Consider the following 54744-nt stretch of genomic DNA (forward strand, 5'->3'; position numbering starts at 1 on the left):
GGGGGAGGGGGACGGTGCGCGGCTGGCGCGGGTGGCGTTGATGCGGGTGGCGGATGCGGGGGATGCCGTCATGGGGCGGCTGGTGGCGGGGTTCGGGGCGGAGGGGGCGCTCGATCAGGTGCGCCGAGGGAAGCTGGATGCGGACTTCGTCGCGGAGCTGGCGGCCATGCGCGGGAAACCGGTCGACCCCGGTCGCCGGCTCACGGCCTGGCGAGGGCGGCTCCCCTTCACCGATCCGGTGGCGGACCTGGCCCGGGGGCGGAAGCTGGGTGCTCGTCTGATCGTGCCGGGGGACGTCGAGTGGCCGACACAGCTCGATGATCTCGGGTACGAACGGCCGCTCGGGCTATGGCTGCACGGGAGCGCGGATCTACGGTTCGCCTGCCTGCGATCCGTGGCCATCGTGGGCTCCCGGGCCGCCACGCCGTACGGCATGCACGTGGCGGCCGAGTTGGCGGCGGCGCTCAGCGAAGCAGGCTGGACGATCGTCTCCGGCGGTGCGCACGGGATCGACGCGGCGGCACACCGTGGTGCGCTGGCCGGGGTCGCGGAGACCGTCGGGGTGCTGGCATGCGGGACCGATGTCGCGTACCCCGCGGGCAATCACGGCCTGTTCGAGGCGATGCGGGCACGAGGGCTGATCGTCAGCGAATGCCCGCCGGGTGTACGCCCGACCCGGCTCAGGTTCCTCGTCCGCAACCGCCTGATCGCCGCGCTGACCCGGGGCACCGTGGTGGTGGAGGCGGCCATCCGCAGCGGGGCACTGAACACCGCCTGCCACGCCATCACCCTCAGGCGCCACCTCGCCGCCGTCCCCGGGCCGATCACCTCGGGGAACTCGATTGGCTGCCACCGGCTTATCCGCCGCGCGGAGGCCGTCTGCGTCACCACCGCCCGCGAGGTGATCGAGCTGATGGCCGCCATCGGCGACGACCTCTCACCCGAGCCCCGCGCACCGGTACTCCCGCGAGATCGTCTGGACGCCGAGTCCCGCAGCGTCCTGGAAGCCGTCCCAGCCCGCTCAGGCGCCGGCCCCGCCACCATTGCGGTCTCCGCCGGCGTCGACCTCATGACCGCGTTAAGCCACCTCGGCGCCCTGTCCGCCGCAGGCTACGTCGAACGCACCGACCTCGGCTGGCGTCTCCGCCGCAGCACCTGACCAGCGGACGCAGCCGGGAGAGGCGCGCCTGCTCCGTGGCCGGCGAGCGAGGCCGAGAGGGGCGTCCTGCTCTGGAGCCCGTGAGCGGGGTCGACGGAGACGTCCTGCTCTGGAGCCGGTGAGCGAGGCCGAGAGGGACGTCCTGCTCTGGAGCCGGTGAGCGGGGTCGACGGAGACGTCCTGCTCTGGAACCGGTGAGCGGGGTCGACGGAGACGGCCTGCTCTGGAGCCCGTGAGCGGGGTCGACGGAGACGTCTCCTGCTCTGGAACCGGTGAGCGGGGTCGACGGAGACGTCCTGCTCTGGAACCGGTGAGCGGGGTCGACGGAGACGTCCTGCTCTGGAACCGGTGAGCGGGGTCGACGGAGACGTCCTGCTCTGGAACCGGTGAGCGAGGCCGACAGAGACGCCCTGCACTGGAACCGGTGAGCGGGGTCGACGGAGTCGCCCTGCTTTGAAGCCGGTGAGTGAGGTCGATAGGGACGCTCTGGTCTGGAGCTGGCGGGCGAGGCGGCAGAGTCGCCCTGCTCGGGGGGCGGTGGGGCAGGGGGTGGTCAGCGTTCGCAGACGATGCCGTCGCCGTCGCGGTCCTGGTACCAGTGGTATTCGGGGTCGAGGTCGCGGCGGTAGGGGCCGTAGCCGTTGCGGTTGGCTTCCGCGCAGGTGTCGAAGCGGGGGTCGTTTCCCGAAGGGGGTGGAGTGGGCTTGGGGGACGACTTCGGCTTGGGCTTCGGTTTCGGCTTGGGGGTGGGGGTCGGGGCCGGGGAATTGGTCGGGGAGTCGCAGTGGGTGGACCAGATGCGCAGGTGGGCCTGCTGGGCCTTGGTCTGTTCGGCGCGGAGGAGATCTATGTAGCGGGTGTTGGGGGAGTGGAGGACGGCTCGGGCGTAGCCGTAGCGGACGAGGTTGCGGTTGACGAAGGTTCCTGTCGGGGTCCAGGCGTAGAGGAGGTATCGGCCGCCGGTGTCCTTGAGTTTCTTGTCGCGGAGGAAGTAGGCGTTCGTATCGGCGGGGAGGAGGGTCGCGGTACGGGTGGTGGCCGGTCGGTACCAGCACTGGCCCTTGTCCGGGGCGTTGATGTTCAGGAGGCGGACCCGCAGGGTCCGGCGCTTGTAAAGGATCTCCAGGGTGTCGCCGGACAGGACCTTCTTGATCTTCGCGGTGAGGACTCCCTTCGGGACGCCGAGAGGAAGGGTTCGGGCCGGGGTGGCCTGCGCCACCGTGGGGGCTAAGAGAGCGCCTGCTATCAGGGCGGCGGTGGTGAGTAGGGATCGGGCGCGCAACGGGTGCTCCTCTTGCGATGAATGAGACGGAAGAGGAGACGGGGGGATCGGCTGGGACGTTGACTCTGTGTCCTTATCCGGACACGGAAGCGGGAGGGCTGCCTGAATCACAATCCTGGCGCGCGACAAGGGAATGGGGGATTTCGAATTGCTGTGCCGATTGATAAAGGAGGTCGCGTTTCTGACGGCCGGACAATGGGGCTTATGTCAGATGGTCGCGGTTCGAGCCGGCGGGGAAGAGGGATGAACCTGGCGACGTCTGCTCAGGTCATCGACTGGAGAGGCTCTCCGGCCGGTTGTTCCTGTTGTGCTTGGTGCGGTGTATCGGGTTCCGGGGCGCTTCGGGCCCTGGCGGTCTCGTCGATGCGGAGGAGTGTTTTCCGTGGGCTGCCGTGGGATCAGTCCCAGGTGGTGCCGTTCGTGGAGGCGGGGACACCGGCGGCGAGGACGGAGGCGGAGTCCCAGGTCGTGCCGTCGGTGCCGGCCGGCGGGGCGTCCCACGTGGTGCCGTTGTCGCCCGCGGGCGGGGTGTCCCAGGTGGTGCCGTCGTCGTCGGCGGCGAGGATCTGCGTGGTGGACGGGGTGTCCCAGGTGGTGCCGGCGAAGTAAGAGGGGGCGTCCCAGGTGGTGCCGCTGCCGGCCGCGATGCCGACGGCGAAGGCGAAGGAAATGGCGCCGGTGACGAGGGCGGTCGAAAGCTTGGTGGCAATATTGCGCTTGGCCGTGGTGTTGGCGAGAGAAGTCATTTTCGGTTCGCTTTCTCGGGTGTGCTTTGCTCTTGCACAACCAACTCTGCGGTTTCTGCCACCCACGAACCAGACGAAACCAAGTCAGCAAGTTGCACGGCCCTGACCGCTTCCTGCCAGGCCTGTCCGGCCTACTGTCTAATCGCCATATATCCGCAGCTGAGAGGCCTGATCGCGAGGGTTGTCCGCAACGTGTCAAGGCCCTTCGGAGCCCCGTCCGAGGGGGTCGGTCACGAGGTTCCAATGAGGAAGCAGGCGCACTCGGCCCTGGCCGATGAGCAGGAGGGGATCCAGGTAACGTTCCGGAGAGATCAGCCCCCAGTGAAGGCAGGTCGCCCGGCAGTGCGCCGGGTGGGATTCCACCACTCCGATCACGGTTGCCGTGCTCACCGCCTGACCGAGCCGCACCATCGGCCGGACCGGAAGGTACGTGGTGCGCAGGCCGTCCAGGTGGACGATCGACACCACCCAACGCCCGGCGAGCCGGTCGGCGTACCGGACCACTCCCGCCCCTGCGGCATGGACACGCTGACCGGGCCGGGCGGCGAGATCCGTCCCACGATGCCCGGGCAACCAGGGCAGTGACGGCGGAGCGAAGGCACGGGTGACGTTCAGCGCCCCTCCCAGCGGTGATCGCCACCGGGAGCTTCGCGGTGGCGGATCGTCCGTTCCCATGGGATCGCCCGACGCGTGAGGTCGGCTCACCGAGCCCGGGTGGGCGGTGAGCCGTGAGCCCGCAGAGCTGGGGGTCATGGTGAGGGAGGCTGGTGCGACGAGCACGCACAGCGCCACGAGCAGGGCCGAGAGCATCGGTGGACGCAGGGCCGGGCGTGGGTGCTGGGAGTCAGCGTGGTGGACGGTCGCGGGTTGGGTGGACTTCGGGCGCATGGGAGCAGGTTGGCGTACGGAGGGCGGGGACGGATGACCGAAATTGGTTCTGTGGATAAGTGTCTTGAGGGCTGGAGGTGTGTGGACGGTGGGTGAGGTCCGGCGGATTCGGGAGGTCGTCGAGGGGCTTGGTGACGAGGCCGGGGTCGTGCTTCCGGAGGTGGAGATCGTTGGCGAGGGGATGGCTTCTCCTGCCTCGATGTTTCCGGTCGCCACGGCTGCCGCGGCCGTCGTGGGGGCCGCGACGGGGGCGATCGGGCTTTTTCTGCAGGCGAGGGCCGGGGGAGATCTTCGGGTCGCGGTCGATGTGCGGGAGGCGTGGGGGGCGTTTCTGGATGAACGGTGCTTTCGGGTGGACGGGGAGAGGGTGGTGTCGTGGGCACCGCTGTCGGGGGACTATCGGGCGGCGGACGGGTGGGTGCGGCTGCACTGCAACTTCGATCACCATCGGGACGCCGCGCTGCGGGCCCTCGGTCTCTCCTCTGGGGCTGGACGGGAGGAGGTCGTCGAGGCATGTGGGCGCCGTGCCGCACTGGAGATCGAGGAGGCGGTCACGGAGGCGGCCGGGTGTGCGGCGGCGATGCGGAGCCGTACGGAATGGGCCGAGCATCCGCACGGGCGGGCGGTGGCGTTGGAGCCGCTGATCCGGCTCCGCCGTCTGGCTGACGGACGTGGTGCCGTTGCGGGCGGCCAGGGTGACGGGGCGGCCGGCGGTCACGTGGGGGGACCTGGTGGGGAGGCGCGGGGGACACCGGGGAGGGCGTTGGCGGGGGTGCGGGTGGTGGATCTCACGCGGGTCATCGCCGGGCCGGTGGCGGGGCGGGTGCTGGCGGGGTTCGGGGCCGAGGTCGTCCGGGTGGGGGCGGAGCACCTGCCGGAGGTGCCGGGGTTGGTGATCTGCACGGCGTTCGGGAAGCGGTCGTGTGAAGTGGATCTGCGGACGAAGGAAGGGGCGGAGGCGCTCAGGGGGTTGGTGGCCGGGGCGGACGTCGTGGTGCAGGGCTACCGGCCCGGGGCGCTGGCGGGCCTGGGGTTCGGGGCTGAGGAACTGGCGGCGATTCGGCCGGGGGTCGTCTGTGTGGATGTGTCGGCGTACAGGGCACGGGGGCCGTGGGGCGGGCGGCGAGGGTTCGACAGCCTGGTGCAGATGGCGTCGGGTATCGCGCACGAGGGCGGGGACGGCGGGGCGCCGGTGCCGTTGCCCGCGCAGGTGCTCGACCACGCCACCGGGTGGCTGGCGGCGTTCGCGGCGGTCGCCGCCCTGCTGCGGCGGAGGACCGAAGGAGGTTCCTGGCATGCCGAACTATCCCTGGCCAGGACCGCCAAATGGCTGGACGGCCTCGGCAGAGTCGCGGGCCCTACCCCGCAGACGGTGGGTGAGGTCGTGGACATGAGCCGGCTGATGGGGGAGATGGAGAGTTCTTTCGGGAGGCTGTCGTACGTGCGGCAGCCCGGTGCGATCAACGGGGTTCGGCCGCGTTGGACGACCCCACCGCCCCGAAGGGGAGAACATCCGCCTCGGTGGCCGACCGAGAGGGGCGGCGGGTCATGAGTGTCCTCCGGGCTGTGAGTTCCCGCGCCGTTTCGGGGTGGAGCCACCGGACGTCGGGCCGCTCCCCGCTCACGGGCCGACCGTCCGGGCCGGGTGGCGGAGCGGGGAGAGCCAGGTGAAGAGGGGGGAGAGGCAGATGAGGGCCGCGCAGATCCAGAGGGCGGGGCGGAGACCCACCAGGTCGCCGAGCACGCCGCCGACCAGGCCTCCCAGGGTCATGACGCCCAGGGTGGAGACGCTCATCACGGAGTTGACGCGGCCGACCGCGTCGCGGGGGGCCTCGCGCAGCTGGATGCTGCCGTAGCAGACGGAGAAGATGACGGCGGACACGCCGCTGAGCAGGTAGCCGGTCATCACGATGGGGACCACCACGGCGGGGGAGCCGTGGGCGGCGGCGAGGATCACCATCTCGGCGGGGAGGACGGTGCCCGCGATCAGGAGCATCCGGTTCTCCGAGAAGCGGGACGTGAGCCGGGGGGTGAGGGCCGCCCCGAGGATGCCGCCCACGCCGAAGGACGCGGTCAGCAGGCCGATGATCCCGGCCGGGAGGCCGAGGGTCCGCACGGCGAACAGGACGTACAGGGCAAGCTGCGCGGCCGACGCGAAGTTGATCAGGACACCGGCCGTGATCAGGGTGCGCAGGATCGGGTGGGTGAGCACGATGCGCAGCCCGTCACGGATCTCGGACAGAAGCCCGCCCCTGGGCGGCACCGTGCCGTCGGTCCCGGTCTGGTTCCCGTCGCTGTTACCGGCACCACCCTCGGCCTCGGCCTCGGTCCCTGTGTCGGTCCCGTCGCCGGTCGCCGAGGCAGAGCCGGGGACACGGGCAGGGCCGGTGGGCTTTTCGGGGGAGCGGATGGAGCGGAGGCACAGGGCCGAGAGGAGGAAGGACGCGGCGTCGGCCAGGAGCGCGACAGGGGCGGTGAGGGTCTGGACCAGGACGCCGGCCAGGCCGGGGCCGAAGACGCTGGCGGTGGAGTACACGGTCTGGAAGCCGGCGATGGCGGCGGTGCGCTGGTGGTCGGCGACGACGCTCGGCAGGTGCGGGAACCAGGCGGCGCGGAACACCACCGTGCAGGTGCCGACCACGAAGGCGACCGTGATCAGCCAGGCGATGCTGAGCACCTCGCCCATCCAGGCGAGCGGCACGGTCAGCATGGCGAGAGCGGCGACGATCTCGCACCCCACCAGCAGGGGCCGTCGCCGGGGAAGCCGGTCGGCCCACGCGCCGGCGGGCAGCCCGATGAGCAGGTACGGCAGGGTGGCGACCGCCGCGAGCAGTCCCATCTGGAAGGGCCCGGCGCCGAGCAGGACGGCGGCGGTCAGCGGCACGGCGAGGCGGGAGACCTCGGTGCCGGTCTCGGATACGGCGCGGGCGGTCCACAGCAGCCGGTAGTCGCGCTGCCGCCGCAGGGGGATGATGTCGATCACGGGTATGAAGATAACCCTTCACAACTCTGAAAGCTATCCTTTATTTATGAGCGCCAGGAGTTCCTCCACACCGCGAGGCAGTACGGTTCGTCCTATGAGTGGGGTGAGCAAGCGGGTCGGCGACCCGCGTGCCATGAGGGCACTGGCGCATCCGGCCAGGCTCGCCATACTCAAGCGATTGCAGCTGGAAGGCCCGGCCACCGCCACCGAATGCGCCGTCGTCGCCGGCATCTCCCCGAGCGCGGGCAGCTACCACCTGCGCATGCTCGCCAAGTACGGCTTCGTGGAGGACGCCCCCCCGCGCGGCGACGGCCGGGAACGCGTCTGGCGATCACCGCACCGCGGCTTCACTCTCGAGGAGCCGGACGAGCAGACCCCCGAGCTGGCCGAGGCCAAGAACATGCTGTCCAGGGTCGTGATGGACAGCATGGCCGAGGACGTCCGCCGCTACCTCGACTCGAGCGTCCGCGAGTCCAGGGAGTGGCGGCAGGCCGCGACGCTCAACCAGATGACCCTGCGGGCCAACGCCGAGGAGCTGGCCGACCTCGGCCGCCGCGTCACCGAGATCCTCGAGCCGTACCTCGCCCGCACCCGCACGCCGGAGCAGGCCCCGCCGGACGCGAGGGTCATCCAGAGCGTCGTCTACCTCTACCCCCGCCCGCCCGGCAACGCCTAGCGGCGACCGGGGTGGGCCTCGGGCGGCCGCGTTACGGGTACACTTTCAGGTGGCTCGTTTGAACGGGCCGACTTCGCACGCCCACAGGCGGGCCGTTCCCTCGGTCCGGGTCGCTGACCTGGATGGGACGGCCCAGGGCGTCAGGGCGAGGGCCACAGGCTCTCGCGCACAACCGAGACACGCGCCTTCGCCGGCGCTCTACCCTGGAGGACCATACTCATGGCCCCCGTCGTCACCATGCGACAGATGCTGGAAAGCGGTGTGCACTTCGGGCACCAGACCCGTCGCTGGAACCCGAAGATGAAGCGCTTCATTCTCACCGAGCGCAACGGCATCTACATCATCGACCTGCAGAAGTCGCTGTCCTTCATCGACCGCGCCTACGACTTCGTCAAGGAGACGGTCGCCCACGGCGGCACGATCCTGTTCATCGGCACCAAGAAGCAGGCCCAGGAGGCCATCGCCGAGCAGGCAGCGCGGGTCGGCATGCCCTACGTCAACCAGCGCTGGCTGGGCGGCATGCTCACCAACTTCTCCACCGTGCACAAGCGGCTTCAGCGCCTGAAGGAGCTCGAGGAGCTCGACTTCGACAACGTGGCAGGCTCCGGGCTCACCAAGAAAGAGCTCCTGATGCGCCGCCGCGAGAAGGACAAGCTCGAGCGCACCCTCGGCGGCATCCGCGACATGGCCCGGGTGCCGAGCGCGGTGTGGGTCGTCGACACCAAGAAGGAGCACATCGGGATCAGTGAGGCGCGCAAGCTGAACATCCCGGTCGTCGCCATCCTGGACACCAACTGCGACCCCGACGAGGTCGACTACCCCATCCCGGGCAACGACGACGCCATCCGCGCCGTCAGCCTCCTCACCCGGGTGATCGCGGACGCGGTGGCAGACGGCCTGATGGCCCGCGCCGGCGCGAGCCGCGGCGGGGACGACAAGCCGTCCGGTGCCGTGGCCGAGCCGTTGGCCGAGTGGGAGCGCGAGCTGCTCTCCCGCACGGAGGAGGACACCGCCGCCGCGCCCGCCGCCGCTCCCGAGGCGGCCGCCGCCCCCGAAGCGGTCGCCGAGGCCCCGGTGGAGGCTCCCGCCGCCGAGGAGGCCCCCGAGGCCCCTGCCGCCGCTGATGAGGCTCCCGCTGCTGAGGCTGAGGCCCCCGCCGCCGCTGAGGCGCCCGAGGCTCCCGCGGCCCCCGAGGCCGAGGCCGGCGAGGACACCGCGCCGCAGAGCTGACGTTCGCACCCCGGCGGGCCGGTCACAACCGGCCCGCCGGGCTGGCTCTTCACGGGTGGGCGTGCTCGGACCGGAGCGTGCCCACCCGATCCACGACGACACTCGACGAGGAAACACAATGGCTTCCGTGAACATGGCCGACGTCAAGCGGCTTCGTGAGCTGACCGCCGCCGGCATGATGGACTGCAAGAAGGCCCTTGAGGAGTCCGGCGGCGACCTTGAGAAGGCCGTCGACATCCTGCGCGTCAAGGGCGCCAAGGACGTCGGCAAGCGCGAGGCGCGCACCGCCTCCAACGGCCTGATCGCCGTCAAGCAGGACGGCGACTCGCTGGCCGCCCTGCTCGAGCTCAACTGCGAGACCGACTTCGTGGCCAAGGGCGAGCGCTTCCAGGAGCTGGCCGCCAAGGTCGTCGCGCACATCCTCGCGACCCGGCCGTCCGACGTGCCGAGCCTGCTGGAGTCCGACCTGGACGGCAAGTCCGTCAAGGAGCACCTGGACGAGGCCAACGCCGCGCTGGGCGAGAAGATCGAGGTCCGCCGCTTCGCCGTGCTCGACGGCGGCTTCATCGTGGCGTACATGCACAAGACCGACCCGCAGCTGCCCCCGGCGGTGGGCGTGCTCGTGCAGCTGGACGGCCCGAACACAGAGGTCGCCAAGGACATCGCGCAGCACGCCGCCGCGATGGCCCCGCGCTACCTCAGCCCGAACTCCGTCCCGGCCGACGTGGTCGAGAAGGAGCGCACGGTCTTCGAGCAGATGACCCGCGAAGAGGGCAAGCCGGAGGCCGCGATCGGCAAGATCGTGGACGGCCGCATCAACGGCTGGTACAAGGACTTCACCCTCCTTGAGCAGGCGTTCGTCAAGGACAACAAGAAGACGATCGCCAAGTACGCCGCAGAGGCGGGCGTGAAGGTACTGGCCTTCGTCCGCTACAAGGTCGGTCAGGCATAGGCTTATCCCCAAGAGCGATCTGACCAGCTTCGAAACCGAGATCGAGGAGGCCGCCGCCGTGCAGGAGAACCAACCACCCGCTACGCCGGCGGCTTCGTCGTACAACTGGCGGTTGCGGTGGAAGCGCGTCATGTTGAAGCTGTCGGGTGAGGCCTTCGCCGGCGGCGAGCCCCTCGGGATCGACCCCGTGGTGGTGGCCAAGCTCGCAGACTCCATCGCCGAGGCCGTGCGCGAGCAGGTGCAGGTCGCGGTCGTGGTCGGCGGTGGCAACATGTTCCGCGGCGCCGCGCTTTCCGAGCGCGGCATGGACCGCGCCCGTGCCGACTACATGGGCATGCTCGGCACCGTCATCAACTGCCTCGCCCTTCAGGACTTCCTGGAGAAGCGGGGCGTGGAGACCCGGGTCCAGACGGCCATCACGATGCAGCAGGTCGCCGAGCCGTTCCTGCCCCGCCGCGCCATCCGCCACCTGGAGAAGGGGCGTGTGGTCATCTTCGGCGCCGGCCTCGGCTCGCCGTTCTTCTCCACCGACACCTGCGCCGCCCAGCGTGCACTGGAGATCGGTGCCGAGGCACTGCTCAAGGGCACGCAGGTCGACGGGGTCTACGATTCCGATCCGCGCAAGAACCCCGACGCCGTCCGTTTCGATCAGCTCGACTACAGCGAGGTGCTCAGGCGGGGGCTCGGGGTGATGGATTCCACGGCGATCAGCCTGTGCATGGACAACGGCCTGCCCATCGTCGTCTTCGATCTGATGGGCGAGGGCAACATCCTGCGGGCGGTCCGCGGTGAAAAGATCGGCACGCTGGTGAGTCCGGCAGGGAAATAGGGAGCCGCTGTGATCGACGAAACCCTCCTCGAAGCCGAGGAAAAAATGGACAAGGCGGTCGCGGTCGCCAAAGAGGACTTCGCGGCGATCCGCACCGGCCGGGTCGGCCCTTCGATGTTCTCCAAGATCACTGTTGACTACTATGGGTCGCCCACCCCGGTGCAGCAACTCGCGTCGTTCCACGTCCCCGAGGCGCGCATGATCGTCATCCAGCCCTACGACAAGGGGTCGATGAACGCCATCGAACGGGCGATCCGCGACAGCGACCTCGGGGTGAACCCCGGCAACGACGGCGCGGTGATCCGCGTGGTGTTCCCCGAGCTGTCCGAGGAGCGCCGCAAGGAGTACATCAAGATCGCACGGAACAAGGCCGAGAGCAGCAAGGTCTCGGTCCGCAACATCCGCCGCCACGCCAAGGAGACCTTGGACAAGATGGTCAAGGACGGCGAGGCCGGCGAGGACGAGGTGCGTCGCGCGGAGAAGGAGCTCGACGACCTCACCCAGAAGCACGTGGCCAAGATCGACGAGCTGCTGAAGCACAAGGAATCCGAGCTGCTCGAAGTCTGAGCGCGTCGTAGTCAGGTTCGGGGCGCCTCCACTTCCGGTACCGGCCGAAGCGGAGGCGCCTTCGCCACGTCCGGGTCCCCATCGTCCCCCTCGCCGGGTGGTGCGAACATGGTGGGGCCGGGCAGGTAGGAGAGTTGGGATCACAGTGGACGGTACGGCGGCGGGCGGTCCAGCGCCGATCGGCTCCGGCCCCGAGCCGGTCGACCCCGCCGGGCCGCAGAGCCGGCCCAAGGGCATCCGCACCGGGCGGAACCTCCCCGCCGCGATCGCGGTCGGCCTCGTGCTGGGTGCGCTCGTCATCGGCTCCCTCTACACCGTCAAGGTCGCGTTCCTCGCGGTGGTGCTGGCGGCGGTGGGGCTCGGCGTGGTGGAGCTCAGCCGGGCGTTCGGCGTGCGGGACATCCGTGTCCCGGTGCTGCCGGTGCTGGCCGGGCTGGTCGCCATGCAGGCCGGGGGCTACTGGGGCGGTCCGGTCTGGCTGCTCGGCGCGTTCGTGCTCACCGTGCTGGTGCTGCTGAGCTGGCGCATGTTCCAGGGGCAGGACGGCTACGTCCGCGACACCACCGCGAGCGTGCTGACGTCGGTGTATCCGGCGCTGATGGCCGGGTTCGTGCCGCTGATGCTGGCCAATCCGGACGGCGCGGACCGCGTTGTCATCTTCGTCGCGGTCACCGTGTGCAGCGACATCGGCGGCTACTTCGCGGGCATCCTGTTCGGCAGGCACCCCATGTCGGTGATCAGCCCGAAGAAGACCTGGGAGGGTTTCGCCGGGTCAGTGCTGGCGTGCGTGGTGTGCGGGGCGCTGATGGTGCGGTTCCTGCTGGACGGTCAGTACTGGCAGGGCGCGGTGGTCGGGGTCGTGGTGGCCGCGTTCGCCACTCTCGGCGACCTCATCGAGTCGGTGATCAAGCGCGATCTCGGCATCAAGGACATGGGGAGCCTGCTTCCCGGCCACGGCGGCATGATGGACCGGCTCGACTCGCTGCTCGTCACACTCTTCCCCGTCTGGCTGCTGCTGGCGGTCTTCGTCCCCGTCTGAGTCCCGTCCCGGGCCGTTCTGTCCCGCTTCGGTTCGAGCAAGGGCTCCCGCTCAGGGGATACGCCCGCCCAGGCTCAGCCTCTCGTGCCCCTGTTCGGTGGCGATCCGCATCTCGGTACCGGTGATCGGCACCGTCCACAACCAGCGCACCTCATCCCCGCCAAACGCGAACCCCGATAAGTCCGGTAATCCCGGCATCGCGTTCAGCAGCACCACCCCCTCGTAGTCCGTGCCGAGCGGGAACGACCCCGGGCCGCCGTACCACCCGGCCGTGTGCCCGTGCCCCAGCCAGGTGACCGACTGCCACGGATACCGCGCCAGCCACAGCAGCACCTGGGCCGCCTCGGTCACCTCCACCCGGGTCGCCAGAGCCAGCTCGATCCGTGCGAACGCGTCCGGCTGCTCGATGTACTGCTCCACCGTCGGCATGCGCTGGCAGCTCATCCCGATCGTGGACAGCACCGTGTACCCGTCCCTCGGCCGCTCGGTGATGCCCACCGTCGGCAGCGTGTCCCCGCCGATGTCCCAGTACCGGTCCGCCGGCCCCACCCTGGCGTCCAGATGGCTCATCGCGAACTGCTGGAACGACGGCCAGGACCCGTCCCCGGCCCGCCACTCCCAGTACGACCGCGCCTTGGCGATGCGCGGCGCCAGCCCCTCCAGCGCCTCGGTGAGCGACCACGCCAGCGGCGACTCCCCGATGGCGTCGCGCGCGTAGCCCGGCATGCCGCGCTCCAGGTCGGCCCAGCCGGGAATGACCGCCAGAAGCTCGCCGTTGCGATACAGGGCGGCGCCGTCGCCCTCCTCGAACCACAGCACGTCCAGCTCCCCGGCCGCGGGTGGCGCGCTGCCCTCGGGGACCCGGGTCGCCGAGCCGGGCATCACGGGGGATCGCCAGAGGTCGGCCGGGTCGAGATGCTCGGAGGAGGCGGGAGCGTTCCCGTGGTTGGCCAGCCAGACCGCCCCATGGACCCCGCCGCCCGCGTCGCGCAGGTAGGCTACCGACGACACCCCATCGGTCTCCACGGTCACCGCCCGGCTGCCGTACGGGCTGGTGTCGGTGAGAATGACATCGGTGGTGCCCAAGGCTTCATCCGCCCTTCCGGTGGACATTTCCCCGTTCGGCCGAGCGACGGCTGAGGATCGCAATAGATCACACGGAATGGCTGTCCAATGCAGCTTCCGGCAAACCGTTAAGAGAAGGACATGTCTGCGGAGCTCACGTTCATCGCCCCCCGGCGCGCCAAGCCGTCCCGCCATCTGGCCGACCTCACCATGGCCGAACGGCGCGCGGCCGTCGCCGAGCTGGGCGAGAAGCCGTTCCGCGCCGAGCAGCTGTCGCGGCACTACTTCGAACGGCTGACCGCCGACCCGGCCACGATGACCGACCTGCCCGCCGCGTCCCGTGAACGGCTGATCGGCGAGCTGATGCCGTCGCTGCTCACCTCGGTGCGCGAGATCACCTGTGACGACGGCACCACCCGCAAGACTTTGTGGCGGCTGTTCGACGGTGCCCTGGTCGAGTCCGTTCTGATGCGCTACCCCGACCGGGTGACCATGTGCGTGTCCTCGCAGGCCGGATGCGGCATGAACTGCCCGTTCTGCGCCACCGGCCAGGCCGGGCTGACCCGCAACATGTCCACCGCCGAGATCGTCGAGCAGGTGGTGGCCGGCGCCCGCGCCCTCGCCCGCGACGAGGTCCCCGGCGGTCCCGCCCGGGTGAGCAACATCGTCTTCATGGGCATGGGCGAGCCCCTGGCCAACTACAAGGCCGTGATCGGCGCCGTCCGCCGCATCGTCGACCCCGCCCCCGAGGGCCTCGGCATCTCCGCCCGCGGCGTCACCGTCTCCACGGTGGGCCTGGTCCCCGCCATCGAGAAGCTCTCCGACGAGGGCCTCCCCGTCACCCTCGCGGTCTCTCTGCACGCCCCCGACGACGAGCTCCGCGACACCCTCGTCCCGGTGAACACCCGCTGGAAGGTCGACGAGGTCCTGGACGCCGCCTGGTCCTACGCCGCCCGCACCAAGCGCCGCGTCTCCATCGAGTACGCCCTCATCAAGGACATCAACGACCAGTCCTGGCGCGCCGACATGCTGGGCCGCCTCCTCAAGGGCAAGCTGGCCCACGTCAACCTCATCCCCCTGAACCCCACTCCCGGCTCCAAGTGGACCGCCTCCCGCCCCGAAGACGAACGCACCTTCGTCCACCGCCTCGAATCCCACGGCATCCCCGTAACCGTCCGAGACACCCGAGGCCGAGAAATCGACGGCGCCTGCGGCCAACTAGCCGCCACCACCCCAACCCCCTAACCCACCTCAGCCACCCAGCCACTCCCGCCCGTCCGCCCCAACCGCCCCGGGGGATGCCCCGCCCAACCACTGGCCGGCCGTCTCGGCGCCGAGGCGGCGGGACGTGGTACGGCGAACCCGGCGCCGCCGTACGGCGAAAAACCCGTCGCGGGTTATCGGGATCAGAGATAGCTGACGTCAAGGGATCAAAGGTCAAAACCCTCTCCGGCTGGGGTGGATGGCCCCACCCGTTGTCGGTTCTCACCATGTCGACTATGAGCCCACCCGATTCCAGGGTTATCCATCACCGCACGTAGACCCCACCCCGCTGGCGCGATCGCCCCGCTGGCCGCAAGCACCCTCGGTGGCCGTGGCGACCCGTCTAAGGCGGATGATGTCCGTTCAGCCAGTGGTGGCTACCCCGCTGGTGCGGGTGCTCAGGCGGTTACCGCGGTTGCTCTCGGTGGTCGCGGTGATCGTCCCGGGTGGGTGATGTCACGTTCAGCCCGTGGAGGCCACCCCGCCAGTGTGGGCGCCCCCGGGCAGCCACCGCGGCTGCCCTCAGTAGTCGCGGCGACCCGTCCGGATAGGTGATGGCACGACCAACCAGCAGCCGCGGCTGTTTCGGCGCCGAGGCGGTGGGACGTGGTGCGGCGAATTCGGCGCCGTCGTGCGGTGGCTGACCGGTCTCCCCGCCGCTGACAGGCATCGTCTCCGGCCCGCCGTGCGGGGGACGGCCAAGGGTGCGTGCAGAGGTCAGGCACGGCAGAGGATCTCGCCGTGCAGGACGGCGAACCACGCGTCAGGGGACGAACCCCAGGTGCGCCAGCCGACGGCCAATCGTTCCAGGTCGGCCTGGGTGGCGAAGCCGTAGGAGATCGCCTGCTGGGCGATGGCCGAGGCGGTCACGCGGTCGGCCCAGACCTCGCTCCACCAGGCGCGGTCCTCGGGGGTGGCGAAGCACCAGGCCGAGGCTGAGCTGGTGACCTCGCTGAAGCCGGCCTCCCGAGCCCATGACAGGAGCCGTCGCCCGGCGTCCGGCTCACCGCCGTTGGCCCGCGCCAGCCGGTGGTACAGATCCGACCACTCCGTCAGCTCGGGTACCTCGGGGTAGAAGGTGAACGCGGCGTAGTCGGAGTCCCGGGCGGCCACGAGACCCCCCTCCCGGCACACCCGCCGCATCGCGGCCAGCGCCCCGACGGGATCGGCCAGATGCTGCAGAACCTGATGGGCGTGCACCACGTCGAACGACCCCTCGGGATACCCCAGCGAGTACACGTCCCCGACCTCGTATACGACGTTCCCCAGCCCCTGCGCCTCGATCAACTCCCTGGCCTGCCCCAAGACCCCCTCGGCCGCGTCCACCCCCACCACGCGCCCCGGCGCCACGATCCGCGCCAGATCCGCCGTGATCGTCCCCGGCCCGCACCCCACGTCCAGCACCGACATCCCCGACCGCAGATGGGGCAGCAGATACGCGGCCGAGTTCTCCGCCGTCCGCCACGTATGCGACCGCAGCACCGACGCGTGATGGCCGTGGGTATAGACGGCACGGGGTTCCGACATGACGGTCAACCTCCTCGAAGTGGTCGTACAGCGGCCAGCGTAGCCCTACGTCCATATATTGAGCCAATATGTATTGAATAGTGAGACAACTAAGCGAGCAACGCCCACACCAGGTGACCGGCCCCCGGATCTCCCTCACACCCGACACGCTGAGCGAGCCGGCCGATCGCGATCAACCCCCGCCCGTCCTCCCGCAGATCGTCCACGGCGGGACGCGTGGTCAGCCCACCGAGATCCGGCGGCTCACCGCCGCCCTGGTCGTGCACCCCGACGCGCACGCCATCCGGCCGCCAGGCCACTTCCACGACTAAATGCCCGCCAGGATGCCCCGACCTCGTGTGCAGCAGCGCATTGTTGATCAGCTCACCCGCCACGAACACGGCGTCGTCCACGCAGGCCACCCCGTCCAGCAGAGTCCGCACCAGGCGCCGGGCCTCGGATGCCTGGTCGGCACGTCCAGGAAAGGAGCGACGCCAGATCGTCCAGCCCGCCACCTCCTGCCGCACGGGGGAGCCGAGACCGATGCCGAGGGTGCGTTCGGGCACGGAGCCACTTCCTCACTGGTGGGTACGGGCCTCTCCCGCACGCCCAGCACTGTGCCCCCGCCCGGACGGCCACGCCGCCCCCGATACCCGACCCGAGATCACCTCACTCGCAACCCCACGACCTGCGGATACGCCACCACAACCGGTGAGAACCCCCCGGATGCCCGGCCCCAGATCATCACACCGCCCCACGGGTCACATGTACCGGATCGTGTTAGCGACCAGCGCCAGAAAGAGCAGCGTCACCACCCCCAGCACGACCATCCGCCAGAACGCACTCCACGCCGCCGCCTTGGCGCCAGGGATCTTCCCCGCCGCGTCCGCAGCGGCTTTCACCGCTTTGCCCCACCCCGCCCACGTATCCATCGTGCGCTGAAAACGGCGCCCCACAAGGAACAGGGCGGTGGCGATCAGGATGACCATTAGGACGCGGCCGTCGGCGCCTTCCATGCACCCTCCTGCATCGGGTAAGCGGGCCCAGCGGCTTCCGAATTTATTCCACCGCCCACCCGAACGCCGGACGAATGTGGCCACGAATATACCGTCGATATGCGAAATGAATACTCTATTTCCGGACATATTGATCGAGGATGCGCCCTTATTTCGCCCCAGGAGAAATCGGGTCCGCATTCGGCAAACACGCGCCTAGAATTCGTTCAAAGTTTCGATCGACCGACCGGGGGAGGCCGACGTAATGACCGGCGAGGGATACCGCGTCCTGCTCGGCGCGAGGCGACGCGGCGACATGCTGCGAGCCAAGGGCTTCACGTACGACCAGATCGCCGACGTCCTGGCCCTGGACCACGACGTGAGCCCCCTGCGCCTGTACCGCTTCGCCCACGGCCGCACGGTCTCCGACGTCGTCAACGCCTTCAACGACCTCGACCCGGCAGGCGCCGCCAGCCTGCGCGACGCCCGCCTGTACGACTACGAACTCCACCCGTCGGCAGGCCGCAAGCCCCCCGTCCGCGCCCTCACCACCCTCGCCCGCATCTACCAGACCACCGCCCGCAACCTGGTAACCGACACCGACTACGGCACGTACGCCCCACTCGACCGGCAGGCTCTCGACCAGACCGACTTCCGGCACCGCGACGTGCACCATCGCCGTCCCCCGGTGGCGGATCCCTCCTGTGTCAGCATGGAGAAGGCCGCCGTTCCATGGGCGGTCCAGACACGTGAGGCTCCGCGAGGACTACAGCCCGAGGAGTGCGCCGATCTGCTCCGGGCGCTCGGCGCGGAGGAGGCCGACGTGAAGCGCCGTGACCTGCTGGTGGAGCTCGCCCTGACCCTGGGCGGCATACCCGCGCTGGCGTTGCTGCGGCATCTGACCCCCGAGGAGGAGGCACGGCTGGTGCGGGCCGGTCGTGCGGAGGGGAGGGTGGACGCGCCGGCCGTGGCGACGATCGAAAAGCTGACCGCGCAGTGTCGCCGGATGGACGACACCATTGGACCCAAATCTGTTCTCCCCGTTGTCGAGGGGCAGCGGAATCTGGTGACGCGGCTGCTGCGGCGTGAGTCCCTCTTGCCCGCACTGCGGGACCGGCTGATCAGTGTTTATGCGGAGCTGTCGCAGCTTTCCGGATACCTCTATTACGACCTGGCGAATTACAACGCGGCGGCAGGGCGTTTCGAGGACGCGCTGAGCGCGGGGATGGAAATCGGGGACGCCACGTTACTGGCGTACGTACATCACTGGCTGAGCGACATGGCGGGCTTTCGGGGCAGGCCCACGCAGGCCCTCGATCACGCCTTCGCCGCACAAGGCTGGGCGCGCCGAAGTTCGAGTCACCTGCTCCGAGCACGAACCAACCTGGCCGAATCCTGGGCCCTGGCACTGGACCGGCGGTCAACCGCCAGCCTGCGACTGCTCGACACCGCTCGTAGCGCCGCACAGAAGCCGTCAGCGGCCGACCCGCCCTACCTCTACTGGATCACCGAAGCCAGCGCGATGGGCGGCACCATGGCCTGCTTCTGCCTCAACGCCCTACGCCTACCGGACGCCACCATCGCCACCGTCACCGCCCAACTCAACGGCTTGTCCCGTAACGCCTACAGCCGCACCCACGCGTTCGGCCTGATCCACTACGCCGACGCCCTCATCCAGAAACGCGAGATCCCCGAGGCCGCCACCAAACTGACCGAGGCCACCACCGTCATGGCCGTGCACAGTTCGGCGCGATTGGTGCACAGCCTCCGGACGGCTCGGCGGCGCCTTCAGCCATGGGCGACGTATGCGCAGGTGCGGAATCTGGATGAACGGCTGGGTTCGCTTGGGTTGGCATCCTGAGCGAGGGGCGGGGAGGGCGCGGGCGTTATGGAGAGGGTGGCCCGAGCTCCGGTAGGTGCGGTGCGGCCGCGTAGCGGATCACGGACATAGGTGATCACGGACATAGGCGATCACCGGTTTGGGGGTGGGTGCGGTGTCGCCGGGTCGGTGATCACTGGCAGGGCGTGATCACTGGCAGAGGTGATCACCGATTAGGAGTGGGGTGGTGTAGCCGAGGACCGGTGATCAGTGGTCAGGGGTGGGTGCGGCGTAGGCGGATGTAGGTGACGAGGGCTGCGGTGCACCAGGCGAGGGTGATCAGGGCCAGGGCGGGGAGGGCGGCGGTTAGGAAGGAGGGTTTTCCGGCGGCGCGGATCCAGCCGATCACGGGGACGGTTAGCCAGGTGAGGGGGGCGAGGCTGATCAGGAGGATGGTTACGTAGCCGCCTAGTAGGGCGAGGGTGGACATCGCGGGGTCGGGGAGGATGGGGCGGCTGGTCAGGGTGCCCAGGGCGGTGCCTGTCGTCAGGGAGAGCAGGTGGAGGGCTGCGCCGCCGGCCAGTACCTCTCCGCTGGGGAAGTCGGCGAAGCCGATCGCCAGTGGGACCAGCAGGGCCAGGAGGGCCAGGCCCGCGGCGACGGACGCGCCTGCCAGGAGGCCGCTTGTCACCTCGCGGCCGGGGCGGCCTGTGGCGGTTACCGAGATCAGGCGTTGCACGTCCGGCTCGGTGTCCAGCAGGCCGCGGACCGCCCAGGCGAAGACCGGGACGAGCATCGCGGCGGAGTCGGAGTAGGTGGGGAGTTCCTGGCCGGAGGGCACGCCGGTGGAGTACAGCACGATCATGATGGCCAGCAGGCCGATGAACGGCTGGATGATGCGGTGCGACCGGGCGTAGGCGGCGAGCCTGAACCTGGTGAGCGCGAGCACCGCGGCGGTCGCCGTCCTCGTCATGACGGGTCCTCTCGCAGGTCGGCCTGGTATCCCTCGGCCCGGAGTTTGCCCAGCACCGCTTCCGCCTCGCCGGGCTCCACCCGGACCTCGATGACGGCACGGGCCGGCTCGCCGTCCCCGGCCGCGAGGGTCCGCGCCGTGATGTCCTCGCCCGTGCGGGCGTCGGTACCGCGGATCTCGGCGGCGTGTAGCCCGGCCGCGCGGATCTCAGCGGCGTGCGGCCCGGCGGCGCGGATCCCTGTGGTGTGGACCCCGGTCTCCCGGGTCCCGGCGTCCCGGGTCCCGACGGCTTGGGTCTCGGTGTCCCGGGTCTCGGTGCCTCGGGCCCCGGCGGCTTGGGTCTCGGTGCTGTGGGTCTCGGTGCCGTGGGTGGCGGGGTTGTGGGTGGCGGGGGTGTGGTTCTCGGGGGTGTGGATTTCGGTGGTGTGGTTTTCGACGGTTAGGTGGAGGGTGCGGGGGAGGTCGGCTAGGCCGTTTTGGTGGTCGCTGACGATGATGATGGCGCCGGTGGCGCGGAGCTCCTCGATGGCCAGGGGGAGTTCGGCGCGGCTCTGGCGGTCCAGGCCGGAGAAGGGCTCGTCCAGGATGAGTAGGCCGGGGGAGGCGAGCAGGGCCTGGGCCAGGCCGACCTTCTGGGCGCTGCCCTTGGACAGGTCGGTCAGGGGGGTGTCCAGGAGGGGGGTCATGCCCAGGCGTTCCACCCAGGGGGTGATCGCGGTGGGCTTGGCGCCGCGGATTCCGGCGATCCACGCCAGGTAAGTGGACACCGTGAAAGGCTGGGCGGTGGGGAAGATTTCTGGGGCGTAGCCTACGACCGGTGGGCGGCCGGTGATCGAGCCGCGGGCCGGGCGGGCCACGCCTGCCATCAGGCGCAGCAGAGTGGACTTTCCCGCGCCGTTGCGGCCCGCCACCTCGGCGACCGTGCCCTCGGGCAGGTCGAGGTGGACGTCCTTCAGGACCCATGGGGCGCGGCGACCGTAGCGGAAGGAGACGTTGGCGAGCCGCATAGATCCAGAAGCTTACCGGTACTCTTGTGACCTTCTGGATTTCGTCAAGTCGTTTGCCCAGAATGGTAAAGAAGCGAAAACAGATGCGGGGGTTGTTGGCCCGGGAGGTCAAGGGGTGAACCGTTTTCCGCGCGTGCACGGGTTACGCAACGGCTATGACCCGGAGCAGGTGGACGCGCTGATCCTGCGCATCGAGGCGACCCTCGGCCGGGGAGCCCTGGAAGGTCCTCCGGTGACGGCGGACGACATCCGCATGTCCCGCTTCGACATCCGCCTCGGCGGCTACCACGAGGTGGCGGTCGACTTCGCCCTGGAGGCGTTCGTCATCGCCATCGAGACGCGGGGGGTGGAGCGGGAGGAGCCGGCGCCCGGCCCGGCCGTCAAGGTCAAGGCCGAGGACGACGACGCCCCCACCCTGCCGGGGCTGGGCGAGTCGGAGTCCGTCGCCGAGACGATGACGGCCGCCTGGCTGGAGTCCCAGGCGGCGCGGGTGGAGCGTGTCTCCTTCCGTCCTGGCCGTCTCGGGTCCGGGTACAACGAGGACGAGGTCGACGGCTTTCTCGACCGCGTGGTCGCCACGTTGCGTGGCACCACCGACCGTCCCCTGAGCGCCGACGAGATCCGAACCGCCACTTTCTCCACGGTGATGTTCAAACCCGGCTACTCGGTGTCCCAGGTCGACGCCTTCCTCACCGAAATAGCCACCGTCCTCGACGGCCGCTCCGCTCCGCACGAGTCCGAGGGCCAACGGGTCTAGCTGTGTCCACCGTCTTTGCCCGCTGTGCGGCGACGCCGTTTTCTCGGGTTTCCCGCCGTAAGGCGGCGGCGCGGGAGCCCCGTCGCCTCGTGGGTTCGTCTTACCGGCGCCGGGTCGGCGGGAGGGTGGACGGCGAACACGGCGCCGTCGTACGGCGAGGCACCGGCCCGGCGGAACGCGTCGCGGTGGAGCACCATGAGCCCGGCAGGGCCGGGGGTGCGGGGGTGTCCCCCGCATGAGCACAGCCCTTGCGCCCTTCGCGCGGAGCGCGGCCTCCGCGAGGACCATCTCATAGGCGCCGCACACACGCCGGGTTGTCCGCCGTACGGCGGCGCCGGATTCGCCGTACCGCTTCTCGCCGTCGCGGCGCCGGAGTTGATGCCATCGAGGCGAGCGCGAGGACGAGGCGGCGGTCCGGCGACGGGTCAGCGGGTGTTCCAGGAGTGCTGGGTCAGCGGATGCCTTGTAGGTGGCGGGTCAGCGAGTGTTCCAGGAGTGCCGGGTCGGCGGGTGCCATGTGGGTGGCGGGTCAGCGGGTGTTCCTGGGAGTGCTGAGTCGGCGGGTGCTCTGGGGGTGGGGGGTTAGCGGGTGCCCCAGGAATAGGTTTGTTTGCGGAGTTTTAGGTAGACGAAGGTTTCGGTGGCGCGGACGGTGGGGATGGCGCGGATTTTGCCGAGAATTTCCAGGAGGTGGTTGTCGCCTTCGCAGACGACCTCGACCATGATGTCCAGGGAGCCTGCGGTGAGGACCACGTAGTCGATCTCTTCGATGGATGACAACTTGTCGGCGACCATTTCGAGGTCGCCTTCGCACTTGATGCCGATCATCGCCTGGCGGGGGAAACCCAGGGTCAGGGGGTCGGTGACGGCGACGATCTGCATGACGCCGGTGTCGAGGAGCCGCTGGACGCGCTGGCGGACGGCGGCCTCGGAAAGGCCCACGGCCTTGCCGATGGCGGCGTAGGGTTTGCGGCCGTCGGCCTGGAGCTCCTCGATGATGCGCTTGGAGATCTCGTCCAAGACCACGGGACCGGGCTTCCCGTCGTGGTTGCTGTCCCGGCGCGCCTTCGGCGGCGTGGTCATCCCGTGCGTCCTCCTCGCGCCCCGGCAGGAGTACCGCACAGTGATTACGGGGCGGTTCCCGCCATGTTGCCGTCCTGGTGCGACATGTTGTCAGCTCCTGGGGGTCTGTCAAGCGATTTCGTAGCAATTTGATATATTCGCGACGAAATCCCTTGTCGTAGCTCCGACCCTCTGTCAGAGTCGCGACAACTCAGCCACCTCCCGAGGAGGTCAACGTTGACCACCCGTCTGCAGAACTTCATCAACGGTGAACTGGTGGACGCCAAAAGCGGCCGGTTCTCCGACGTGATCGACCCGTGTACCGGCGAGACCTACCTCCAGGCCCCTGTATCGGGCCAAGAGGACGTCGACGCAGCCTACGCCGCGGCGGCCGCCGCGTTCGAGACGTGGGGGCGGACGACGCCGGGCGAGCGGGCCGGTCACCTGTTGAAGATCGCTGACGCCATCGAGGCACGGGCCGAGGAGCTCGTGGAGGCGGAGTGCCGGAACACGGGCAAGCCCAGGGCCCGCATGGCCGAGGACGAGATCCCGCCGGCCGCCGACCATTTCCGTTTCTTCGCGGGTGCCGCCCGCACGCTTGAGGGCCCGACCTCCGGCGAGTTCCTCGCCGACCACACCTCGGTGATCCGGCACGAGCCGATCGGCGTGGTGGGCCAGGTCACCCCCTGGAACTACCCGTTGATGATGGCCATCTGGAAGATCGCCCCGGCGCTGGCCGCGGGCAACACCGTGGTGCTCAAGCCGTCGGACACGACGCCGGTCTCCACGGTGAAGCTGGCCGAGATCATCGGCACGGTGCTCCCGGCCGGCGTCTTCAACGTGGTCACCGGCGACCGTGAGACCGGCGCCACCGTGGTGGCGCACCCGTCGGCGTCGATGGTCGCGATCACCGGCTCGGTGGGCGCCGGCGTGCAGGTCGCCAAGACGGCGGCCGACGACCTCAAGCGGGTCCACCTGGAGCTCGGCGGCAAGGCCCCGGTCGTGGTGTTCGAGGACGTCAGGGACGTCGGCGCGGTGGCCGAGGCGATCGCCGGCGCCGGGCTCTACAACGCCGGCCAGGACTGCACGGCGGCCTGCCGGGTGCTGGTGCACGAGAGCATCCACGAGCCGTTCCTCGCGGCGCTGACCGAGGCCGCGTCCGCCACCAGGACCGGCGGGCTGGACGACGACGAGGCCTACTACGGCCCGCTGAACAACGCCGACCAGCTCGCCCGGGTGGAGGGTTTCCTGGAGCGTACGCCCGCCCACGCCAAGGTGGTCACCGGCGGCAGGCGGGTGGGCGACAAGGGCTTCCTGTTCGAGCCGACCATCGTGGACGGCCTCAAGCAGGACGACGAGATGATCCAGACCGAGGTGTTCGGGCCGGTCATCACGGTGCAGACCTTCAGCGACGACGCCGAGGCGCTGACGATGGCCAACGACGTGAAGTACGGCCTGTCGGCTTCGGTGTGGACCTCGGACCACGGCCGGGCGATGCGCATGTCGCAACGTCTGGACTTTGGCGTGGTCTGGGTGAACACTCACATACCGTTCGTGTCGGAAATGCCGCACGGCGGGTTCAAGCACTCCGGGTACGGCAAGGACCTCTCGGTCTTCGGCCTGCACGACTACACCCGGGTGAAGCACGTCATGCACTACATCGGCGAGTGAGTCGGGGAACGACATATACGCACTACGGCGAACGTCTGCCGACATAGAAGAGGGATAGCCTGGAATGACGGAAATCCAGGCGGGCACGGAGGCGGGCGACACGTCCGCCTCCAGCACCTCACGGGTGCCCGCCATCGAACTCGACGGGGTCGTCAAGGAATACATAGCGCACGGTGAGGTCGTCCAGGCGGTCAAGGGGGTAAGCCTGGCGATCACGGAGGGCGAGTTCTTCTCCATGCTGGGCCCCTCCGGCTGCGGCAAGACCACCACCATGCGGATGATCGCCGGGTTCGAGGACCCGTCGCGGGGCACGGTGCGGCTGCACGGGCAGGACGTGACCGACGTGCCGCCCAACAAGCGCGACGTGAACATGGTCTTCCAGTCCTACGCGCTCTTCCCGCACATGAACGTGTGGGAGAACGTCGCGTTCGGCCTGCGCCGCAAGCGCGTGTCCGACCAGGACATCAAGCGCAGGGTCGGCGAGATGCTGGAGATCGTCGACCTGACCGGCCGGGAGAAACGCCGCCCCCGTGAGATGTCCGGCGGCCAGCAGCAACGGGTCGCGCTGGCGCGGGCGCTGGTCAACCACCCGCGGGCCCTGCTGCTGGACGAGCCGCTCGGCGCGCTGGACCTCAAGCTCCGCCAGGCGATGCAGATCGAGCTCAAGCGCATCCAGCGCGAGGTCGGCATCACCTTCGTGTACGTCACGCACGACCAGAACGAGGCGCTCACCATGAGCGACCGCATCGCCGTCATGAACGACGGCCTGGTCGAGCAGCTCGCCGGGCCGCGGGAGATCTACGAGCGGCCCGCCACCAAGTTCGTCGCCGGGTTCATCGGCACCTCCAACCTCCTCAACGGCACCGTGGACCAGGTCGGCGACGGCACGGCCACCCTGCGGTTCGGCGAGGGTGGCCGGGTCCTGGTCCCTGTCAACGGGGCGAGCCCCGGCGGCGAGGTCGAGGTCACCGTACGGCCGGAGAAGATCAAGATCTCCGCCGAGGAGCCGCCCGCGGACGTCAGCGCCGTGCGCGGCACCGTGGCCGAGGTCGTGTACCTCGGCACCTACAACACCTATTCGGTGGACCTGGCCGGGGGGACCGAGTTCACGGTCTTCGAGCAGAACGCCCGGGACAGCAGCATCACGGCGGAGCGCGGTGACTCCGTGTGGCTGTGGTGGCAGCCCCAGCACTCGTACGCGATTGGAAGTTGACCCGTCTCATGACCAACCCTTCTCGTGATCTCGCGTTCCTGCGCGGCCTCACCCAGCCCCGCGGCCGGTCCGGCATGGCGGTGACCAGGCGCGACGCGCTGCGCATGGCGGGCCTGTCCGCCGCCGCCCTCGGCCTCGCCGCCTGCGGCGTCCAGGGCAAGAAGGCCGCCGCTCCGCCGCAGCAGGACGCCGTGGCCTCGTACTGGGCGGGCAAGAAGCAGAACAACGTCCTGCGCTTCGCCAACTGGCCGCTGTACATCGACAAGGACGGCAAGAACTACCCGACCCTGGAGCAGTTCACCAAGGAGACCGGCATCAAGGTCACCTACCAGGAGGCCATCCAGGACAACTCCACCTGGTTCGGGAAGATCCAGCCGCAGCTCGCCGCGAACCAGGACATCGGCTACGACCTGATGGTCATGACCAACGGCATCCAGCTCGGCCGCGCGATGGCGCTCGGCTACCTGGCCCCGCTGGACCACGCCAAGCTGCCGGACTTCGCGGCCAACGCGGGCGCCAAGTACAAGAACCCGTCCTACGACCCGGGCAACGCGTTCACGGTGCCGTGGCAGTCCGGCATCACCGGCATCGCGTACAACCCCAAGTACGTGAAGGGCGAGGTCAGCAGCATCAAGGAGCTGTGGAACCCGAACTACAAGGGCAAGGTCGGCATGCTGCTGGACAGCCAGGAGATCGCCAACTTCGGGATGTTCCTGCTCGGCATCGACCCCGACAAGTCGGTCGAGGCGGACTGGCGCAAGGCGGGGGAGAAGCTCCAGGAGCAGCGCGACCAGGGCCTGGTCCGCAAGTACTACGAGAACGACTACGTGGACGCGCTGGTCCGCGGCGACATCTGGATCACCATGGCGTGGTCCGGCGACGTGTACCAGCAGATCGCCGAGGGCCAGGACCTGAAGTTCGTCATCCCCGCGGAGGGTGGCAACATCTGGACCGACAACATGTGCATCCCGAAGACCGCGCAGAACCCGGTCGACGCGCTCGCCATGATGAACTTCGCGTACAAGCCCGAGATCGCCACCCAGCTCGCCGAGTACATCACCTACATCACCCCCGTGCCGTCCACGCAGGAGCTCGTCCGCAAGCAGGCGGGCGAGGCCACCGGCGAGGACAAGAAGGCGCTGGAGCTGATGGCGGACAGCCCGCTGATCTACCCGGCGGACGCGGACCTCGCCAAGCTGCGCTCCTACAAGACCTTGACAACCGCCGAGGAGAAGGTCTTCGAAGGCATCTTCCAGCCGATCACCCAGGGATAGCGCGATGAGACGCAGGTTCGCGCCGTATCTCCTCGTCCTGCCGGGCGGGCTGTGGCTGGTGGTCTTCCTGGTGGTCCCGCTGGTGTTCATGGCGTCGGTCTCCACGCAGGAGGGCGACGTCGTCAACGGGTTCGCGCAGACCCTCCGGTTCGCCAACTACATCGACGTGCTGGTGGAGTACAAGACGCAGTTCCTGCGCTCGGCCGGGTACGGCCTGGCGGGCACGGTCCTGGCGATCCTGCTGGCCTACCCGATGGCGTACTGGATCGCGTTCAAGGCGGGCGCCCGCAAGTCCACGTACCTTCTGCTGGTGCTGCTGCCGTTCTTCGTGTCGTTCGTGCTGCGCACCGTCTCGTGGAAGTTCCTGCTCGCCGACGACGGCATCCTGCTCCAGCCGCTGAAGGACATCGGGCTGGTGCCGACGGACTTCCACGTGCTGCAGACCACGGTGGCCGTGATCGGCGGCCTGACCTACAACTACCTGCCGTTCATGGTGCTGCCGATCTATGTGGCGCTGGAACGGGTGGATCCGCGGGTCGTCGAGGCCGCCGCCGACCTGTACGCCACCTGGCGCGCGTCGTTCTCCCGCGTCGTGCTCCCGCTGTCGCTGCCCGGGGTGTTCGCCGGCGTGCTGATGACGTTCGTCCCGATGACCGCGGACTACGTCAACGCCGCCATCCTCGGTGGCCCCGCCAACACGATGATCGGCAACATCATCCAGACGGAGTACCTCGTGAACAACGACTATCCGGCTGGCGCGGCGCTGTCGTTCACGCTGATGGCCGCCATGCTGATCGGCATCTTCGCCTACGCCAAGGCCCTCGGCACCGAGAACGTCCTAGAGGCGGCGGCGCGATGAGCGGCCCGGTGAGCCCGGCGCTGCCCGCCTCGGCCACGCCGTCGTCCGCGCCCGGCCCGGTGCGCCGCCGCCGCACACGGTGGGGCGACCGGCTGCTGTACGGCTACACGTGGCTGATCCTGCTGTGGCTGTTCGCGCCGATCGCCGTGATGATCGCGTTCGGCTTCAACGACACCAGGAGCAAGTCCAACGTCAGCTGGCAGGGCTTCACGTTCAAGTGGTGGGGCCGTCTCGGCGACTATCCCGACCTGACCACGGCCGTGGTCAACTCGATCACGATCGCGCTGCTCGCCACGGCGATCACCACTGTGCTCGGCACGCTGATGGGCATCGCGCTCGGCCGTTACCGCTTCCGCGGCCAGGCGGCCACCAACCTGGTGATGTTCGCCGCGATCTCCTCGCCGGAGCTGGTCATGGGCGCGTCGCTGCTGTCGCTGTTCATCAGCCTCGGCGTGCAGACCGGGTACACCACGATCGTGCTCGCGCACGTGCTGTTCTCGCTGTCGTTCGTGGCGGTGACCGTCCGGGCGCGGGTGGTGGGCCTGGATCCGTCGATCGAGGAGGCCGCGCGCGACCTCGGCGCCTCCACGTGGATCACCTTCTGGCGGGTCACGTTCCCGATGATCCTCCCGGGTGTGGTGTCCGGCGCGCTGCTGGCGTTCGCGTTGTCGATCGACGACTTCGTCATCACGCAGTTCACCAGCGGGGCGACCATCACCTTCCCGCTGTGGATCTACGGCGCGGTACGCATCGGCGTGCCCCCGCAGGTCAACATCCTCGGCACGCTGATCTTCGCGGTCGGCGTCGCCATAGCAATCGTCAACACCGTCACCTCAAGGCGGCGCGCCTGAGGTGATGTAAGCCAACGCGTCGCACAAGGACGTGAAAGTGTGGAACCGCTGAAGGCGCTGGCCGAGGCCAAGCGCGAGCCCTACTGGCTGGACACCCCCGACCGCCCCGACCCCGTACCACCTCTGTCCGGCACGACCACGGCCGACCTGGCCGTGGTCGGCGGCGGGTTCTCCGGCCTCTGGACCGCCCTGCTCGCCAAGGAACGCGACCCCGCCCGCGACGTCGTCCTGCTGGAGGCCAGGCGGATCGGCTGGGCGGCCTCCGGGCGCAACGGCGGCTTCTGCGCGGCCAGCATCACCCACGGCCTCGGCAACGGCCTGGCCCGCTGGCCGGAGGAGATGCCCACGCTGGCGCGTCTCGGCCGGGACAACCTCGACGCGATCGAGGAGGCCGTCGGCCGGTACGGCATCGACTGCGGCTTCGAGCGCACCGGCGAGCTGCACGTGGCCACCGCGCCGTGGCAGATGGACGGCCTGGCCGAGGAGGCCGCGACCGCCCGCCGGCTCGGCCTGGACGTGGAGCTGCTGGACGCCGTCCGGCTGCGCGCCGAGGTCGACTCCCCGCTGTACGCCGGCGGCACCTACGACCGGGACGGCTGCGCCATGGTGGACCCGGCCCGGCTGGCCTGGGGCCTGCGGGACGCCTGCCTGGCCGCCGGGGTGCGCATCCACGAGAACACCCCGGTCCGCTCCCTGGCCGCCGCCGGTCCCGGCCTAGAGCTGGCCACGCCGCACGGCGGGGTGCGCGCCGGGCGGGCGGCGCTCGGCACGGGGGTGTTCCCGCCGCTGCTCGGGCGGCTGCGGCACTTCCTGGTGCCGGTGTACGACTACGTGCTGGTGACCGAGCCGCTCAGCGCGGAGCAGCTGGCCTCCGTGGGCTGGCGGGGCAGGCAGGGCGTCGGCGAGCTGGCCAACCAGTTCCACTACTACCGGCTCACCGCGGACAACCGCGTCCTTTGGGGCGGCTACGACGCGGTGTACCACAACGGCGGCCGGGTGCGGTCCGAGTACGACCAGCGCGACGAGACGTTCCTGAAGCTGGCGGCCAACTTCCACCGGACCTTCCCCCAGCTCGGCGAGGTGGCGTTCACCCACCGCTGGGGCGGGGTGATCGACACCTGCAGCCGGTTCAGCGCGTTCTTCGGCCGCGCCTTCGGCGGGCGGCTGGCGTACGCGGCCGGGTACACCGGGCTCGGCGTCGGGGCGACCCGGTTCGGGGCGGACGTGATGCTGGACCTGCTCTCCGGCGAGGTGACCGAGCGCACCTCCCTGCGCATGGTCAGGGAGAAGCCGGTCCCGTTCCCGCCCGAGCCGGTGCGGTCCGGGGTGATCCAGTTGACCCGCCGCTCCATCGCCCGCGCCGACGCGCACCAAGGCCGCCGTGACCTGTGGCTGCGCACGCTCGACCGGCTGGGGCTGGGCTTCGACTCCTGATCCACCCCGTTTTCCGTCCCATGCCCGGCGGGAATTCACAACTCGAAGACTGTCGCCGTTACGTGCATATCGGTGCATTCCTGGGCAGAAGCCCCACGTAACACCATTTTTTCCGGGCGACAGCTCGGTTTGGCGACCCCCTGGGTCAAGGACCGAAGGGTGATGGGATGTCGGGTCTCGCGGAGTCGGTCGCCGTAGGTGTCGAAGAGGAATTCCACGTGGTGGACCTCGAAACTCGCCACCTCGTGCCACGCGCCGGGAATCTGCTCCAGCGGCTGCCGGAAAAGCGCTTCACCCAGGAGCTGCAGCGGTCGGTGGTGGAGGCCAACAGCCGTCCTTACGTGAAGCTGGACGACCTCGGGCACGATCTCACCGCGCTGCGCCGCACCGTGGTGGAGGCCGCCGACGGCCTCGGCCTCGGAATCGTGGCGGCCGGGGCGGTGCCGCTGGTCGACCCCGCGGCGCTGGAGATCTCCCCCAACGCCCGCTACATGCAGATGCAGGAGGACTATCAGCTCCTCACCCGCGAGCAGCTGATCTGCGGCGCCCAGGTGCACGTGGACGTGGACAACCGCGACCTCGCCGTCGAGGTGGCCCACCGGGTGGCCCGGTGGCTGCCGCCGCTGCTGGCCCTGAGCGCCAGCTCGCCGTACTGGCTCGGCGCCGACAGCGGCTACGCGAGCTCCCGCACCCTGGCCTGGCAGCGCTGGCCCACCACCGGCCCGGTGCGGCGCTTCGCCTCGGCCGCCGAGTACGACCAGATGGTGGAGGACCTGGTGGCCTCCGGGGTGATCAGCGACCCCGGCATGATCTACTTCGACGTCCGCCCCTCCGCGCACGTGCCCACCGTCGAGATGCGCATGTGCGACGCCTGCCCCCGGGTCGAGGACGTCGTCCTGCTGGCCGGCGTGTTCCGCGCCGTGGTGCTGCGCGAGCTGCACGCCATCGAGGAGGACGTCCCCATGCGGGAGACCCCGATGGAGATGGTCCGCGCGGCCACCTGGCGCTCGGCCCGCTCCGGGCTGGAGGGCACCCTGGTGGACCCGGTGGAGGGCACCCCCATGCCCGCCGCCACGGTGATCGAGCGCATGCTGGACGGCCTGCGGCCCCAGCTGGACGCCACCGGCGACTGGGACCTGGTCACCTCGCTGGCCAAGGACGCGCTCGCCCGGGGCAGCTCGGCGGCCCGTCAGCGGCGGCTCGTCGAGCGCGGCGGCGACCTGGCCGACGTGGTCGACTTCCTGGTCGCCGAGACCCGGCTGGACGGCTGGCACCCCGCGTTCGGCGGCCCGGTGCCGCGCCTGGACACCAGCCTGCTCAAGGGCTACGACTCGGTGAAGGACGAGGCCGTCATCGAGGGCATCCTGCGCGAGCCGTACCAGGCCGTGTTCCGGGTGCTCGACCGGCTCGGGCCGGTGGAGCTGAAGGAGCGCGAGGCGGTCCGCGACCGGTTCATGGAGGACACCGGCATGTCCTTTCGCGCCGACGGAGCCAGGGCGGTCGTCCAGGAGGGCAAGGGCAAGATGCCCGTGGACCTGGTGCCGCGCATGATCTCCGCGAGCGACTGGAAGCGCATCCAGGGCGGCATGCCGCAGCGGGTCCGCGCCCTGGAGGCGTTCCTGCGCGACGTGTACGGCCGCCGCGAGGTGATCCTCGACCGTGTGCTGCCCCCCTGGGTGGTGGACGAGTGCCCCGGCTACCGGCCGTCCGGCCGCCGCGTGCACCCCCGCGCCATCAGGTGCACGGTGGCCGGGCTGGACGTCGCCCGCGACGGAGCGGGGCGGTGGATGGTCCTGGAGGACAACCTGCGCGTCCCGTCCGGCATGGGCTACGGCGTCGCCAACCGGCGGCTCGCCGCGCACACGCTGCCCGAGCTGGACCGCTCGATGGTGAACGACGCCGAGGGCACCGCCGCCCTGCTGCGCCGGGCCCTGCTCGCCGCGCCCCCGGTGGACGACCCCCGCCTCGGGGTGCTCACCGGCGGGCCACGCGACGCCGCGTACTACGAGCACCGCATGCTCGCCGAGGAGATGGACGTCGTCCTGGCCGAGCCGTCCGACCTGGAGATCCGCGACGGCGCCGTGTACGCGGCGGGCGAGCGCGTGGACGTGCTGTACCGCCGCATCCACGAGGACGAGCTGCTGGCCAGCCGGATCGGCCCCGGCCTGCTCGACGCGGTGGAGCGCGGCACCGTGACCATGGCCAACGCCTTCGGCAACGGCGTGGCCGACGACAAGAGCCTGTACCGCTACGTCCCCCGCCTCATCGACTACTACCTGGGAGAGCGTCCTCTGCTGGCCAACGTCACCACCTACCTCTGCCGCGACCCCGAGGACCGCGAGCTCGTGCTCGACCGGCTCGCCGAGCTGGTGGTCAAGCCGGTGGACGGCTTCGGCGGCCACGGCGTCGTCATCGGCCGGTACGCCACGGTGGCCGAGCTGAAGGCCGTGCGCGACGAGATCCTCACCGCCCCGGAGCGGTGGGTGGCCCAGGAGACCGTCGGGTTGTCCACCCACCCGACCTTCGACGGCGAGCGGATGCAGCCGCACGTGATCGACCTGCGGGCGTTCGTCTGCCTGGGTGAGACCGCGGTCGTGCCGCAGGTCGCCCTGACCAGGGTCGCCCCGGCGGGGAGCATGATCGTCAACTCCTCGCAGGGCGGGGGAGCGAAAGATACCTGGCTGATGAAGGAGATCGCCTGATGTGCGGCCTCACGGGGGAGATCCGCTTCGACGGACACGCGGCCGACATCGCCGCGGTGGCCCGGATGACCGACGCCATGACCCGCCGCGGCCCGGACGGCGTCGGCACCTGGTCCAGCGGCCCGGTGGCGCTCGGCCACCGCAGGCTGAAGATCATCGATCTGTCCGAGCGCGGCGCGCAGCCCATGGTGGACACCGACGCCGGTCTGGCCGGGGTGTTCAACGGCTGCCTCTACAACTACCGCGAGCTGCGTGAGGAACTGCTGAGGGAGGGCTACCGGTTCTTCTCCACCTCCGACACCGAGGTGCTGCTGAAGTCCTACCGCCACTGGGGTGCCCGCTGCGTCGACCGCTTCAAGGGCATGTTCGCCTTCGCGGTCGCCGAGCGGGCCACCGGGCGGCTCGTGCTCGGCCGCGACCGGCTCGGCATCAAGCCGCTCTACGTCACCAGGGACGCCGACCGGCTGCGCTTCGCCTCGGCGCTGCCCGCCCTGCTGGCCGGCGGCGGGGTGTCCACCGACATCGACCGGGTGGCGCTGCACCACTACATGACCTTCCACTCGGTGGTGCCCTCGCCGCGCACCATCCTGAGCGGCGTGGAGAAGCTGCCACCCGCCACCGTCCGCACCATCGAGCCGGACGGCACCACACGCGACGAGCGCTACTGGTGGCCGCCGTTCACCCGCCCGGACGGCCCCGGCGCGTCCCCGGCGGACTGGCGCGACGCCGTCCGTGAGGCCCTGCGGGTCGCCGTGCGCCGCCGCACCGTCGCCGACGTGCCGGTCGGGGTGCTGCTGTCCGGCGGCCTGGACTCCAGCCTGATCGTCGCCCTGCTCGCCGACGAGGGCCAGCGGGACATCACGACGTTCAGCGTCGGCTTCAACTCCGCGGGCGGCGAGTCGGGGGACGAGTTCGCCTACTCCGACATGATCGCCCACCGGTTCGGCACCGACCACCACCGGATCATGGTGGACGACCTGCGGCTGCTGCCGTCCCTCGGCGACGCCGTCGGCGCGATGAGCGAGCCCATGGTGAGCCACGACTGCGTGGCCTTCTACCTGCTGTCGGAGGAGGTCTCCAAGTACGTCAAGGTCGTGCAGTCCGGCCAGGGCGCCGACGAGGTGTTCGCCGGGTACGACTGGTACCCGCCGCTGGAGCACGTGGCGAGGCACGACGTCGCCGAGGCGTACGCCAAGGTGTTCTTCGACCGCCCCCACGAGGACGTGACCGCCATCCTGCGGCCCGAGTACCGCGCCGGGGAGGACGTCAGCGCCGCCTACGCCCGCGACCACCTCGGCGCGCCGGGCGCGGAGACCGCGCTGGACGCCGCGCTCCGCCTGGACACCACCGTCATGCTGGTGGACGACCCGGTCAAGCGGGTCGACAACATGACCATGGCCTTCGGGCTGGAGGCACGCACGCCGTTCCTGGACCACGAGCTGGTCGAGCTGGCCGCCAGCTGCCCGCCGGAGCTCAAGCTGGCCCACGGCGGCAAGGGCGTGCTCAAGGAGGCCGCGCGCGGCCTGGTGCCCGACGAGGTCATCGACCGGCCCAAGGGCTACTTCCCGGTCCCGGCCATCCGGCACATTCACGGCCCTTTCCTGGAGCTGGTCAGGGACGCGCTCACCTCGCCGGCCGCGCGCTCCCGGGGACTCTTCCAGCCCGCCGTCGTGGAGAAACTGCTCGCCGCGCCCGATGCGCACAGAACCACCCTGGGAGCCAACGCTTTGTGGCAACTTGGTCTTCTGGAACTGTGGCTGCAAGCGCAAGGAGTCTGACGTAGACGTCTCGTGGATCTGCCGGCATCCCACGCTCTCGCCGGGTACCGATGCGATCGCTTACGTGTGCGATCGCGACGGCACCCCGCGGGTCTGGGTGCAACCCCTCGCCGGGCACACCGGCGAGGGACGACCGCTCGCCCCGGTGCGGTTCCCCTATGCCCAGGCGCGGTTCGGGCCGCACGCGGCCCGCGTGATCGACACCGGCCCCGAGCCGGTCACCAACGTGCTCTGGTCGCCCGACGGCGAGTGGCTGGCCGTGCAGGTGGCTCCCGGCGGGGGAGAGCACACGCAGGTGTGGGCGGTACGGCCAGACGGCACCGACCGCCGCCTGCTGGCCGGCCCCGAGGGCGCACTGGCCCGCGGCTCGGCGGTGTTCGTCCGCTGGATCGGCTACGGCTCCACCCTGCTGGTCGCCGAGCTGGCGGCCACCGGCATGACCGAGGCTGTGCTGATCGACGCCGACCTCGGCAACCGCGACACCATCGCCGCCGGGCCGCTGATGTGGCCGAGCGCGGTCAGCCACGACCGCAGCCGGGCGCTGCTGCGCCAGGGGCCGCGCGGCATGCGCGAGATGACCGTCGCCGACCTGCCGTTCGGCCGTGAGCGGCTGCTGCTGCCGCCCACCACCGACCTCGGCGCGCTGTCGCCCGACGGGGAGGTCGCCTACGTCCGGTCCAACGCCGGGCGCGACAGGGCCGTCCTGATGGCCCTGCGGGTGGGCGAGGCACCCCAGGCGGTCGCCGAGCGGCCCGACGCCGAGCTCGACCGCTTCGCCGTCAGCGCGGACGGCCGGATCGCGCTGCTGGTGTGGAACGTCGCCGGGCGGTCGGAGCTGGAGGTCGCGGACCTCGTGGACGGCGGTACCCGGGCACTGCCCCCGCCGCCGGTGGACGTCATCGGCTCGGCGCGGCTGTCCCTGGACGGCTCGCTGGCGGTGCTGGCCGGCGAGTCCCCGAGCGCCCCCTCCCACGTGCTGCTGTGCGACCCCGCCACGGGGAGCTACCTGCGGGTCGTCGGGGACGAGCCCCTGGCCGAGCCGCTGCACGCCGAGCTGGTGCGCTTCGACGCCCGCGACGGGCTGGAGCTGACCGGCTGGCTGTACCGCTCGGCGCCCGGCCCCATGCCGTGCGTGATCTACCTGCACGGCGGGCCGGAGAGCCAGGAGCGGCCGACGTACAACCCGCTGTTCCAGCGGCTGCTGGCCGCGGGGATCAGCGTGCTGGCGCCCAACGTCCGCGGGTCCTCGGGGTTCGGGCGGGCGTTCCAGGACGCCGACAACCACGCGCTGCGCTTCCACGCCATCGACGACGTGGCCGACTCGGTCGCCTACCTCACCGGGGGCGGGGTGGCCGACCCGGCGCGGGTCGCCTGCATGGGCCGCTCCTACGGGGGTTATCTCACGCTGGCCGCGCTGGTCACCCACCCCGAGCTGTTCCGCGCCGGGGTCGACGTGTGCGGGATGGCGGACTTCGCGACGTTCTACGCTCTCACCGAGCCGTGGATCGCGGCGGCGGCCGTCGGCGAGTACGGCGACCCGGTGGCCGACCGGGACCTGCTGCGGGCGCTGTCGCCCATCCACTCGTTCGACCGGCTCAGCGCGCCGCTGCTGGTGGTGCACGGCGCGCAGGACACCAACGTGCCGGTGTACGAGGCCGAGCAGGTGGTGGCGGAGGCGACCGCGCGCGGCGTGCCGTGCAGGTACCTTCTGTTCGACGACGAGGGCCACGAGACCGTCCGCACCGCCAACAAGATCGCCTACGTGGAGGCGGTCACCGACTGGCTCACCCGGTGGTTCACCGAGTAGTCCCCGCCCGTCCGCGCCCGGTGATGAGGTTGACTGGGCGGCATGATCGAGCACGTAGAGTTCACCGCAGGCGACGTCACGCTGGCCGGTGACCTGAGGACGCCCCCCGGCGCCGGGCCGCACCCGGCGCTGGTGTTCACCGGCCCCTTCACCGGCGTCAAGGAACAGGTGACCGGCACCTACGCCGCCCGCCTGGCCGAGGCGGGCTACGTCACCCTGGCCTTCGACCACCGCAACTTCGGCGCCTCCGGCGGCTCCCCCCGCCACCACGAGGACCCCCAGGGCAAGCTGACCGACCTGCGCTCCGCCGTCTCCTACCTGCGCACCCGCCCCGAGGTGGACGGCGATCGCATCGGCGTCGTAGGCATCTGCCTTGGCGCCGGCTACGCCCTGAGATTCGCCGCCTTCGACCCCCGCGTGAAGGTCTTCGCCGGAATCGCCGGCGCGTACAACAACCCCTACGCCATGCGCTCAGGCATGACACCCCCCGGCTACGAGGGTGCCCTGGCGGCCTTCACCGGCGAACTGGAGCGACAGGACCAGGGAGCCGACCCCGAGTACATCCCCGCCGTCGCCACGTCCGGAGAGGCCGCGATGCCCGGCGACGAGCCCTACGCCTACTACGGCACCGCCCGCTCCGCCGCCCCCTCCTGGACCAACAAGGTGACCCGCTCCTCCCTACGCGAGCTGATCACCCTGGACAACATGATGGGAGCCGACTTCCTGTCCCCCAAACCCGCCCTGATCGTCCACGGCGTAGTGGACCGCTTCTGCCCCCCCGAAGGCGCCGAGGAAGCCTACAAACGCCTGGACCCCCCCAAACGCCTGATCTGGCTGGACACCCACCTCCACACCGACCTCTACGACACAGACCCCCACCTAACCCACGCAATACAAGAAACCACAACCTTCCTAAACGAACACCTATAGCCCCCCACCCGCCACCCCGTCCGCCCATGCCACCCGCCCACCCCGTCCGCCCCCGTCTGTGCCACCCGTCCGCCCCCGTCTGTGCCACCCGTCCGCCCCGTCGCTCCGTGCCGTCCGTGCCGCTCGCCCACCCCGTCCGTCCGTGCCACCCCCCGCCTCTCAGCCCTCCCCGGGGCGGGCCCAGTTCTCCCGTCCACCACGGTCTCCCTCTCCCGGCGCCGGTACGGCGGGACGTGGTGTGGTGAATCCGGCGCCGCCGTACGGCGGGATACCCGCCATGGGCTGCCAGGACCGGGGAAAGTTGACGTCAAGGGGCTAAAACGTCAACACCTTCTCGGGCTGGGGTAGATGGGACCCACCCGTTGTCGGTTCCACCCATGTCGACCATGGCCCACCCGATTCCCGGGCTATCCATCACCGCACGTGGACGCCACCCCCCCCTGAGCGGGCGCGGGTGAGGGTGGGCGCCTGGAGGGGCCGGGCGCCTGTGGGTGCCCACGGGGGCGGATGACTGCGGGGGTGGATGACTGCGGGGGCGACGACTGCGGGGGCGACGACTGCGGGGGCGACGACTGCGGGGGCGGACGACTACGGGGGCGGACGACTACGGGGGCGGACGACTACGGGGGCGACGCCCCGCTAGGGGGCGCCCGCCCACGTCCCCCTTAGAGGGGGCGTTTGAACCGGCGCCGGTACGGTGGGACGTGGTGCGGTGAATCCGGCGCCGCCGTACGGCGGTTCACCTTCGGGGGCGCCATGTGACAGGGCGCTCAGGGGGCGAGGCAGCCGGTGCGGCCGGCTATTTCCACGTTGGGGTGGTCGGCGCGGAGGGTCACGGTGAAGGTGATGCCGAGGGAGGTCTTCTCCAGGACGCTCACGTTCACGCCGAAGCGGGCGCCGGGGCCCTCACCTTCCTGGTAGCCCATGCGCTGGAACTCGGTGGCCAGGGCGGAGGTGACCGCGGCGGAGGTCGCCGCGCCGTCCGGGCCGAGGTCGCCGGTGATGGTGTAGGCGGCTCGCCGTTCCCCGGCGGGGCACCCGGTGGCGTCCTCGGTGGCGCGGGCGTTCTTGCCGGTCAGGGCGATGCGGCTGAGCGTCGTGCCGTCCTCACGCAGGATGCGTGCGGTGTCGGCGAAGCCGAGCCCGGAGGCGCACCCCGCCGCAGTGACCACGAGCACGAGCACGCCCGCCCCGACCCCTCGCATCCCCACACTTTACCGATCAATCCCCACGATCCGCCGGAACCGCGCCGCCCGCCGGTTCCGGCGCGGCCGGGCCGGGGAGCAGGACCGCGCCGGAGGTGCCGTCCACGGTGATCTCCTGGCCGGTGACGATGCGGGAGACCGCGTCCGCGACGCCCACCACGGCGGGGATGCCGTACTCGCGGGCCACCACGGCGCCGTGCGAGTTGGCGCCGCCCATCTCCATCACCAGGCCCCCGGCGGTGAGGAACAACGGCGTCCAGCCGGGGTCGGTGGACGGCGCGACCAGGATCTCCCCGGGAGCCAGATGCGCACCCACGGGATCCAGCACCACGCGAGCGATGCCGGTGACCGACCCCGGCGAGGCGGGGGTACCGGTCAGCGTCCCGTCGTCCGCCCGCACAGCGGAGGCCACAGCCTCGGGCTCGGTACCGTCGGACAGCAGGATCCGCGGGATGTGCCTGCGCCGCGACTCGCGGGCGTACTCGGCCCGCCGTTCCCGCACCAGCTCACGCCGGTCGCCCCCGCGGAGCGCCGCGCGGGCCTCCGCCAGGCTCAGCATGAAGACGTCCTCCGCCTCCTCCAGCACGCCACCCGCCACCAGCTCGTCGCCGACCGCGCGCAACTGCGCCCGGACCTCGGCCAGCGTGACGATCAGGTAGTTCTTCGGCATCTCGCGGTACCCGGCCAGCTGCCGGGTCCGCCCCAGCGCGAACCGGACGATCCTCCCGCGCACCCCGCCCGCCCGCCGGCCGAGCTCCTCGACCATCGCCTCGGCCTCCCGGGCCCCTCGCTCGAACAACGCGTCCGGCGCCATCGCGGGATCGTCCAGCCGCAGGTAGTTGGCCAGCACGCCGAGCACGTGCGCCGGATCGTCCGACCAGCGCGGCACGCCCACGTCGATCTCCGCGACCGCCCGATGCCCGTACAGGGCGAGGAATCCGTCGAGCTCCTCCCGCAGCACCGCGGGCAGCGAGTCCGGACGGGGCAGGTCCGGCCCGCTCAGCGCCCGCGCGGACGCCTCGTCGGCCCGGATCCGGGTGGCCGCGTGCCACAGCGCCATGTCCATCTCGGTGGTGACGTTGTGCGGAAGCCCCCGCAGCACGGTCTGCAGCTCACCCGGCCTGGACCGTCCGCGCAGCAGGCGCGCCGCCAGCCCGAACATCAGGAACCCCGCCGCGGGCCCGGGGAAGATGAACGGCGCCATGGGAACGAGCCCCGCCAGCGCCCGCTCCACGTGATCCAGCCGCCCCGCCCCGCTGAGGTCCGCGGGCGCCGCCAGCAGCTCGCTCAGCTGCTCGCCCACCTGGGCGATGCGCGTCCGCGCCCGGTCCGGACGGGCCAGTGCCTGGACGACGCGCACCGGGATCCGGTACCGGCGCGCCAGCTGGAACAGCCTGCGCATCGCCGGCAACGGCGAGGAGTGCGTGATGGCGAGCCGCGGGTCGTCGAACAGCCCGCGCACCACGACGGCCGACCGGGCCTCCATCACGTCGAACACCCTCGGCATCACCTGACGCCCCACCCGGCTCCGCATGATGCCCGTCACGTCGCCGAAGACGCGCATCCCGGCGGAGATCACCGGGTCGGTGGGCGGCCGCACGCCGTACAGCCGGCGGGCCCCGGCGGCCAGCGCCTGGAAGACCGAGACGCCCATCGGCGTCATCGGCCGGTGCAGGCCCTGGGCGAGGCTGAAGCAGAAGTACACCCGCAGCCCGTCCACCCCCGGCCGGGTCGGCAGCGGGTACAGCGTGGTGATGGGCCGCGCCTGGGTGAGCCAGAGGGCGCCGTCCTCGTCGATCGCCCACTCGGTGTCCTGCGGCGCGCCGTAGTGCGCCTCGACCCGGCCGCCGAGCTCGGCCAGCGCGGCCACCTGGTCGTCGGTGACGCACGGCTCGTCGGTCCCCGTCCCCTGGACCCGCTCGACCCCGCCGCCGGGCAGCGGGCGCACCGCCACGGCCTTGTCACCGGGGCGGCGGGTGGTGATCCGCCCCTCCGGGCTCACCACGAAGTGGTCGGGATTGACCGCGCCGGACACCACGGCCTCGCCGAGGCCGGGGGCGGCGTCGATCACCGTCTCGCGGCGGCGTCCGGTCACCGGGTTGGCGGTGAACATCACGCCGGCGACCCGCGCGGGCACCATCTCCTGGATCACCACGGCCAGCCGGACGGCGCCGTGGTCGATGTCGTTGGCGGCGCGGTAGGCCACGGCGCGGTCGGTCCACAGCGAGGCCCAGCAGCGGCGCACCGCGTCCAGCACGGCCTCGGGGCCGGTGACGTTCAGGTAGGTGTCCTGCTGCCCGGCGAAGCTGGCGTCCGGCAGGTCCTCGGCGGTGGCCGACGACCGTACGGCCACCGGCCCGCGGGCCGCGCCGCGCGCTGCCTCGGCGATGTCGTCCGGCACCGGCGCGGCGAGCATCAGGGCGCGGGCGCGACCGGCCTGCTCGGCCAGCGCGGCGGTGTCGCCGGGCGCGATGGCGGCCAGCGCGGCGAGCACGTCCTCAAGCCCGGCGGCGTCCGCCACCCGCCCGTACGCCTCGGTGGTGAGGCAGCACCCGGACGGGACGGGCAGGCCCGCGCGGGTGAGAACGCCGAGGTTGGCCGCCTTGCCCCCGACCAGCGGCAGCATGTCGGCGGTGACGTCCCGCAGGCTCAGCACGAGGGGGCCGGTGAGCTCGGCGAGGCCGGTGTCGCGGCGGTCGCTCTGGGACTTGGGCATGTCCGTCTCCTTGCGGCGTGCGGGGGGAGGTGCACGCGGCCTCCCGGCATGCTTCTGCTGCCGGTGTATGACTCCACCATAAACTCATCAAGTGATGAAATCAACGCTGTATGAAATGCCGGCGCACGACCGGACGCCCTGACTAGGAGTCCACCGGAAGGCGGAGGACGAAGCGGGCACCCCGGTCGCTGTCCTGGATGGTCAGCGCGCCGCCGTGGCTTTCGGCGATCTGCCGGGCGATGGGGAGGCCGAGGCCGATCCCTCCGGCGCCTCTGCTGCGGGCGGTGTCCAGGCGGGTGAAGCGCCGGAACACCGTCTCCCGCTGGTCGGCGGCGATTCCGCTGCCGTCGTCCAGGACCTCGAGTTCGGCGAAGCCCCCGGGGAATCCCTGGCCGGCGGCCGGGGCGAGCCGGAGTGTGACCGTGACGGTGGAGGAGGCGTATCGCTGGGCGTTCTGGAGCAGATTGCAGACCAACTGACGCAGGCGTGCCCCGTCGCCTGTGATGATCACTCCTGGTGCCAGATCGCGGACGACCTTCCTGTTCAGCTGATGACTGCTCAGCTCCATGGCGATGAGCCCGGTCAGGTCGACCTGCTCACGCTCACCCGGTGTGCCGGCGTCCAGCCGAGTGAGGGTGAGCAGGTCGGATGCGATGGACTGCAGCCGCTCCACGCTCGGGAGCACGTCGTCGCACAGTCTGATCAGGTCGACGTCGTCGGATGCCAGCAGGGCGACCTCGATCTGGGTGCGGATGGCGGTGAGAGGGGTGCGCAACTCGTGGGAGGCGTCGGAGCAGAACCGCCGTTGTTGCTCGATCGCGTCCTCCAGCCGCTCCAGCGTCTCGTTGACGCTCCGTGCCAGGCGGTGGATCTCGTCCCTGGGCGCGGGGATCGGGACCCGGTGACTCAGGTCGGTGCCCCGGATGTGGTCGAGCCGGGCCCGGATGGCGTCCACGGGTCTGAGCGACCTGGTCACGGTGTGCCGCGCCCCGTAGGCGACCGCGATCATGAAGATGACCGTGCCCGCGACCAGGATGGCCGCCACACCCGGATAGACGAAGATCGGCAGCGTCGGCGCGGCGCTGTAGACCGTCCAATCGCCGTTGCGATACACCTGCTGGGCGACGACGATGTGGCAGGCGCCGGACGGGAAGACGGAATCGCAGATGACGGCACTGGCCACACGCCTGGGGCTTTTCGGCGTGAAATGCGCTATGACCGGCCGGTGTTGCAGATCGCTGGTCGCGGCCACCACCTGTCCGCGCGGGTCGACCACCTGGACGGGGCGGGTCAGGTCCCGCGAGATGGGCGGAAGCGGATTGACGAGCTCTCCGCGGTCCACGTAATAGGCGGTCAACTCGCCCACCGCGGTCACTTCCCTGGTGAGGTTCTGGGTCGCCACCCTGTTGATGGCGAACGTCAGGACGATGGAGAACACGATGCAGAGCAGCCCCACCGCCGTGCCGGTGAACAGCGCCAGGCGGGCTCGGATCGAACAATGCTCAAGCCTCATGACGCCCCTCTCCGTGTGGCAGGACCCGGGGGAGGCGTAGGACGAAACGCGCTCCACCGGTGGCGCTCTCCTCGACGCTCAGGGTGCCGTGATGCGCGTGAGCGATGTCCCGGGCGATGGCCAGGCCGAGCCCGGTGCCGTTGCGGTCGAGCCGGCGGGCGTCGTCCAATCGGATGAGACGCTGGAACACCCGCTCCCGGTCGGCCTCCGCGATTCCCTTCCCGTCATCGCTGACCGCGAGTTCGACCGCGGCACGGGTGGCGCGCACCTCGACGGACACCAGGCGCGTGGCGTGCCTCTGGGCGTTGTCCAGGAGGTTGGCGAGCACCCGGCCGATCTGGGACGGCACGGCGGTGACGGTGGTGCCGGGGGTGAGGTGGAGCCGGACGGGGAGCCGGTCCGTACGTTGCGCCACCTCGACCTCGACGAGGGCCGCGAGATCGAGTCGCCGCGGTTCGACGGGCGGGCGGGCACGCACGCGGGCAAGGCTCAGTATGTCCTCGGTGATCATCTCAAGCCGCTCCACCTGGTTCAGCGTGGTTCCGAGCAGTTCGGACAGCCGGGCCCGCCTCGGATCCTGTTGTGCCACTTCCAGTTGCACCCGCAGTCCCGTGATGGGGGTGCGTAGTTCGTGGGAGACGTCCGAGGCGAACTGCCATTGGCGGTGCGCGATCTCCGCACGTTCTTCCTGGGCCTTGTGCAGGCGCCCCAGGACCGTGTTGATCGTCCGGCACAGACGGGTGATCTCTCGCGCCTTTCCCGGTTCCGAGACGCGGGCGGCCGGGTCGCCGAAATCGATCCTGGAGAGTTCGGCGCGCACCGCGTCCACGGGGCGCAGCACCCGGCCGGTCAGCGTCCAGGTGACCCACGCGCTCAGGGCGACCAGCTCGGCGGTCTCGATCGCCACGATCAGCCGGAGAGAGCCGGGCCACGCGAGGACCGGCAGCGGTTGCCGCGAGCCGGCGGCCACCCGGGACCCGGCCGCGAGGGTGACCGCGTGCGGCAGCGCGTGGGGGATGGTCCCGGACCGGGCCAGGAGATAGATCCCCGCCCCCCGGGTGAGGAAGGTGAGGGCGATCACGGCGGCGGCCAGCAGGGTGATCTGACCTTGGACCGAGTACGGCGCGCACCGTTTTCCGCGGGCCAGCAGGAGAGTGAGGCCTTTGGCGACGATCATCCACGTGAGCAGGGTGAACAGAGGCCAGAGGAGCAGCACCGGCCATTCACTCGGAACGTCCACCATCGTCGTCCTTTCGAGAGAGACGGGGAACGGCTCCGAGCATGAACCGCGAGGAAGGGTGGCGTATCGCACATCTGTGTAACTTTGGGGTCCCGCGTCCGGGACACGTGATCTGCGGTCTGACCTGCTAGGACTGTTTGCGGGAAGGTGCGCGGCGGGTGTCTTATGGACCCATGGGGTACGAATCCCACGATGTCCTGGAAGCGGCGGGTGGGCTCGAGCCCCGGGGGTCGTCGTGGCCTGGCTGGCGGGGCCGTGCCGGGGAGTGGAAGCTCATCTCCGGGCTGCTCCGGGCGGCGCGGGTCGGCAGGGGCGGCGTCCTCCTGGTCAGGGGCCGGTCGGGCGTCGGAAAGAGCCGCATGCTCGACGTGGCCGCCGCCGCCGCGGCGAGGCTGGGCTTCCGGGTGGTCCGCGGCTACGCGGACGTGCTGACCCAGATGATGCCGCTGGCCCCGCTGACGTCGGCGCTCGGAGAATCCGGCCGCACTCTTCCCACGGACGAGGACGCGGCTGTTCCCGGCCCGGCCGATCAGCGATTGTTGTTGCTGGTGAGCCTGCAGGAACAGCTGGAGGCGATGTCGGCTCACGGGCCTGTGCTCGTCACGCTGGACGATCTGCACTGGTCCGACCAGATGACTCTGCTGGCCCTGCGGTCACTGACGAGAGATCTCGCCTCCACCCCGGTCGTCTGGATGCTGGCGGGCAGGAGCGGCGGCGACGCCACTCCTTGCCTCGACCACCTGTTCGATCTTCTGGAACGCGACGGCGCGGCGCGGGTCATGCTGGATGCCCTGGACGAGGGAGCGGTGGCCGAGGTGGTCACCGATGTCCTTGGGGCGGTACCCGAGCCAGGCGTGCTGGCCCTGGCCGGGGTGGCGGATGCCAATCCCTTCTCGCTCGTCGACCTCATGGAGAAACTCAAGAGCGAGGGCGGGTTCCAGGTCGCCGACGGTGGCGCGCGGTTGATTCCGGCGCGGCTGCCACAGGCTCAGGAGGTCACACGAGGGCGTCTGAACGAGCTGTCCGCCCCAACCAGGCATCTGCTCCAGGTCGCCGGAGTCCTGGGCCGCTCGCTCCCGGTGAAGGATCTGGCCGAGATGCTCGGCGAATCGACGGGCGAGCTGTTGCCGATGCTGGAGGAGGCGATATCGGCGGGGATCGTCGAATGCACCGGGCAGGATCTGGCCTTCCGGCACGACCTCCTGTGGGAGGCGGTGACGGGAACGCTGCCTCCCGCCGTGCGGCGGGCCCTGCACCAGGAGGCGGGGGAGATGCTGCTCAAACGAGGCGGGTCGGCGGTTCCCGCCGCCACGCACCTCATTCGCAGCGCCGGCCGCGGTGACGCGCGCGCACTGCTCGGACTGGACCGGGCGGCGCGGGAGGTGCTGCGGTCCTCACCCCAGACCGCCGCCGATCTCGCCAAGCGTGCGCTCGAGCTGACCGAGCCCGCCGACCCCGCCTGGGCCGGTCGCGCGGCCGTCGCGGTCGACGCCCTGACGGCCACGGGGCGGCTGCCGGAGGCGGCCGGCCTCGCTCGCTCCGCACTCGGAAGGGCCTCGTTCGCACCGGCGCCTCGACTGCGCTGCGCCCTGGCGTACATCATGCTGCTGAGCGGACGTCCGGCGGACGCGCTGTCGGAGGCCGAGGGCCTGCTCGCGCGGCAGGACATGCCCGATGACCTGCGTGGCACCGCCGAATGGGTGGTGTTCTGGGGGCTCATCTCACTCAACGACCTGAGGAAGGGACGGCCGCGGGCGCAGGCCGTTCTCGCCGGCCGTGAACGGCACTCCGATGCCGCCGTCGTCGGGGCTCTCCTGCTGCTCGCCCGGTGCGCCATGGTCGACGGGCGGGTCGCGGACTCGTTCGCGCACCTCCAGGAAGCCCTGCGGATCGCGGACAGCGGCACCGTCGAAGTCATCCAGCGCCCGTACACGCGCCTGCTGCTGAGCCTCAACTGCCGGTGCGTGTGTCAGCTGGAAGCGGCCGACATGGCCATCCAGGTCGCCCAGCAGGAGATCGAGACCCTCGGGGTGACCGTGCTCGCCGCACAACCCTCGTTGTTCCGCGCCCGGGTGAAACTGGCCGCCGGCCGATACGACGACGCCGCGGCCGAGGCCCAGGCCGGGATGATGATCGCCGACGACATGGGCACCGAGGGGTTCATCCGCGTCGGGCTGTCGATACTCGCCTACATCGCCGTGCGGCGCGGCGACCTCGAGGCCGCGGTCCGGCACATCGAGAGGTACCTGTCCCAGCCCGGCACACCCGGAATGCTGTTCGGATCGGCGTGGGAGAAGTGGGTGGAGGCGGTGGTCGCCGAGGCCCAGGACGATCCCGGACGGGCGATGGACATTCTCGAACCCACGTACGCCGACGCCGAGAAACAACGCTGGACACTCATCACCGTCCCCCTCACGGCCGCCTGGCTGACCCGGCTGGCGCTGGCCACGGCGAACCTCCCGTACGCGCGGGCCATCGTCGAGACGGCCGAGTACCTTGAACGAATCAACCCCGCGTATCCCATCTTCGCCGCCGTGGCCGCGCACGCCCGCGGGCTTCTCCACCGGGACCCCGCCGCGCTCGCCTTCGCCGCCACCAATCACCCTCAACCGTGGGAGAGCGCCTCGGCTGCCGAAGACCTCGGGGTCGTACTGGCCACCACCACGTCTGGCACCTCCGCCACCCGGGAGCAGGCCATCACCAGCCTTGACCGGGCGCTCGACTGCTACCAGCGCATCGGCGCGCTCCGGGACGCGGCACGTGTGCGAGCGAGGCTGCGCGCATTGGGCGTGCGGCGCCGCCACTGGGTCCAGCCACAGCATCCGGCCTCCGGCTGGGACAGCCTCACCGACACGGAACGCGCGGTGGCGAAGCTGATCGCCGGAGGATTGACCAACCGCCAGGCCGCCGCGCGGATGTTCCTGTCCCCGCACACGATCTCGACGCATCTTCGCCGGATCTTCGCCAAGCTCGACATCGCGTCTCGCGCCGAACTGGCCCGCATCTTCGCGGAAGAGCGTTCGGACCCGTTGCCGAGGTCGTAGCCCGCCGCGAGACACCGGCCGGTCAGCTCATGGTACGGCCGCCGTTGACCACGAGGCGCTGCCCGGTGACGAACCGCGCGCCGGGCGAGGCGAGGTAGGCGACGGCCTCGGCCACGTCCATCGGCGTGCCCAGGTGGCCGAGCGGCACCTCCCCCCGGTAGTCCTCGGTGTCCATGCCCTCGTGGCGCTCCACCGGGATCCAGCCGGGGGCGACGATGTTGACGGTGATGCCGAGCGGCCCGAGCTCACGGGCCCACGTGCGGGTGAGGCCGTTCATCGCGGCCTTGGCGGATACGTAGTGGCCGAACTCGAGATTGCCGATGTCGGTCACCTCACTGCCGATGTTGACGATCCGGCCGGTGCCCGCGGCCCGCATGCCGGGGAGCACGGCGTGCAGGAGCAGCAGCGGGGCCTTGACGAAGAACCGCAGCTGGTCGAGGTGGTCCTCCCAGGTCTGCTTCTCCAGCGGGATCAGCGGCTGCGGGCCGGTGGCGTTGTTGACCACCACCTCGATCGGGCCGAGCTCGTCCCGGATCTCCGCGACGCCGCGCCGCACTTCCTCCTCGTCGGTCACGTCGAAGCGGGCCACGCGCGCCGCGGCGCCGATGCGCCCGGCCACGGCCGCCGCGTTGGCGCCGTCGCCGGCGTGGTTGACGGCGACCTTCCATCCGTCGGCGGCCAGGCGCTCGGCGATGACGGGGCCGATGCCGCGTGACGCGCCGGTGACGAGCGCGCATCCCATGGTGAACTGTCCTCTCCGCGGGGGGAAATGCCCCAATACTGGCCCATTTCGCGGAGATCGCCCAGACTCGGGCGCGGGCTAGGCGGCGGGAAGGGCCGCAGGCTCGTGCAGGCGGCCCAGCACCCGGCGGAAGGTGTAGATCGACACGGCCACCGCGAGACCGCTGATGCCGGCGACCACCGAGGTGCGCACCAGCAGGTAGGTGCCGATCGACTGGTGGAGCAGCAGGTAGATGCTGACCGTGGAATTGGCCAGCAGCACGAACGCCCAGAGCAGCGTGATACGGGCGAAGAACCGCCGGACCCGCTCGTGCTTGAGCACGGTCGACGGCAAATGAATGTAATCAAGGGTGAGCTTCTGCACCAGCGGGCGGTTCAGCCGTACCGAGGCCAGGAACGCCATGCTGATGCATATGGTGCCGAGCTCGGGCTGGAGGAAATAGACGACGGCGCTGCCGGTCCACCAGCCGAGGGCGGCCCGCGCGGTGATGGCGATGGCCGCCAGCACCATCGTGCCGGGCACCGGGCGGCGGCGGATCAGCCGCCAGGCCACGCCCGCGTACACCCAGGTGACGGCGGCGATGAGGGCGCCGTCCAGGCCGAGGACGGCGAGGGCGGCGTAGAACACGGCGAGCGGAGCGACGACGCCTTCGAGGAGCCGGGGCACGGCCTGCCTTAGCAGCGCGGTGATCCGCGGGAGTTTGACCGAAGGGGTGCTCATGCTTCTCCCAGGAACAGCGGAAAACCGACGCTAGAGCTTCGGCGCCTACCCTGCGAGCGGATTGCCAAAAGTGGGGCGAAATACCAATCTGATCTCATTCGTGACACCCCACGCCCGGAACTCGGATGCTCGGCGCATGTGAAGGATAACGGCGGTGATGAGTGATCAATAGCGTGACCTGCGAGAACGCTGACCCTTCTGTGCCGGTTGAACATCCAATAACGGTTCGGAAACGAGGGGTTTCCGGATAGGGAGCGTACCGGGACCATGAAGATATGGCAGTGCTCTCACGCACGGGTCGATCGGCCGCGTGCGTGGCCGACGTCGCCGTCCAGCTCGCGCGCTGGCCCGACCTCGTGGTGAGCCATACCCGTAACGTCGTCAGGTTCCGCACCATGGGCCGGGAGATCATTCGCATGCCCGGCGACCACACGGCGGAACTACTGCTGACCACCCCCGTGATCGACCGCTGGGCACGCGTCCTCGCCGGGTCGCACCGCGTCACCCAGGGGCACGCCGCCGGCTGGGTCAGGGTCGAGATCGAGGATCAGACCGACGCCGACATGTTCCTGTCGCTGGTCAGCGTGGCGCTGAAGGTCAACGGGGAGACGCCGCCGGTCAGCCCAGGCTAGTGGTGGCCAGCTTGGCGCCGAAGCCGAGGAACACCGCGCCCACGCCCGAGGTCAGCCCGGCCGACAGCCTCCGGCGCCGCCGGAACTGGTTGGCCAGGTGGACGCCGGTGAAGATCAGGGTGGACAGGTAGAGCAGGCTGAAGAGCTGGCAGATCGCGCCGAGGATCAGGAACGACAGCACGGGCGCGCCGTACGCCGGATCCACGAACTGCACGAAGAACGAGACGAAGAACAGGATCGCCTTCGGGTTCAGCAGGCTGACCGTCAGCGCCTTGCGGAACGGGTCGGACAGATCCTCCGGGACCGGCGCGGCGCCGTCCGCCGCGTCCCGCCGCGACCGCCACGCCGCGCGGATCATGGACAGGCCGATCCACGCCAGGTAGCCGGCCCCCGCGTACTTGACCACGCTGAACAGCAGCGGGGTGGAGCGCAGCAGCGAGGCGACCCCGGCCGCGGACATCGCCATCAGGACCGTGTCGCCGATGAACACTCCACCGGCCGCCCGGTACCCGGCGCGCACCCCGCGCCGCGCGCCGACCGAGAGGACGAACAGGGAGTTCGGGCCGGGCAACAGGATGATCAGGAAAGCGCCGACGGTGTACGCCCAGATGTTGGTGATGCCGAAGAACATGTGCCGCCCTGACTTCCCGTTCAGTTACGGCCATCACCATATATCCGGTATGTCGGACCGATTCCACCGCGTCCCATCCTTGGGTGCCACCGGTCGTCCGTCCTTGTAGTCCGGTCTCTGGCAGAAAGTCCTGCCTCGGGGAAAAGTGCCGAGTTTGGGTCTTGTGGAGGGGTTGGGGCGGGGCTACGATCGGCGCAACTCTTAGGAAACTTTCCTAAAAGAAATGCCCATCGCGCGACGGCATCGGCCACATCCGTACGAGTTCACCTCGACCCTCCTCCGGCCGCCACAGGCCGGCACCCCCCATCGCCGGTACACGCACGCCTCCGGCCGTACCGGCCCCCGAGGAGCTTTCATGCGGTTCATCCGACTGTGCGTCGCGGCCATGGTCGCCGCGGCCGCCGTACTCGTCATGACGGTCACGCCCGCCCAGGCCGCCTCGGCCACCGCCGTCTTCACCAAGCCCCAGGACTGGGGCACCGGCTTCGAGGGCAAGTACACGATCACCAACGGCACCACCACCACGCTGAACGGCTGGAGTGTGGCGTTCGACCTGCCGTCGGGCTACGCGGTCACCACCGCCTGGGACGCGGTGATGAGCAGGAGCGGCCAGCGCTTCACCTTCACCAACCCGAGCTGGGCCCCCACCCTCGCCCCCGGCGCCAGCACAAGCTTCGGCTTCAACGGCAGCCCCGGCAACTTCGGCACCCCGCAGAACTGCACCCTGAACGGCGCCCCCTGCTCGGGCGGCACGACCACCCCCGGCGCGCCAGGCACCCCCGGCACGCCCACGGTCACCGCCACCGGCAACTCGTCGATCTCCCTGTCCTGGACCGCGTCCAGCGGCACGGTCACCGGCTACCGGGTGTACGAGGGGACCGCGCTGCGCGCCACGGTGACCGGCACCTCGGCCACCATCGGCTCGCTCGGCACCTGCACCACCCACACCTACACCGTCCGCGGCTACAACTCGATCGGCGAGTCCGGCGCCAGCGGCTCCGTCACCGGCACCACCACCGGCTGCACCAACCCGCAGCCCGGCGGCAAGGGCGCGCCGTACCTGTACCTCGGCTGGGGCAACCCGCCGAGCCCCGCGACGGTGATGAACGCGACCGGCGTCAAGTGGTTCACCATGGCGTTCATCCTGTCCGGCGGCGGCTGCACCCCGGCGTGGGACGGCCAGCGCCCGCTCCAGGGCGGCGCGGACGCCACGGCCATCGCGCAGATCAAGGCGGCGGGCGGCGACATCGTGCCGTCGTTCGGCGGGTGGAGCGGCAACAAGCTCGGGCCGAACTGCTCGACCCCGCAGGCTCTGGCCGCCGCGTACCAGCAGGTCATCAGCGCCTACAACCTGAAGATGATCGACATCGACATCGAGAACACCGACGAGTTCGAGAACGAGGCGGTGCAGGACCGCATCCTCAACGCCCTGAAGATCGTCAAGCAGAACAACCCGAGCATCAAGACGATCATCACGTTCGGCACCAGCACGACCGGCCCGAGCTGGTGGGGCACCCGCCTGATCAACCAGTCCGCCGCGCTCGGCGCCAACATCGACGTCTTCACGATCATGCCGTTCGACTTCGGCGGCGGCGCCAACATGTACCAGAGCACGGTCAACGCCTCCGAGGGCCTGAAGAACGCGCTGAAGACCGCCTTCGGCTGGTCCGACGCCACGGCCTACGCCCACATGGGCATATCCGGCATGAACGGCCTGTCGGACCAGCAGGAGCTCACCAGCCCGGCGACCTGGACCCAGATCCGGGACTGGGCCAAGGCGAGGGGCCTGGCCCGGCTCGCGTTCTGGTCGGTCAACCGCGACCGCGGCTGCCCGGGCGGCGGCGTGCAGGCGGCGTGCAGCGGCATCGCGCAGAACGACTGGCAGTTCACCTCGATCACCGCGGGCTTCTAGCCCGCTCCCGAACACCGCGGGCCTCCGGCGTCGATCCGCTGGGGGCCCGCGGTCCGTACGGCCCGCACGCCTTCGCCCCCCCACGGGGCGTGCGGGCCGTACACACTCCCGTGAAGTCCACCAAAGGCCTCAAAAAGGTTCTTTGACGGACCAATTCTGGATAGATAGTGGCAATCTTGGAGGCCGAGTGGTCGGTTTGGCCTGGCGTCCGGCAGGCTAGGACCGTCATGGACAACGCAATCCTCACGGGGGCCCTCCTCGTCACCGGTGTCGTGCTCGCCCTTCTCGCCCAGTGGAAGGGCTGGAAGCCGTCGCTGACCGTCGCGCTGGCGGTCGGCATCGGCTTCCGCGTGGCCGTCATGATCCTCGCTGTGATCAGCACCTGGCAGCCGGTCGACTTCGTCAACAGCTTCAAACCGGCCGGCGAGGCGATCCTCGCCCACAAGGACCCCGTGCTGGAGAGCAACGGCGGGTGGCACTTCCTGCCGACGATCCCGTACATCTACGGGCTGCTGCTCTGGCTGAACATCCCCTGGGAGATCGCCGGGCGCCTCGTCACCGTGGTCGCCGACATCATCCTGATCCCGCTGGTCGGCAAGCTCGCCGGCGGCAAGGACGCCAAGCTGCGCGCCTTCCAGTACGCCTGCAACCCGCTGGCGCTGCTCGTCGCGTCCATCCACGGGCAGGTCGAGCCGGTCTCCCTGGCCTTCGGCGTCGCGGCCTTCGTCGTCGCCCGCAACGCCAGGACCTCCCGGCCCGTGCGCAACGCCATCCTCGCGGGGCTGCTCATGGGGCTCGCGCTGTGCGCCAAGAGCTGGCCCATCTGGCTGGTCCCCGGCATGCTGCTGTTCCTGCCCGACCTGCGCTCCCGCCTGTACGGCCTGTTCGCCACCGGGGTGCCGCCGCTGTTCTTCCTCGTCACCCTCCCCATCGGCGCGGGCACCTCACTGGCCCAGCTGCCCGAGGTCATCAAGACCATCGGGGACGTGCGCCCGATCATCGGCGAATGGGGCTGGACGGCCATCGCCGTCGACGGCAACTGGACACTGGACGCCGACCTCGCCCGGTACGGCCAATGGATGATCTACGGCAGCCTGCTGCTCATCGGCATCCTGTGGCGCCGCGCCGACCCCATCGACCTCACCACCGCGCTGCTGCTGATGTTCATGGTGGTCACCCCGCGGCTCGGCGCGCAGTACCTGCTGTGGTTCATGCCGTTCCTGGTCGCACGGCCCACCCGGCTCGCCTGGGCCGCGATCATCGGGACGAGCGCGTGGGCGGCGGTCGGCTATCTGTACCTGACACAGTTCGACCCATCCACCTGGGCACGGCTGCACTCACCTTGGGCGATGAGCTCCATCGTGCTGCTGCCCATCCTGCTCGCCGCGCTGCCCTGGGGCGGACGGCGGACGGGCGGCGTGGTCGAGGAGCGCGTCGGCGACCACTCGCGCCCGGCGGTGGGCGCCTCCGCCACCTGATCACCCCGATGGCCGTGTCTCGGGGACGTCCCCCGAGACCAGCGCCGCCGACCACTTGGCGTCCGGGTCGCTGTCGATGAGCAGCGCCCGGACCAGCAGCGTGAGCGGGATGGCGAGCAGCGCGCCGAGCGGCCCGAGCACGGTCGCCCAGATGATCAGCGACACCAGTGTCACCGTCGTGGTCAGCCCCACCGCGTCGCCGAGGAACTTCGGCTGGATGAACGACTGCACCACCACATTGATCACCATGTAGGCCACGATCACCAGGATCATCGTCCGCACCCCGCCGGTCAGCAGCCCGAGCAGGGCGGGCGGCACCAGGCCGATCAGGAAGCCGATGTTGGGGATGTAGTTCGTGATCAGCGCCAGCACGCCCCAGAGCAACGGCAGCGGCACACCGAGGAAGAAGAGCGCGGTCACGTCAAGGACCGAGCAGATCACCCCGAAGATCGTGGACACCAGCAGGTAACGCCGGGTCCGGTGCGCGAAGGTGCCGAGCGCCGCCGCGAACGCGGGCCGCTCCACCGCGGCCGCCGCCAGCACCCGGGTCACGATCGGCGCGTCCAGGGTCATCGCCAGCAGCAGCACCACGATGAGCAGCAGGCTGGACACCACCCCGAGCACGCTGGCCAGCAACCCTTGGGCGAACTCGAAGATCTTGCCGGGGTCCAGCGACTGGATCGCCTTGTTCACCTGCGGCGCCAGCCCGTGCTCCGCCGCCAGCCGCTGCGCGTCCGCGACCAGCCGGTTGAACTGCGGCGCGTAGCTCGGCGCGAGCACCGCCATCTGCACCACCGCGGCCGTGAGGATGCCCACCATCCCGAGCAGCACCACGAGGACCGCCGCGAACGGCACCGCGACCACCAGCCAGTGCGGCGCCCGCCGGCGCACGAGCCAGTCCCGGATCGGGGACACGGCGACCGTGAGCACCAGCGCGAGGAGCAACGGCCCCGCGATGGACGCCACCTCCTTGATCCCGGCCAGGACCACGATGGCGGCCGCTCCGGTGAGCAGAATGACCAGTGCTCGGGGTAGCGCTCGTTCGTTCACACCGGGCCTCGCTCGGATCGGGAGCCTCACTGGACGTGTCAGCCTGTTGTACTGCCGGCGCCCGGTCCGCAGGAAGGGCCTGCCCGATCATGCCGGTATTGGATCGAGGACCGTCCGGACCCTGCTAATCTTTTCCTGTCGGCAACCGCCCGGCCATCTCCCCTGATCACCACCGCAAGGTGGACGACGCACGGGTACGGCCGGGGTCGGGGTTCGACACACCCCGTGAAGATCTACCCGGTTCGACTTGCTCTGCATGTTAGAGTCGGGTAAGTTCGCAGGGTTGCTCTACTTCAGGGCGACCCACATGCTAGCGGGGTCGCCGGAGTGGAAGTCAAGTGTGGGCCCAGTGCCCGATTTGCTTCACATCCGGCACCGTGGTTAGGCTTGTGAATACGAAATCTGACCGCCCCGGACGGGGTTCGGGCCTTCGGGTCTGAATCGCGACGGTGTACGCGTCCGTTTCTTGAGAACTCAACAGTGTGCTAAAAGCCAGTGCATGAATATGCATGAACCCCGTCCCCTGGCTTGCCCGTGTTCTGCG

Annotated in this window: 44 protein-coding genes; 25 read left to right on the top strand and 19 right to left on the bottom strand. The window is 70.3% G+C overall.

Translation table 11 applies throughout. From position 1 onward, the window contains the following. The first annotated feature begins 22 nt into the window (after positions 1-22). Positions 23-1159, top strand: coding sequence for a DNA-processing protein DprA (gene dprA, locus ACFP1K_RS30410; RefSeq protein WP_380759813.1), 1137 nt, complete (start codon positions 23-25; stop codon positions 1157-1159). A gap of 553 nt (positions 1160-1712) precedes the next feature. Here dprA and ACFP1K_RS30415 read toward each other — a convergent pair. The 3 genes from ACFP1K_RS30415 to ACFP1K_RS30425 form a co-directional block, all read right to left on the bottom strand. Beyond that, positions 1713-2441 (bottom strand): thermonuclease family protein, encoded by a 729-nt coding sequence (locus ACFP1K_RS30415; RefSeq protein WP_380759725.1) that lies wholly within the window; start codon positions 2439-2441, stop codon positions 1713-1715. Between the two features lie 398 nt (positions 2442-2839). After that, the gene (locus tag ACFP1K_RS30420; protein ID WP_380759727.1) at positions 2840-3187 is read right to left on the bottom strand and encodes a hypothetical protein; all 348 of its coding nucleotides are present in this window, start codon (positions 3185-3187) and stop codon (positions 2840-2842) included. A gap of 195 nt (positions 3188-3382) precedes the next feature. Then, positions 3383-4075 carry a M23 family metallopeptidase gene (locus ACFP1K_RS30425; RefSeq protein WP_380759729.1) on the bottom strand — a complete coding sequence of 231 codons (693 nt, stop codon included), beginning with the start codon at positions 4073-4075 and terminating at the stop codon, positions 3383-3385. Between the two features lie 352 nt (positions 4076-4427). On the opposite strand from ACFP1K_RS30425, the gene ACFP1K_RS30430 reads away from it, so the two are divergent. Continuing rightward, positions 4428-5627 (top strand): CoA transferase, encoded by a 1200-nt coding sequence (locus ACFP1K_RS30430; RefSeq protein WP_380759731.1) that lies wholly within the window; start codon positions 4428-4430, stop codon positions 5625-5627. Positions 5628-5696: 69 nt separating this feature from the next. On the opposite strand, the gene ACFP1K_RS30435 is transcribed toward ACFP1K_RS30430, so the two are convergent. Then, on the bottom strand, positions 5697-7058 hold the full coding sequence (locus ACFP1K_RS30435; RefSeq protein WP_380759734.1) for an MFS transporter: 1362 nt from the start codon (positions 7056-7058) through the stop codon (positions 5697-5699). 94 nt (positions 7059-7152) lie between these two features. On the opposite strand from ACFP1K_RS30435, the gene ACFP1K_RS30440 reads away from it, so the two are divergent. The 6 genes from ACFP1K_RS30440 (at position 7153) to ACFP1K_RS30465 (ending at position 12351) form a co-directional block, all read left to right on the top strand. Further along, on the top strand, positions 7153-7734 hold the full coding sequence (locus ACFP1K_RS30440; RefSeq protein ID WP_380759736.1) for a helix-turn-helix domain-containing protein: 582 nt from the start codon (positions 7153-7155) through the stop codon (positions 7732-7734). A gap of 219 nt (positions 7735-7953) precedes the next feature. Beyond that, positions 7954-8964, top strand: coding sequence for a 30S ribosomal protein S2 (gene rpsB / locus ACFP1K_RS30445; RefSeq protein ID WP_380759738.1), 1011 nt, complete (start codon positions 7954-7956; stop codon positions 8962-8964). A gap of 118 nt (positions 8965-9082) precedes the next feature. After that, the gene (gene tsf, locus ACFP1K_RS30450) at positions 9083-9916 is read left to right on the top strand and encodes a translation elongation factor Ts (protein WP_380759740.1); all 834 of its coding nucleotides are present in this window, start codon (positions 9083-9085) and stop codon (positions 9914-9916) included. Positions 9917-9974: 58 nt separating this feature from the next. Then, on the top strand, positions 9975-10745 hold the full coding sequence (pyrH, locus tag ACFP1K_RS30455; RefSeq protein ID WP_380759743.1) for a UMP kinase: 771 nt from the start codon (positions 9975-9977) through the stop codon (positions 10743-10745). Positions 10746-10754: 9 nt separating this feature from the next. Continuing rightward, a complete protein-coding gene (gene frr / locus ACFP1K_RS30460; RefSeq protein WP_380759745.1) occupies positions 10755-11312 on the top strand; it encodes a ribosome recycling factor in 558 nt (185 codons plus the stop codon). Between the two features lie 145 nt (positions 11313-11457). Next, the gene (locus tag ACFP1K_RS30465) at positions 11458-12351 is read left to right on the top strand and encodes a phosphatidate cytidylyltransferase (RefSeq protein WP_380759747.1); all 894 of its coding nucleotides are present in this window, start codon (positions 11458-11460) and stop codon (positions 12349-12351) included. A 51-nt stretch (positions 12352-12402) separates the two neighbouring features. Here ACFP1K_RS30465 and ACFP1K_RS30470 read toward each other — a convergent pair whose 3' ends face one another. Next, complete coding sequence (locus ACFP1K_RS30470; protein ID WP_380759749.1) at positions 12403-13437, bottom strand: suppressor of fused domain protein; 1035 nt, start codon at positions 13435-13437, stop codon at positions 12403-12405. 120 nt (positions 13438-13557) lie between these two features. Between ACFP1K_RS30470 and rlmN the strand changes: the two genes are divergently transcribed. Then, on the top strand, positions 13558-14661 hold the full coding sequence (rlmN, locus tag ACFP1K_RS30475) for a 23S rRNA (adenine(2503)-C(2))-methyltransferase RlmN (RefSeq protein ID WP_380759751.1): 1104 nt from the start codon (positions 13558-13560) through the stop codon (positions 14659-14661). A gap of 735 nt (positions 14662-15396) precedes the next feature. Here rlmN and ACFP1K_RS30480 read toward each other — a convergent pair. The 3 genes from ACFP1K_RS30480 to ACFP1K_RS30490 all read right to left on the bottom strand — a co-directional run bounded on the left by ACFP1K_RS30480 (position 15397) and on the right by ACFP1K_RS30490 (position 17201). After that, positions 15397-16206: a methyltransferase domain-containing protein gene (locus ACFP1K_RS30480; RefSeq protein WP_380759753.1), complete on the bottom strand. Its 810-nt coding sequence runs from the start codon at positions 16204-16206 to the stop codon at positions 15397-15399. A gap of 89 nt (positions 16207-16295) precedes the next feature. Next, the gene (locus ACFP1K_RS30485) at positions 16296-16751 is read right to left on the bottom strand and encodes an ATP-binding protein (protein ID WP_380759755.1); all 456 of its coding nucleotides are present in this window, start codon (positions 16749-16751) and stop codon (positions 16296-16298) included. A gap of 195 nt (positions 16752-16946) precedes the next feature. Beyond that, a complete protein-coding gene (locus tag ACFP1K_RS30490; RefSeq protein ID WP_380759757.1) occupies positions 16947-17201 on the bottom strand; it encodes a hypothetical protein in 255 nt (84 codons plus the stop codon). Positions 17202-17445: 244 nt separating this feature from the next. Between ACFP1K_RS30490 and ACFP1K_RS30495 the strand changes: the two genes are divergently transcribed. Beyond that, the gene (locus ACFP1K_RS30495) at positions 17446-19041 is read left to right on the top strand and encodes a hypothetical protein (RefSeq protein ID WP_380759759.1); all 1596 of its coding nucleotides are present in this window, start codon (positions 17446-17448) and stop codon (positions 19039-19041) included. Positions 19042-19273: 232 nt separating this feature from the next. Here ACFP1K_RS30495 and ACFP1K_RS30500 read toward each other — a convergent pair whose 3' ends face one another. Both ACFP1K_RS30500 and ACFP1K_RS30505 read right to left on the bottom strand, forming a co-directional pair. Continuing rightward, on the bottom strand, positions 19274-19972 hold the full coding sequence (locus ACFP1K_RS30500; RefSeq protein ID WP_380759760.1) for a hypothetical protein: 699 nt from the start codon (positions 19970-19972) through the stop codon (positions 19274-19276). Further along, positions 19969-20979 carry an ABC transporter ATP-binding protein gene (locus ACFP1K_RS30505; protein ID WP_380759762.1) on the bottom strand — a complete coding sequence of 337 codons (1011 nt, stop codon included), beginning with the start codon at positions 20977-20979 and terminating at the stop codon, positions 19969-19971. The genes ACFP1K_RS30500 and ACFP1K_RS30505 overlap by 4 nt, the downstream gene beginning before the upstream one ends. Before the next feature lie 115 nt (positions 20980-21094). Between ACFP1K_RS30505 and ACFP1K_RS30510 the strand changes: the two genes are divergently transcribed. After that, complete coding sequence (locus ACFP1K_RS30510) at positions 21095-21736, top strand: DivIVA domain-containing protein (protein WP_380759764.1); 642 nt, start codon at positions 21095-21097, stop codon at positions 21734-21736. Between the two features lie 582 nt (positions 21737-22318). Here ACFP1K_RS30510 and ACFP1K_RS30515 read toward each other — a convergent pair. Next, a complete protein-coding gene (locus tag ACFP1K_RS30515; RefSeq protein WP_380759766.1) occupies positions 22319-22819 on the bottom strand; it encodes an Lrp/AsnC family transcriptional regulator in 501 nt (166 codons plus the stop codon). A 216-nt stretch (positions 22820-23035) separates the two neighbouring features. Here ACFP1K_RS30515 and ACFP1K_RS30520 point away from each other — a divergent pair, with 216 nt between their 5' ends. The 10 genes from ACFP1K_RS30520 to ACFP1K_RS30565 all read left to right on the top strand — a co-directional run bounded on the left by ACFP1K_RS30520 (position 23036) and on the right by ACFP1K_RS30565 (position 37317). Further along, entirely contained in the window at positions 23036-24469 is a 1434-nt protein-coding gene (locus ACFP1K_RS30520) for a gamma-aminobutyraldehyde dehydrogenase (RefSeq protein ID WP_380759768.1), read from the top strand. A gap of 64 nt (positions 24470-24533) precedes the next feature. Then, positions 24534-25682 (top strand): ABC transporter ATP-binding protein, encoded by a 1149-nt coding sequence (locus ACFP1K_RS30525; RefSeq protein WP_380759770.1) that lies wholly within the window; start codon positions 24534-24536, stop codon positions 25680-25682. A gap of 8 nt (positions 25683-25690) precedes the next feature. Beyond that, positions 25691-26956 carry an ABC transporter substrate-binding protein gene (locus tag ACFP1K_RS30530; RefSeq protein ID WP_380759772.1) on the top strand — a complete coding sequence of 422 codons (1266 nt, stop codon included), beginning with the start codon at positions 25691-25693 and terminating at the stop codon, positions 26954-26956. A gap of 4 nt (positions 26957-26960) precedes the next feature. After that, positions 26961-27815, top strand: a complete 855-nt coding sequence (locus tag ACFP1K_RS30535) for an ABC transporter permease (RefSeq protein ID WP_380759774.1) — start codon at positions 26961-26963, stop codon at positions 27813-27815. Next, positions 27812-28666, top strand: coding sequence for an ABC transporter permease (locus ACFP1K_RS30540; RefSeq protein ID WP_380759776.1), 855 nt, complete (start codon positions 27812-27814; stop codon positions 28664-28666). The genes ACFP1K_RS30535 and ACFP1K_RS30540 overlap by 4 nt, the downstream gene beginning before the upstream one ends. 39 nt (positions 28667-28705) lie before the next feature. Then, positions 28706-30100, top strand: a complete 1395-nt coding sequence (locus ACFP1K_RS30545) for an NAD(P)/FAD-dependent oxidoreductase (protein ID WP_380759778.1) — start codon at positions 28706-28708, stop codon at positions 30098-30100. Positions 30101-30267: 167 nt separating this feature from the next. After that, a complete protein-coding gene (locus tag ACFP1K_RS30550; protein WP_380759780.1) occupies positions 30268-32802 on the top strand; it encodes a glutamate--cysteine ligase in 2535 nt (844 codons plus the stop codon). Next, on the top strand, positions 32802-34580 hold the full coding sequence (locus tag ACFP1K_RS30555; protein WP_380759782.1) for an N-acetylglutaminylglutamine amidotransferase: 1779 nt from the start codon (positions 32802-32804) through the stop codon (positions 34578-34580). The genes ACFP1K_RS30550 and ACFP1K_RS30555 overlap by 1 nt, the downstream gene beginning before the upstream one ends. 64 nt (positions 34581-34644) lie before the next feature. Continuing rightward, positions 34645-36387, top strand: a complete 1743-nt coding sequence (locus ACFP1K_RS30560) for a S9 family peptidase (protein ID WP_380759784.1) — start codon at positions 34645-34647, stop codon at positions 36385-36387. A 42-nt stretch (positions 36388-36429) separates the two neighbouring features. Next, positions 36430-37317 carry an alpha/beta hydrolase gene (locus ACFP1K_RS30565; protein ID WP_380759787.1) on the top strand — a complete coding sequence of 296 codons (888 nt, stop codon included), beginning with the start codon at positions 36430-36432 and terminating at the stop codon, positions 37315-37317. Between the two features lie 770 nt (positions 37318-38087). On the opposite strand, the gene ACFP1K_RS30570 is transcribed toward ACFP1K_RS30565, so the two are convergent. The 4 genes from ACFP1K_RS30570 to ACFP1K_RS30585 form a co-directional block, all read right to left on the bottom strand. Beyond that, positions 38088-38522: a hypothetical protein gene (locus tag ACFP1K_RS30570; RefSeq protein ID WP_380759788.1), complete on the bottom strand. Its 435-nt coding sequence runs from the start codon at positions 38520-38522 to the stop codon at positions 38088-38090. A gap of 16 nt (positions 38523-38538) precedes the next feature. Further along, positions 38539-41238: a PEP/pyruvate-binding domain-containing protein gene (locus ACFP1K_RS30575; RefSeq protein WP_380759790.1), complete on the bottom strand. Its 2700-nt coding sequence runs from the start codon at positions 41236-41238 to the stop codon at positions 38539-38541. Between the two features lie 142 nt (positions 41239-41380). Then, complete coding sequence (locus tag ACFP1K_RS30580; protein WP_380759792.1) at positions 41381-42751, bottom strand: sensor histidine kinase; 1371 nt, start codon at positions 42749-42751, stop codon at positions 41381-41383. Then, positions 42741-43994: a sensor histidine kinase gene (locus ACFP1K_RS30585; RefSeq protein WP_380759795.1), complete on the bottom strand. Its 1254-nt coding sequence runs from the start codon at positions 43992-43994 to the stop codon at positions 42741-42743. The genes ACFP1K_RS30580 and ACFP1K_RS30585 overlap by 11 nt, the downstream gene beginning before the upstream one ends. Before the next feature lie 170 nt (positions 43995-44164). Between ACFP1K_RS30585 and ACFP1K_RS30590 the strand changes: the two genes are divergently transcribed. Continuing rightward, entirely contained in the window at positions 44165-47035 is a 2871-nt protein-coding gene (locus ACFP1K_RS30590) for a helix-turn-helix transcriptional regulator (protein ID WP_380759797.1), read from the top strand. A 22-nt stretch (positions 47036-47057) separates the two neighbouring features. Here ACFP1K_RS30590 and ACFP1K_RS30595 read toward each other — a convergent pair whose 3' ends face one another. Continuing rightward, entirely contained in the window at positions 47058-47777 is a 720-nt protein-coding gene (locus ACFP1K_RS30595; protein WP_380759799.1) for an SDR family oxidoreductase, read from the bottom strand. A gap of 78 nt (positions 47778-47855) precedes the next feature. Next, entirely contained in the window at positions 47856-48497 is a 642-nt protein-coding gene (locus ACFP1K_RS30600; protein ID WP_380759801.1) for a VC0807 family protein, read from the bottom strand. Positions 48498-48772: 275 nt separating this feature from the next. Here ACFP1K_RS30600 and ACFP1K_RS30605 point away from each other — a divergent pair, with 275 nt between their 5' ends. Continuing rightward, the gene (locus tag ACFP1K_RS30605) at positions 48773-49129 is read left to right on the top strand and encodes a luciferase domain-containing protein (protein WP_380759803.1); all 357 of its coding nucleotides are present in this window, start codon (positions 48773-48775) and stop codon (positions 49127-49129) included. On the opposite strand, the gene leuE is transcribed toward ACFP1K_RS30605, so the two are convergent. Beyond that, positions 49116-49760, bottom strand: a complete 645-nt coding sequence (gene leuE, locus ACFP1K_RS30610; RefSeq protein WP_380759805.1) for a leucine efflux protein LeuE — start codon at positions 49758-49760, stop codon at positions 49116-49118. The genes ACFP1K_RS30605 and leuE overlap by 14 nt on opposite strands. Before the next feature lie 355 nt (positions 49761-50115). Here leuE and ACFP1K_RS30615 point away from each other — a divergent pair, with 355 nt between their 5' ends. Together ACFP1K_RS30615 and ACFP1K_RS30620 are read left to right on the top strand one after the other, a co-directional pair. After that, on the top strand, positions 50116-51672 hold the full coding sequence (locus tag ACFP1K_RS30615; protein ID WP_380759807.1) for a cellulose binding domain-containing protein: 1557 nt from the start codon (positions 50116-50118) through the stop codon (positions 51670-51672). A gap of 227 nt (positions 51673-51899) precedes the next feature. After that, positions 51900-53150, top strand: coding sequence for a hypothetical protein (locus ACFP1K_RS30620; protein ID WP_380759809.1), 1251 nt, complete (start codon positions 51900-51902; stop codon positions 53148-53150). Here the strand turns inward: ACFP1K_RS30620 and ACFP1K_RS30625 are convergent, their stop codons facing one another. After that, positions 53151-54200 (bottom strand): AI-2E family transporter, encoded by a 1050-nt coding sequence (locus ACFP1K_RS30625; protein WP_380759811.1) that lies wholly within the window; start codon positions 54198-54200, stop codon positions 53151-53153. Between the last annotated feature and the right edge of the window lie 544 nt (positions 54201-54744).

Origin of the sequence: Sphaerisporangium aureirubrum, from assembly GCF_042658925.1 — a bacterium.
Lineage (GTDB): Bacteria > Actinomycetota > Actinomycetes > Streptosporangiales > Streptosporangiaceae > Sphaerisporangium > Sphaerisporangium aureirubrum.

Bases quoted from the DNA above. Each gene is read 5' to 3' on its own strand.
- ACFP1K_RS30420 (WP_380759727.1), bottom strand. From the start codon at position 3,187: ATGACTTCTCTCGCCAACACCACGGCCAAGCGCAATATTGCCACCAAG.
- ACFP1K_RS30425 (WP_380759729.1), bottom strand. From the start codon at position 4,075: ATGCGCCCGAAGTCCACCCAACCCGCGACCGTCCACCACGCTGACTCC.
- ACFP1K_RS30440 (WP_380759736.1), top strand. From the start codon at position 7,153: ATGAGTGGGGTGAGCAAGCGGGTCGGCGACCCGCGTGCCATGAGGGCA.
- rpsB (WP_380759738.1), top strand. From the start codon at position 7,954: ATGGCCCCCGTCGTCACCATGCGACAGATGCTGGAAAGCGGTGTGCAC.
- tsf (WP_380759740.1), top strand. From the start codon at position 9,083: ATGGCTTCCGTGAACATGGCCGACGTCAAGCGGCTTCGTGAGCTGACC.
- rlmN (WP_380759751.1), top strand. From the start codon at position 13,558: ATGTCTGCGGAGCTCACGTTCATCGCCCCCCGGCGCGCCAAGCCGTCC.
- ACFP1K_RS30480 (WP_380759753.1), bottom strand. From the start codon at position 16,206: ATGTCGGAACCCCGTGCCGTCTATACCCACGGCCATCACGCGTCGGTG.
- ACFP1K_RS30490 (WP_380759757.1), bottom strand. From the start codon at position 17,201: ATGGAAGGCGCCGACGGCCGCGTCCTAATGGTCATCCTGATCGCCACC.
- ACFP1K_RS30495 (WP_380759759.1), top strand. From the start codon at position 17,446: ATGACCGGCGAGGGATACCGCGTCCTGCTCGGCGCGAGGCGACGCGGC.
- ACFP1K_RS30500 (WP_380759760.1), bottom strand. From the start codon at position 19,972: ATGACGAGGACGGCGACCGCCGCGGTGCTCGCGCTCACCAGGTTCAGG.
- ACFP1K_RS30505 (WP_380759762.1), bottom strand. From the start codon at position 20,979: ATGCGGCTCGCCAACGTCTCCTTCCGCTACGGTCGCCGCGCCCCATGG.
- ACFP1K_RS30515 (WP_380759766.1), bottom strand. From the start codon at position 22,819: ATGACCACGCCGCCGAAGGCGCGCCGGGACAGCAACCACGACGGGAAG.
- ACFP1K_RS30525 (WP_380759770.1), top strand. From the start codon at position 24,534: ATGACGGAAATCCAGGCGGGCACGGAGGCGGGCGACACGTCCGCCTCC.
- ACFP1K_RS30530 (WP_380759772.1), top strand. From the start codon at position 25,691: ATGACCAACCCTTCTCGTGATCTCGCGTTCCTGCGCGGCCTCACCCAG.
- ACFP1K_RS30535 (WP_380759774.1), top strand. From the start codon at position 26,961: ATGAGACGCAGGTTCGCGCCGTATCTCCTCGTCCTGCCGGGCGGGCTG.
- ACFP1K_RS30540 (WP_380759776.1), top strand. From the start codon at position 27,812: ATGAGCGGCCCGGTGAGCCCGGCGCTGCCCGCCTCGGCCACGCCGTCG.
- ACFP1K_RS30550 (WP_380759780.1), top strand. From the start codon at position 30,268: ATGTCGGGTCTCGCGGAGTCGGTCGCCGTAGGTGTCGAAGAGGAATTC.
- ACFP1K_RS30555 (WP_380759782.1), top strand. From the start codon at position 32,802: ATGTGCGGCCTCACGGGGGAGATCCGCTTCGACGGACACGCGGCCGAC.
- ACFP1K_RS30565 (WP_380759787.1), top strand. From the start codon at position 36,430: ATGATCGAGCACGTAGAGTTCACCGCAGGCGACGTCACGCTGGCCGGT.
- ACFP1K_RS30570 (WP_380759788.1), bottom strand. From the start codon at position 38,522: ATGCGAGGGGTCGGGGCGGGCGTGCTCGTGCTCGTGGTCACTGCGGCG.
- ACFP1K_RS30575 (WP_380759790.1), bottom strand. From the start codon at position 41,238: ATGCCCAAGTCCCAGAGCGACCGCCGCGACACCGGCCTCGCCGAGCTC.
- ACFP1K_RS30580 (WP_380759792.1), bottom strand. From the start codon at position 42,751: ATGAGGCTTGAGCATTGTTCGATCCGAGCCCGCCTGGCGCTGTTCACC.
- ACFP1K_RS30585 (WP_380759795.1), bottom strand. From the start codon at position 43,994: ATGGTGGACGTTCCGAGTGAATGGCCGGTGCTGCTCCTCTGGCCTCTG.
- ACFP1K_RS30590 (WP_380759797.1), top strand. From the start codon at position 44,165: ATGGGGTACGAATCCCACGATGTCCTGGAAGCGGCGGGTGGGCTCGAG.
- ACFP1K_RS30595 (WP_380759799.1), bottom strand. From the start codon at position 47,777: ATGGGATGCGCGCTCGTCACCGGCGCGTCACGCGGCATCGGCCCCGTC.
- ACFP1K_RS30600 (WP_380759801.1), bottom strand. From the start codon at position 48,497: ATGAGCACCCCTTCGGTCAAACTCCCGCGGATCACCGCGCTGCTAAGG.
- ACFP1K_RS30605 (WP_380759803.1), top strand. From the start codon at position 48,773: ATGGCAGTGCTCTCACGCACGGGTCGATCGGCCGCGTGCGTGGCCGAC.
- leuE (WP_380759805.1), bottom strand. From the start codon at position 49,760: ATGTTCTTCGGCATCACCAACATCTGGGCGTACACCGTCGGCGCTTTC.
- ACFP1K_RS30615 (WP_380759807.1), top strand. From the start codon at position 50,116: ATGCGGTTCATCCGACTGTGCGTCGCGGCCATGGTCGCCGCGGCCGCC.
- ACFP1K_RS30620 (WP_380759809.1), top strand. From the start codon at position 51,900: ATGGACAACGCAATCCTCACGGGGGCCCTCCTCGTCACCGGTGTCGTG.